Origin of the sequence: Bauldia sp., from assembly GCF_020442045.1 — a bacterium.
Classification (GTDB): Bacteria; Pseudomonadota; Alphaproteobacteria; order Rhizobiales; family Kaistiaceae; genus Bauldia.
Map to the genome: position 1 here is coordinate 1 of NZ_JAGRLA010000006.1, position 42,670 is coordinate 42,670.

The following is a 42,670-nucleotide window of genomic DNA, read 5'->3' on the forward strand; positions in this document are numbered from 1 at the left end:
CCCGCGGGTGTCGCGCTCCTCGGCGCTCGCCTCCAAGGCGACCGGCTTCCCGATCGCCAAGGTCGCCGCCAAGCTCGCCGTCGGCTACACGCTCGACGAGCTCGACAACGACATTACCGGCGGCGCGACACCGGCCGCCTTCGAGCCGACCATCGACTACGTCGTTACCAAGATCCCGCGCTTCGCTTTCGAGAAGTTTCCCGGCGCCGAGCCCCTCCTGACCACCGCGATGAAATCGGTCGGCGAGGTCATGGCGATCGGCCGGACCTTCGCGGAATCGCTGCAAAAGGCGCTGCGCGGCCTCGAAACCGGCTATTCGGGGCTCGACGAAGTCGTCATTCCCGGCCTCGGCGAGGGCGACGACAAGAACGCCATCCGCGCCGCCCTCGGCCGGCCGACGCCGGACCGGCTGCTCACCTGCGCCCAGGCGATGCGCCACGGCGTTTCGATCGCCGATATCTACAAGGTCTCCCACATCGATCCGTGGTTCCTCCGCCAGCTCGAGGCAATCGTCGCGTCCGAGGAGAAGGTCCGCGCCCATGGCCTGCCGCCGACGGCGGGCGCGTTGAGGCGGCTGAAGGCGCAGGGCTTCTCCGATGCCCGCCTCGCCGCCCTTGCCGGCGTGGCCGAGGCCGAGGTCGCTGCCCTGCGGAACGACCTTTCGGTGCACCCTGCCTTCAAGCGCATCGATACCTGCGCCGCAGAATTCGCCTCGCCGACCGCCTATCTCTACTCGACCTACGAGACGCCCTTCGCCGGTGCGCTCGCCGACGAGGCCGGGCCGAGCGACCGAAAGAAGGTCATCATCCTCGGCGGCGGACCGAACCGCATCGGCCAGGGAATCGAGTTCGACTATTGCTGCTGCCACGCCTGTTTCGCGCTGTCGGACGACGGCTTCGAGACGATCATGATCAACTGCAACCCGGAGACGGTCTCGACCGACTATGACACCTCCGACCGGCTCTATTTCGAGCCGCTGACGGCCGAGGATGTCCTGGAGATCGTCAGGGTCGAACAGTCGAAAGGCAGCCTCCATGGCGTCATCGTCCAGTTCGGCGGACAGACCCCGCTGAAGCTCGCCCACGCGTTGCAGGAGGCGGACGTTCCGATCCTCGGCACGTCGCCGGACGCGATCGACCTCGCCGAGGATCGCGATCGCTTCCAGAAACTCATCAACAAGCTCGGACTGAAGCAGCCGAAGAACGGCATCGCCTATTCGGTCGAGCAGGCCCGGCTCGTGGTCGCCGAGCTCGGCTACCCGCTGGTGGTCCGGCCATCCTATGTGCTCGGCGGCCGTGCGATGCAGATCATCCGCGAGGAAGAGCAGCTCAACGACTACCTGCTCGGCACCCTGCCCGAACTGGTTCCGGGCGAGGTCAGGGCGCGCTATCCGAATGACAAGACCGGCCAGATCAATACCCTGCTCGGCAAGAACCCGCTGCTCTTCGACCGCTACCTCTCCGATGCGGCCGAGGTCGATGTCGACGCCCTGTCGGACGGCCAGTCGGTCTTCATCTGCGGGATCATGGAGCATATCGAGCAGGCCGGCATCCATTCGGGCGACTCGGCCTGCTCGCTGCCGCCCCATTCCCTGCCTCCCGCGACCATCGCGGAACTCGAGCGCCAGACGACCGCGCTTGCCTTCGGGCTCGAGGTGCGTGGACTGATGAACGTGCAATTCGCCATCAAGGACGGCGAGATCTATGTGCTGGAAGTGAACCCGCGAGCGTCGCGGACCGTTCCCTTCGTCGCCAAGACGGTCGGCCGCCCCTTCGCCAAGATCGGCGCCCTGGTCATGGCAGGAACGCCGCTCGCCCGGTTCGGCCTGGCGCCGAACGGCATCCGGCATGTCGGCGTCAAGGAGGCCGTCTTCCCCTTCGCCCGCTTCCCGAATGTCGACACGCTGCTTGGCCCGGAGATGCGCTCGACCGGGGAATCCATGGGCCTCGACCGCGACTATCCGGTCGCCTTCGCCAAGAGCCAGCTCGGCGCCGGCGGCACCGTGCCGACCAGCGGCACCGTCTTCGTTTCGGTCAGGGACGCCGACAAGCCGAGGATTGCCGACGCGATCAGGTTGTTGAATTCACTTGGTTTCGATGTGGTGGCCACAAGCGGGACCCAGCGCTTCCTCGAAGCCGAGGGCATTCCCTGCGCCAAGATCAACAAGGTGCTTGAAGGTCGACCCCACATCGTTGATGCTATCAAGAATGGTGGGATTCAGCTTGTCATCAACACCACCGAAGGCAGGCAGGCTTTCACCGACAGTCGGTCGCTGAGGCGCGCCGCACTCCTGCATCGGGTGCCGTATTACACGACGATCGCCGGTGCGGTTGCGGCGTCTCTGGGGATCGAGGCGTACAAGCACGGCAGTCTTGAAGTCCGGCCACTGCAATCCTATTTCACCGCGGCCTGACCAGGACCACCAGACACGAAGAAAGCGTGGAGTTCCAATAGGTTTGGAATTCCGGGCTTGTGGTACTATTCGGTTGGATTCGGCCTGGACCGAACAAGAACGAGGTTAAAGGGTGATGGAAAAGGTTCCAATGACCGCTGCTGGCCATGCGGCGCTGGAATCGGAGTTGAAGCGGCGCACCTCCGAGGAGCGTCCGCGGATTATCGAACTGATTGCCGAGGCCCGTGGCCATGGCGATCTGTCCGAGAACGCCGAATACCATGCCGCCAAGGAAGCCCACAGCCTCAACGAAGGCCGTATCATGGAGCTCGAGGACAAGCTGTCGCGCGCCGAGATCATCGACGTGGCGAAGCTCAGCGGCTCGACGACCATCAAGTTCGGCGCGACCGTCACCCTTGTCGACGAGGATACCGACGAGGAGATGAAGTATCAGATCGTCGGCGACGTCGAGGCCGACGTGAAGCAGGGCAAGATCTCGATCTCCTCGCCGATTGCGCGCGCCCTGATCGGCAAGTCGAAGAGCGACACCGTCGAGGTCGCGACCCCCGGCGGCGCCCGCTCCTACGAGATCCTCTCGGTCAAGTACAGCTAGCCCGGCACCGTCAGGGCACGGGAACCGCCGGCTCGTTCTTGAGCCGGCGGATGACCAGCGACGTGCGCACGCTCTCGACCTGCGGCGCCCGGGTCAGCTCCTCGATGACGAAGGCCTGGAAGGTCTCGAGGTCGGGGGCGATGCATTTGAGGATGAAGTCGATGTCGCCCGAGAGCATGTGGCACTCCCGGACGATTTCCCACGACCGCACCCGCGCCTCGAAGGTCAGCAGGTCGGCCTCGCTCTGGCTGGAGAGCCCGACCAGCGCGAAGGCGGAAACGGCCAGGCCCAGGGCCCTGCCGTCGACCATCGCCCGGTAACCTTCGATGATGCCTGCCTCCTCGAGGGCGCGGACGCGCCGCAGGCAGGGCGGCGCGGATATCCCGACGCGGCCGGCCAGCGCGACGTTGGTGATCCGGCCGTCGGCCTGCAGCTCCCGCAGGATCTTCCAATCGATTGCGTCCAGTCTGGCCTTCACGTCACGGCCCCGCTGCAACGGCCCCCGATGGCCCAGGCATACGCAACGACATTGCCAAACTTAGCACGATTTGGAACAATTCGCACGCAAGGACGAAAGAAAGCGGTCGGACCCCTACCCCTCGCCGCATCCATTCGTCACTGTTAGGATGACGACCCCGGATAGAATGTGGAGTGACCAATGCGTATTGCAGGTCCAGTCTTACTTTTCCTTTTGACGTTGTTCTGGGGGGCGACCGCATCGGCCGATCACATGACCGGCAGGTATCAAGGCACTGGCGCCATCGCCGGCGACGTTCTCGATCTTCGCCAGTCCGGCACCGCCCTCCAGGGAACGATTACCGGCAATGACCAGGGCACGTTGCAGGGCCAGACCGACGGCGGCAACAATGCCCAGGGCACGATTCAGCTTGCCCAACCCGGTCTCGCACCGATTTCCTTCCAGGCGGTCTGGTCGCAGCAGGGCCTCGCCATGCGCCTGAAGTTCCAGGATGGCAGTTCGTCGGACGTGTTCTTCCAGCTTGCCGGCGGCCCCGGGCCGAACCCGCCCGGGCCTGGGCCGAACCCGCCCGGACCCGGACCGAATCCGCCAGGGCCCCCGCCGATTCCCGGCCCGACGGACGTCCAGTATTTCGTCGCGGTCAACGGCCAGCCGGTCGGCCCGATGACCCTTCAGGAAATCGGCCAGCGTATCCAGCAGGGCCAGATCGCCCGAACCGACCTCGTCTGGAAGACCGGCGCACCTGACTGGGCGCCCGCCGAAAGCTATCCCGAGCTCGCGGCGCTGTTCGGCGGTGGTCCCCCGCCCATGCCCCCGGGTGGCGGCGGCAACGGCCCCGGTGGCGGCGGCAAGACTCCGCCCGGCGGCGGTGGCGGCGGCGGTGGTGGCTCCGGTGGAGGCGGCTCCGGCGGCGGTGGCTCCGGTGGCGGTATGGGGGGTATGACCCCGCCTTCGCAGTAGCTCGAACGGCCGGCACCATCACCCCGTCGGCCGATCCCGGAAACGATGACGGTCGCGGAGGCCCGCCCTCCGCGACCGTTTGTCTTGACCAAATTGTTATTCACAGGAGCCATGCGCTCCTTGCAGACTTGGGGGCGGAGTCCCTAGATTTCGCCTAGCTCGATTCCGTCCCGCGGGTGGCCGTTCGCCATGCTGCCGGGATGTTTTTCAGGGAAGCGCGGTTCATGCACGCGAAAGTCATCATCGTCGGCTCCGGGCCGGCCGGCTACACGGCTGCGATCTATGCGGCCCGTGCGATGCTGGAGCCGGTGCTGATCGCCGGCATCCAGCCGGGTGGTCAGCTGACCATCACCACCGACGTCGAAAACTACCCGGGGTTTGCCGAGCCCGTCCAGGGGCCCTGGCTGATGGAGCAGATGCGCGCCCAGGCCGAACATGTCGGCGCACGGATGGTCTCGGACCAGATCAATTCCGTCGATCTGTCGCGGCGCCCCTTCCGGCTCGACGGCGACAGCGGCGAGACCTACACCGCCGATGCCCTGATCATCGCCACCGGGGCCCAGGCGAAGTGGCTGAATCTGCCCGGCGAGGAGCGCTTCAAGGGCTTTGGTGTCTCGGCCTGCGCGACGTGTGACGGCTTCTTCTACAAGGATCGCGAAGTCGCTGTGATCGGCGGCGGCAACACGGCCGTCGAAGAGGCCCTGTTCCTCACCCATTTCGCCTCGAAGGTCACGCTGATCCATCGCCGCGACTCCTTCCGTGCCGAGAAGATCCTGCAGAACCGCCTCTTCGCCAACGACAGGGTGGAGGTGATCTGGGACACGGTGGTGGAGGACGTGATCGGCGATGCCGGGCCGCCGCCTTCGGTCACCGGCCTCAAGCTGAAGAACGTCAAGTCGGGCACCGTGAGCAACCTCACCGTCGACGGCGTCTTCGTCGCGATCGGCCACGCGCCGTCGGTCGAGTTCCTCGGCGGCCAGTTGCGCACCAAGGCGGGAGGCTACGTGGTGACCGAGCCGGACTCGACCGCGACCGGCATCCCGGGCGTCTTCGCGGCCGGCGATGTCACCGACGACTTCTATCGCCAGGCGGTGACCGCGGCCGGTCAGGGCTGCATGGCCGCGCTCGAGGCGGAAAAGTTCCTCGCAATGTCGGAAGACACTGCCGAAGCGGCCGAATAGGCGCGGAAAGGATCGCCGTCGCGATGGACTGGGACAAGCTCCGCATCTTCCAGGCAGCCGCCCAGGCCGGCTCCTTCACCCACGCCGGCGACACGCTGAACATGAGCCAGTCGGCGGTCAGCCGGCAGGTCAGCGCCCTGGAGCAGGATCTCGGCGTCGCGCTCTTCCATCGCCACGCCCGCGGCCTGATCCTCACCGAGCAGGGCGAGCACCTCTATCGCGCCGCCAACGACGTGATGTCCAAGCTCGAGGCCGTACGCGCCCGCCTCGCCGACTCGGCCGAGCAGCCGACCGGGCGGCTGCGCCTGACGACGACGGTCGGCCTCGGCTCCACCTGGCTGACCGACCGCATCCACGAATTCATCGACCATTATCCGGATATCGAGCTTCAGCTCATTCTCGACGACGGCGAGCTCGATCTGAACATGCGCGAGGCGGACATCGCCATCCGCCTCCGGCAGCCGACCCAGCCGGACCTCATCCAGCGCCGCCTCTTCACCGTCCACATGCACCTCTATGCGGCGCCCTCCTATCTCGAACGCTTCGGACGTCCGAAATCGATCGAGGAGCTCGACCAGCACCGCATCGTCACCTTCGGCGTTCCGGTGCCCAATTACCTCAGGGACGTGAACTGGCTGGAGGTCGCCGGCCGCGACCCCGGCAATCCCCGTGTGCCGATCCTGCGGATCAACAATCTCCTGTCGATCAAGAACGCCGCGGTGCGCGGCATCGGCGTCGCCGTCCTGCCGGACTACATGGTGGAAGGCGAAACGCGGCTTGAGCGCCTCCTGCCGGAGGCGGAGGTGCCGAGTTTCGCGTCGTATTTCGTCTATCCGGCCGAGCTCAAGAACTCGGCACGCGTGCATGTTTTCAGGGACTTCCTTCTATCGAAGGCACAGAACTGGGCATATTGAACGGCCCACAGGCCCCTGTTGCATTTTTATCTCGCATCCGGCTTTATTCACTACGATCCCGACAAGTGACTGCACATTTATTTTGCAGTTGTACAATGAACATGTCGACGTAGTGATTCGTTCGTCAATCCTCCCTACGCACGAATGGCTGCGTCGTCAGTTCCTCTCTGGAAGGTTTGTCGCGCGCGTTGCTGATGCGGCAAAGAACTGCCGGGCCCGCGTGGCCCGGCTTTTTCTTTGGGTCTACGATGTGACCAAGGCCGAAACGTCCGCGGGACAGCGGCCTACATGTAGATCGGCTGGTCTTCCATTCCGGCATAGAGATCGGCGACATATTCGCCATAGCCGTTGAAGATCACCGTCGGAATCCGGTCGTTGGTCGTCAGGTCGCGCTCGCTGGCCTGGCTCCAGCGCGGATGCGGAACATCGGGATTGACGTTGGCCCAGAAGCCGTATTCGTCGGCGGCCAGCGCCTGCCAGAAGTTGACCGGCTGCTCGTCGGTGAACGTGAATTTGACGATCGATTTGATCGACTTGAACCCGTATTTCCAGGGGAGATGGAGCCGCAGCGGCGCCCCCATCGATTTGGCCACGGGCTTGCCATAGGCGCCGGTAACCAGGAAGGCGAGGTCATTCGTCGCCTCCGCCATGCTGATGCCCTCGACATAGGGCCACGGATACCAGATCTGCTTCTGGCCGGTGGCGACGTCCGGCATCATGAAGGTTTCCATCCTGAGGTAGGTCGCGTCGCCCAGCGGCTTCGCGAACTTGACCAGCTCCGCGACCGGGAAGCCGGTCCACGGCACGGTCATCGACCAGGCTTCGACGCAGCGGTGCCGGTAAAGCCGCTCCTCCAGCGGCATCTTGCGGATCAGCGTGTCGAAATCGGTGGTGATCTCGGTCTCGACCAGCCCGTCGATCTTTACTTCCCAGGGGCGGATCGGCAGCGCCTCCGCGGCGCTCGCGATGTTCTTGTGCGTCCCGAATTCATAGAAGTTGTTGTAGTTGGTGTTGATCGCTTCCGGCGTCACCTCGCGCTCGATCGTGTATTTCGAATTGCGCGGCGCGGGATAGAGATCGGCCGACGGATCGGTCTCGGCGCTCGCCAGTCGCGGGAAGGCCGCCGCGGCCATGCCGAAGCCGCTCGCCGCGAGGATTTGCCGGCGGTTGAGATAGACCGACTCCGGCGTTGCCAGCCGCTCCGGAATCTCCCAGCCCTTCTGGCGCTTCACATACATCTCGTTCGCTCCCTTGGCGTGCCTTGTCGCTGGCACAGAGAGGTAAGGCCACCGCTGCACACGATCAAATCACGATGGTGTGGGGCATCTTCAACCATCGGTGTCGGCGTCTCACCTGTCTTCGGCCGGTGGCCTTCCCCGGTTCGCGGCGATGTCTCCACCGCCAGGCACCGGAAGGGACGGCCCCCCGCGCGATCCGGGACACGGCGCGGCACCGGCTGACCGGCGCCGGCACCGCCTGGCGAATGCCTATGCCGCTTCGGCGCTCGCCCGCTCGATCGCCTGGTCGGCGAGCTTGCCCGAGAGCTCCGCGAGATGGTCGAAGCTCGCCTGGAAGGTCCCGACGCCCGCGGTCGCCGAGCGCAGCTCGACGATCAGGTCGCGGATTTCCGACTGCGGGATCATCGCCTCGACCACGTCCCAGCCCTGCCAGTCGGGCCGGGCGTCGAAACCGAGGATCTGGCCGCGCCGCTGCGACACGATACCGTTGACCCGCGGCGTCGCTTCCGCCGGGACAACCACCTCGACCTTCAGGATCGGCTCGAGCAGCACCGGCTTGCATTGCGGCATGCCTTCGCGCATCCCGATCTGGGCGGCCGTGCGGAATGCCTGGTCCGACGAATCGACCGAGTGGTAGGAACCGTCGCTGAGATTCACCGCGACGTCGACGACCGGGAAGCCGAGCGGCCCCTTGTCGAGATATTCGACGATCCCTCCCTCGATGGCGGAGAAGTAGTTCCGGGGCACCGCGCCGCCCGAGATCGATTCCGAAAAGGCAAAGCCCGCGCCGCGCGGCTGCGGCTTGATGTCGAGCACCACGTCGCCGAACTGTCCATGGCCGCCCGACTGCTTCTTGTGCCGGCCCCGCACCGTGGTCGTGCCGCGAATGGTTTCCTTGTAGGGAACCCTTGGGTCATGGGTATCGACCGAGATACCGTATTTGCCGGTGAGCCGCTCCAGCGCCACCCGAAGGTGCATTTCGCCCTGCCCTTCCAGCACCGTCTCGCCGGTGTCCTGGACATGGGAAACGCGCAGCGACGGGTCTTCCTCCACCGCCTTGGCGAGCGCCGAGGAGAGCTTCACCTCGTCCTTGCGCTCGGCCGTGGACACCGCCGTGCCGAGCACCGGCTGGGGCGCGGCGAGCGCCACCACCTGCGGCGGCGCCTCTTTCGCCGTCGACAGCGTCTGGCCGGTCAGCGCGTCGTCGAGCTTGCCGAGACCGACGGTCTCGCCGGCGCTTGCCGTGTCACGCTTGTTCGCCTGCTGGCCGATGATGCGAAAGACACCCGACACCCGGCCGACCGGTCCGCTCGGCCCGGTGAACTCCGTGCCGTCGCCGATTTCGCCGGCGAGGACGCGCACGATCGACAGCTTGCCGCCATGGGTCGTATGCAGCGTCTTCAGCACCTGCACGATACCGTCCCCGGTGTTCTCGACGCCGAGGCGGAGGCGGGTCTCCTCGACCCCCCTCGTCTCGTGGCGGATCGCCTTGAGCAGGCGGCCGATGCCGTTGGCGCCCTCGGCGGAACCGATCAGCACCGGGCAGATCTGGCCCTCCCGCATCTCCACCGCCAGGTCCTTGAAGATCTGGTCGCGGTCCGGCTGGATGTCCTCCAGCAGTTGTTCCATCAGCCCGTCGTCGTAATCCGCGAGTGTTTCGAGCATCGAGTAGCGGGCTTCCGCCTCGCGGGCGCGATCCGCGTCGGTCATGTCGATCAATTCGCTCGCGGCATGTTCGCGATAGACGAAGGCGCGCTCCAGGGCGAGGTCGATGAACCCGGTGACGACGTCGTTCTGGCGGATCGGAATGTGGCGCAGCACCAGCGGTACCGCGCTCGCCGGCTGCAGCATCTCGAGCGTCCCGCGAACGCTGGCGCTGGTCTTGTCCATCTTGTTGAGGAAGAGGATGCGGGGGATGCCTTTGTCCTCGAGGCTCTTGAGGATGACCTGGAGCGCCGGGATCTTCTTGTCATCCGCCTCCGCGACCACCACCGCGAGGTCGACTCCGGCCAGTACCGGTTCCGCCTCGAAACCGAACTCCACCGATCCCGGGCAGTCGATGAAGGTGAAGCGGTCGCCCATGAAGTCGGTCTCGGCGATATTCGCCTCGACGCTCATCTGGTGCGCCCGCGCCTCCGGCGACCCGTCGCCGACCGTATTCTTTTCCGCAATCGTTCCCTGGCGCGTGATCGCGTCGGTTCGCGCAAGGATCGATTCCAGCAACGTGGTCTTGCCGCTCGCAAATGGCCCCACCAGCGCAATGCACCGGGGGCCTCTCACTCTGCCGCTATTGTCGTCTGACATGGCGCCGCCCTCCCCGTTCTCTACTTGTTCTTGGGCATGTGTGACATGCTGGTGACGATGGTCTCAAGGAAAGCGGCGGCTGACAAGTGCGATGCACCGGCCTCTGACGGCGAACGGGCCCGAACCGCCGCGACAGGCCGCGACGGGCGGTGGCGCCGCGACGTTGAGCGGGTGACGACTCGTCCCGAATGAGCGAGTATCGTCCGATACTTGCGGACGACCCGCGCCGGACGATTCTTGCTCGGCGCCGTCATCAGCCCTTGATCAATGAAGCGTAAGCGTGGCAGTCCCCCTGCAAGGTCCTATTGCGAATGCTCGACGCCTATACCCTCACCAGCGGCGGCCCGAAACGCCTCGAATTCGCTGGCGGAGAAGACATCCCGCCGGAAACCGGCTGGGTCGATCTCCTGCAGCCCTCGGTCGCCGAGGACAGGAACACCGAGGTGTTTCTCGGCGCCGGCCTGCCGACCCGGGAAGAAGCGGCGGAGATCGAGTTCTCCAGTCGCTTCTATACCGAAGACGGCGCGGTCTTCATGACCGCCACGATCCTTACCGGCGTCGACAAGGGCGAGGCGAAGCTCGTGCCCTTCACCTTCGTCGTGACCAGCGACAACCGTATCGCGACCCTGCGCTACGACGATATCCGCGCGCTCCGCCAGTTCCTCACCCGCGCCGGCAAGCCCGGAAGCGCCTGCTCGACGGTACCCGGCGTCTTCCTCGGTCTCGTCGAGGCGCTCGTCGACCGCACCGCCGACGTGCTGGAACGGATCAGCAGCGACGTCGATCGCATCAACGCCGAGATCTTCGCCGCCCGCGCCGAGCGGCGCAGCGGGCGGCGGCTCGAGCAGCTGATCGGCGACGTCGGCACCCAGGGCGACCTCGCGGCGAAGGCGCGTGAAAGCCTCGCCTCGCTCGAGCGCCTGGTCCAGTTCGCGAGTCTCACCCTCCGGGGTGGCTTCTCCAAGGGCAACAGCAAGAATCGCCTGAAGCTGATCTCGCGCGACGTCCGCTCGCTGGAGGATCACGTCGAGTTCCTCTCCAACAAGATCACCTTCCTCCTCGACGCGACGCTCGGATTGATCTCCGTCGAGCAGAACGAGGTCATCCGCATCCTGACCATCGCGGCGACGATCTTCTTCCCGCCGACGCTGATCGGAACGATCTACGGGATGAATTTCGCCGACATGCCGGAACTCTCCTGGGGCTTCGGATATCCGCTTGCCATCGGCCTCATGGTCGCCTCGGCGGTGCTGCCCTATCTCTACTTCAAGCGCCGCGGCTGGCTCTGAAAAGGGACCGGCCGTCTCCGTTGCCCGAGAGAGAGGGAGTTGCCGGAACCGATGAACGAGTTGCTCCCCATCCGCCGAAAGACCGCGAAGGACTTCCCGCGGGAGCTCCTCGAACTCTACGACTTCTATGCCCATGGCAGGATCACCAAGCGCGAGTTCATGGACCGCGCCGCGAAATTCGCGGTTGGCGGCGTCACCGCGACGATGCTGCTGCGTGAGCTCTCGCCTGACTATGCCCTCGCCCAGCAGGTCGCCGGGGACGATCCCGATATCGCGGCGAGCCGCGTCACCTATCCGTCGCCGAACGGCAACGGCGAGGTCAACGCCTATCTTGTCCGGCCCGCCGGCGCTTCGGACAAGATCCCCGGCGTCCTCGTCGTCCACGAGAACCGTGGCCTCAACCCCTATATCGAGGATGTCGCGCGTCGCATGGCCAAGGCCGGCTTCATGGCGCTCGCCCCCGATGGCCTGACCTCGGTCGGCGGCTATCCCGGCAACGACGACGAGGGCCGCGAGCTCCAGCGGAAGGTCGATCCCGAGAAGCTGATGAACGATTTCTTCGCCGGCTTCGAATACCTGACGGCCCGCGCGGATTGCTCGGGCAGGGTCGGCGCTGTCGGCTTCTGCTACGGCGGTGGCGTCGTCAATGCGATCGCCGTGGCTTACCCCGAGCTCGCCGCCGGGGTGCCTTTCTACGGCCGCCAGCCCGATGTCCAGGACGTTGCCGCGATCGAGGCCCCGCTCCTCCTGCAATATGCCGGGCTCGACGAGAGGATCAACGCCGGCTGGCCGGCCTATGAGGACGCCCTGAAGGCCGCGGGCAAGACCTACACCGCTTACGTCTATCCCGACGTCAACCACGGCTTCCACAACGACACGACGCCCCGCTACGATGCGGAAGCCGCGAAGCTCGCCGAGGAGAGGACGATCGCCTTCTTCAAGGAAAACCTGAGCTAGGCGCTCTGTTTCGCGCCCGCGGCCATCACACGCGGGTGCGCCTCCCGGCCGGCTTCTTGCTCGCGTGATAGGTCAGCGCCATCGCGATGCAATGGCTGAGCGGCCCGGTCGGCAACGCCTTGTCCACATCGACGAGGATCGCGCGGTTTCCCTCGAAGCCGAGCGCGCCGGCATAGAGTTCGCGAAACTGTTCGACCAGCCGCGTCTGGCAATGGACATAGAGCGCCACCTGGCCCGGCTTGTCCCTGACCGCGTCGATCCTGATCGTCGTCCCGCTTTTCGTCTCGGCCGTCAGGTAGCTCGGCTGCCCCCATTTCAACGTCTCCTCGATCCCGCCGACGCCCGGCGTCGCCGCCGCCGTGTCAAGGATCAGGGTGCGGAGTTTCAGGAGTTGCCGCCGGATGGCCGCCGGCTGGGCGTCGAAGACGGCCGCGACCGCCGGCTCCGTGAAGCCCGGCGCGGTCGGTTTCCGGTCAGACCGTGCGGTTCTTGGCATCCCAGTTCCGCTCGAGATTGGCGATCAGCGCCGGACTGAAGTGGCAATAAGCCTGTTCGCGGGCATAGACCGACGCGTAGCGGCGGAAGAGATCGAGCGGCTCCTCGCCGACCCGGAAGGCGCGCCGGTTGCCGATGGCGCTGACCACGCCGGCATCGGTCAGGCCGGCGACCACCTTGTCGATCGCATCCTCCATCGCATCGGCCGAGGCGATCTCGTCGCAGATCAGCCGCCCCTGCCGGCTGTCGCAGACCAGCTTCAGCTCGTACTGGATCGCCTCGCGGGCGATGCGGTCGCCGGTATGGCGCGGCAGGCGCAGGTTGGCGAAGCCGGGGATGATCCCCTCCCGCCGCGCGGGCAGGGTCATGTACGCATCGTCGGCCGCCAGCACGTAGTCGGCGACCAGGAGGATCTGGCAGTGGCCGCCGATCGCGAAGGTCTCCACCGCGGCGACCCATGGCTTCTCGATCCCGCGGCCGCGCACGTCGTCCGGCAGCGAGCCCGGTCGCGCGACGCCACGCAGGATCTTGTGCAGATAGCCGAGGTCGCGCTTGAGGAAGAAGATGAAGGGGATTTTCCCGCGATAGAGATGGGTCAGGTTGACGCCGCTGCCGAAGATGTTGCGGCCCGCATATTTCGGATGCTCGGCCTTGCCGCCGCGCATCACCGCGATCTCGCTCGCCGGATCGAGGATGGCGACGTCGATCGCCGTCTCCATCACGTCGATGGTCGAATCGTCCTCGGCATTGAGGAAGCGGGGATTGGTCGCGGTAAGCATCACCGCCTTGCCCCGCCGTTCGAGCCTCGCCGTCGCGAGATCGAGCACGCCGTCGGCGACGAAGCGAGCGAGATGCTCCTCGGTCTCCGGCCGCGGCAGCAGCATCGCATGGCAAAGATGCAGGCCCGCTTCCTCGACCGCCAGCGTCTGGGCGAGGAAGATGCCCTGGTCGATCTCGACGCCGTCCTTGTCGCCCTGGTTCAGCCGGTCTTCCGCCGCCACCTCGTCTTCCGTCGGTGTCAGTCCGGGGACCGCGGCCGCCGCCGCGAAGACGAGCTCTTCGAGCCGCAAATGCTGGTTCCGCCGATCGGTCAGCTCCTCGTAGAGCGTGCCGGCATGGGCGGCGAGAAACCGCTCGCGGCTTTCCCGCGCGATTCCGAATATCCGGTCGGCCGCCCTCGCCTGACCGGTGGTCCGCGCCGACTTCGGCGGGAGCGCCGCGACCAGCGCCGAGGTCCGGTCCCAGAAGGCCGAATAGCGATGGCGGTCGGTGGTGATGTCGGCGGTCCGTGCCGGCTCGGCCCCGATCCAGTCGTGGACATGCCGGGGATCCAGGCCCGCTGCGATCAGCTCGCCGGAGAGTGTGTCGCCGTCAGCGTCCATGGCATCGCTCCGTCGGTTGGATCGGCCCCGAACCGCGGCCGCGCCGGAACGACGCGACGGTACCGGGCGCCGGTCCGCAGGCGGCCCCTGCGGACGGCATTCCGGCGATGGTAGCCCGACCGGCGGCGATGATCTACCGCGCGACCGGCCGCCGTTGCGGCGAACCGGAATCCGGGAGCGCGCCTAGCGCAATCCCGCGCAGAAGCGCTGAATGCGGTGGCAGGCCTCTTCCAGCGCCTCGTTCGACACGGCGTAGGAGATGCGGAAGAAGGGCGACAGGCCGAAGGCCGAACCGTGGACAACCGCGACGCCTTCCTCTTCGAGCAGCGCGGTGACGAAGTCCTCGTCGGTCGCGAGCGTCTTGCCGCTGTTGGTGGTCTTGCCGAGCGTGCCCTCGCAGGACGGGAAGACGTAGAAGGCGCCTTCCGGCTTCAGGCAGGTGATCCCGGCCGCCTGGTTGAGCATCGACACGACGAGGTCGCGCCGCTCCCGGAAGATTTCGCAGTTCCTGGGAATGAAGTCCTGCGGCCCGTTCAGTGCCTCGACGGCGGCCCATTGCGAGATCGACGACGGGTTGGTGGTCGACTGCGACTGGAGCTTGGCCATCGCCTTGACCAGCATCGTCGGGCCGGCTGCGTAGCCAATCCGCCAGCCGGTCATCGCATAGGCCTTGGACACGCCGTTGAGCGTCAGCGCCCGCGCCTTGAGCCCCGGCTCGACCTCGACCGGCGTCGTGAAGACGAAGTCGTCGTAGATCAGGTGCTCGTACATGTCGTCGGTCAGCACCCAGACGTGCTCGTGCTTCATCAGCACGTCGGTCAGCGCCTTCAGCTCGTCGCGTGAATAGGCGGCGCCGGAGGGGTTCGACGGCGAGTTGAGGATCAGCCACTTGGTCTGCGGCGTGATCGCCGCCTCGAGCGCTTCCGCCGTCAGCTTGAATTCCGCCTCGGCGGACGTCGGGACGATCACCGGCGTCGCGCCGGCCAGCGACACGATTTCCGGATAGCTCACCCAATAGGGCGCGGGGATGATCACCTCGTCGCCGGGGTTGAGCGTCGCCATCAGCGCGTTGAATAGCACCTGCTTGCCGCCCGTCCCGACGCTGATCTCGGACGGCGCGTAGTCGAGGTGGTTCTCGCGCTTCAGCTTGGCGGCGATCGCCGCCTTGAGCTCGGGAATGCCGTCGATCGCCGTGTATTTGGTCTTGCCCTCGCGGATCGCCCGGATCGCCGCCTCCTTGATGTTCTCCGGCGTGTCGAAATCCGGTTCACCGGCGCCGAGGCCGATGACGTCGCGGCCCGCGGCGCGCAATTCCCGAGCCTTGTCGGTGACCGCGATGGTCGCCGACGGCTTGATGCGCGACAGGGAGTCGGCAAGGAAACCCATTGGTCTGTGCTCCATTGGCGGAAGGGCGCGCGGACCCTAGTGCGGTGCAGCGGGAATCTCAAGCGCGGCGTACGTCGCGGGCTCCCATGGCGCCCATTGTCGGCCCGAAGCCGCTCCGATCACTCGACGCGGCGGCCGAATTCGTGGCATGGGGTCTTTTCCTCCCCTCCAATGGACAGACACCCGACCATGAATCTCGCCCGCCTCGCCGCCGAACGTTCCGCCAGCAAGGGTCCGATCGGCGTCGCCGTCATCGGCGCCGGCAAATTCGGCTCCATGTTCCTCTCCCAGGCGCCGACCTCCCCCGGCTTCCGGATCAACGTGATTGCCGATCTCGACGTCGAGCGGGCGCGGGACGCCTGCCGCCAAGTCGGCTGGGATGAGGATCGGATCGCCGCCTGCGCCTTCACCGAGGACGGCGCCGAGGCTATCGGCCGGGACGATGTCGAGGTGGTGGTCGAGGTCACCGGGAATCCGGCCGCGGGCATTCGCCATGCGCTGACCGCGATCGACGCCGGCAAGCACATCGTCATGGTCAATGTCGAGGCCGACGTCCTCGCCGGCCCGGCGCTCGCCGCGCGGGCGCGGTCGGCCGGCATCGTCTATTCGATGGCCTATGGCGACCAGCCCGCCCTCGTCGCCGAACTGGTCGACTGGGCGCGCGCCACCGGCTTCCAGGTCATCGCCGCCGGCAAGGGCACCAAGTATCTGCCGGATTACCACGCCGTCACTCCCGACGGCGTCTGGCAGCATTATGGGCTCGATCCCGCCCGCGCCCGGGCGGCGGGCATGAACCCGCAGATGTTCAATTCCTTCCTCGACGGCACCAAGTCGTCGATCGAGATGGCGGCCATCGCCAATGCCACCGGCCTCGCCGTCCCCTCCGACGGTCTTCTCTTCCCGCCCTGCGGTGTCGACGACCTGCCGGCGATCCTCAAGCCCAAGACCGACGGCGGCGTTCTCGAAGGCAAAGGCATGGTCGAGGTCGTCTCGTCGCTCAATCGCGACGGCAGCGTCGTCGAGCGCGACCTGCGCTGGGGCGTCTACGTCGTCATCGAGGCGACCAACGACTACACCGCGAGCTGCTTCGAGCAATATGGCATGCGCACCGACGCCTCCGGCCGCTTCGCCGCGCTCTACCGCCCCTACCACCTGATCGGCCTGGAGCTCGGCGTGTCGGTCCTGTCTGCCGCGCTGCGCGGCGAGCCGACCGGCGCGACCACCAGCTTCAGGGGTGACGCGGTCGCCGTCGCCAAGCGCGGCCTCAAGGCCGGCGAGCGCCTCGATGGCGAAGGCGGCTATACGGTCTGGGGCAAGCTGTGGCCGGCGGCGCGGAGCCTCGCCCACGAAGCCCTGCCGATCGGCCTCGCCCATGGCGTGACCCTCAATCGCGACATCGCCGAGGGCGAGGCGGTCCGCTGGTCGGATGTCGCGATCGGCGACAACCAGGCCGTCAGCCTCCGCCGCGAAGCCGAGGGAATGGCGTAAGCCGCCACCTCACCGTTCGATTCCGCTGATGAATCCCCCGCGCGATTCGAATTGGATCGCGCGGGGCGCCGGCGCTACGGTCGACGCGAAGACGTGAATGGGAGAGGTGCCTCATGACCGACGGCCACGTGCTCTATTCGATGGCGGCTTCCGGCAACTGCTACAAGGTCCGCCTCCTCCTCCATATCCTCGGCATCCCCTTCCGGCTGGTCGAGACCGACTCGCGGACCGGGGTCACCCGGACTCCCGAATTCCTCGCCCTCAATCCGAACGGCCGCGTCCCGCTCCTCGTCCTGCCGGATGGCCGCCGGCTTTCGGAATCGAACGCGATGCTGCTCTACCTGGCCGAGGGCGGCCCGTACCTGCCGAGCGACCGTTACGACCGGGCGGTCTGCTATCAGTGGCTCTTCTTCGAGCAATACGAGCACGAGCCGACGGTTGCCGTCGCCCGCTCCTGGCTCCACGTCTACGAGGACCGCAAGGGCAAGGCGACGGCGGAGCAGATCGCCGGCTGGCACGAGAAGGGCAACCGCGCGCTTGGTGTCATGGAGGCCCGCCTCGCCGACCATGACTGGCTCGCCGGCGGCGGCTATTCGGTCGCCGACATCGCGCTCTATGCCTACACCCATGTCGCCCATGAAGGTGGCTTCGACCTTGCGCCTTATCCCGGCATCCGCGCCTGGCTCGACCGCATCGCGAGCCGGCCTGGCCATGTCGGGATGGAATGGCGGCCGGAAGGCGTGACCTGATCGGTTCCGCTTCAGTGGAAGCGCTCGCCGCGCTCGAGCTGGGCAAGGATTTGCGACATCCTCCTGGCGCGCGTCTCGGGGCGTTTGGCCGTGTGGAGCCGATAGTAGATCGGAAAGAGATTCTTCCGGTCCAGCGTCTCGAAGAAGGCCTTGGCGGCCGGCATTTCCTCCAGCGCATCCAGGAAGTCTTGCGGGATGGTCATGGTGGCCGATCCTTCGTAGGCGCTGTCCCATCGACCATCGGCCTTTGCAGCCTCGACATGGGCGAGGCCCGCCGGCGTCATTCGCCCCTCGGCGATGAGCCTGGCCGCATGTTCGCGGTTCCTGGCCGACCAGTTCGACTTCCGCTTCCGAGGCGTCAGGCGTTGCAGATAGGAAGCCTCGTCCAGCGGCAGCTTCTGTCCGTCGATCCAGCCGAAGCGAATGGCTTCGATCACGCAGTCGCTCCACGTCACCGATGGCGTGCCGGATCCCTTCTTGAAGATCTGCACCCAGATCCCGCTGCTGCGCTGATGATGGCTCGTCAGCCATTCGCTCAGTTCGGGAGCGTTCCGGAAGGCGATCGAATCCTGGGCGCTCTTGGACATGGCTTGAGACTAGCAGTGCCGGGAACACGTCGGAAGCGAACGGACTGAAGCGATGCGAGCGCGCTTCATCGATTGGGTCCGGACCCCGGTCCCTCCCCGGTTCGCGCGTCGGATCACTCTCCGTCCGGCGTCTCCGGCGGGGCTTCCGCAAGCGCCTTCAGCTTGGCGAGGCCGTGCTCGAAATCGGCGCCGACCGCTTCGTCGATGCTGGCGCCGAAATAGCGCGCGATCGGATTGAGGCCGAGATCGGTCGAGAAATCCCAGGTGACGACCGACCCCGCCCCCTTCGCCGCGACGGCAAGCGAGGTTTCCGCCGTCCCCTGGTCGGCGAATTCGACCGCGATCGCCACCTCCTCGCCCGGTTCGATCGCCGTTATCGTCATCGATCCCGACCCGACATCCGGCGTCTCGCTCATCCAGTGGAACGTCTGGCCGACGCCGTCGGTCGGACCGGTGAAGGTATAGGTGGCTTGCGGATCCCGCTCGAACCACGGCGACCATTCATTGAACTGGCGGAGGTCGCCGACCAGCGGGAACACGTCGGACGGCGGCGCCGCGATCTCGGTCGACCGGCTCACCACGCGATGGCGCGGCATCAGGAAGCCCCCGGCGAGTGCCAGCACGATCAGCGCCGCAAGCCCGATCGCGACCCAGCCAACGATCTTCTTCTTGCTTGTGTTGCTGTTGGGGTTCTCGTCGTTTGTCGTCATCGCCTTCCCCGCCGCATTTCCCCCCGCGGCCCGATTCGACCGGCAAGGCATGATAGTCCGGCGCGGCGGATCGTCGTCATTCCCCTTGGCACAAAAAAAGGGAGGCGCCGAGGCGCCTCCAGTTTCCGTTCCGTCGGGTTCTCATCCATCGGATGAGCTCGGGCGGGGCCGGCGGTCATGCCGTCCCCGGATTCGGATCATTCATCGGGTCAGGCAGCGATCGGCATTCTCCGGCGCGCACTGGTCGATCCCGACATAGGTCGGGTCGTCGACCTCCTTCTCCCTGATCAGCTGAATGAGGATGTCGGGGGCCTGCTGCCCCAGTTCAACGGGACGCTGCCCGATCTGGCCGTGGCTGTTCCCGGCCTTGAGCGCCGCCATTTGCGGCGGCAGCGTATCGCCGGCGATCACCACCAGCTTGCGGCTGTCGAGCCGATCCCTGAACTTGCTGGCGAGCTGCGCATAGGCCGGCGCCGAGAACTGCGCCCAACCGCCAACAGGAATAAAGGCGCCGAGTTCCGGATTGGCGTCGACGATCGTCTCCATCTGGTCGATCGCGACGTCGATCCGCTCTTCGCTATAGACCGGGCAGCCGGCGATTTCCGACCAGCCGTTGGTGTCCTCCAGGCGGCCGGTGCCGGGCTCGCCGCCGATCGCGTCGCGGAAGCCCTGGGCGCGCGCCGAGATCTTCTCGTTCCACTTGATCCCGAGCTGCAGGCAGACCGTGCCGCCATCCGGCTTGTACTTCATCAGGAGCTTGGCCATCAGCACGCCGATCTCATGGTTGTCGGTGCCCAGAAACGTCTTGCGCAGATAGCGATGGCCGATACCGAAATCGGTGTCGTAGGTGATGATCGGCATCGACGGCGATTTGGCGAGGATCGCCCGCGCCATCGCCGATGGATCGCTCGGCGCGACGGCGATCGCGGCGGCGCCGGAATCGATCAGCTTCTCGACGATCTGGATCTGCCCGGCGCTGTCGGAGCTCATCTCGGGTCCCGAGCTGACGCATTCATAATCCGACTTGGCGTTCTTCTCGTTCCAATCCTTGCAGCCCTTGGCGACAGCGGCGAAAAACGGATTGTCGAGGCCCTTCACGACCACGGCGAGGGTCTGCTTCTCGGCCATCGCGGGAGGCGCCGCGCAAAGGAGCGCCGCGGCGGCGATCAGCAGCACTCCCTTCTTCCTCATCCCAGTTCCCATCGCTCGGCCCGGTCCGTTTCGCATCAACCCGGATACCACACCTTGCGCGGGTCGTCCGGCTCCCGCTGGTAGGTCCAGGCGGCCTCGATCAACCTCGCGAGGTCGTATTGCGGGCGCCAGCCGAGGTCGAACTTCGCCTTGCTGTTGTCCATCCAGTTGGACTGGTACGAGCTCGGAATCCGGATCGAATCCAGCCCGCGGGTGCGGCGCAGATAGTCGGCGACCTCGCCATAGTCCACCGGCCGGTCCATGCACACGTTGTAAAGCTCGCGTTCGGCGCGGGGATTGTCGATCGCCGCCATGATCGCCTCGATCAGGTCGTCGACATGAACGAAATTGCGCCTGAGCGGCCGATCGTCGGCGTCGAGCAGCAACGGCACCGTTCCGTTCTGGTGATACCGCTCCGCATCCTCCGCCGGCACCATCGTCTTCCAGTCGGGTCCGCCGAAGACATCATCGCCGAAGGACAGCGTGTATCTGAAGTCGTCCTTCTCCATGATCCACGGCGCCCGCAGGCAGCAGTGGTTGATCCCGTATTGGATGCCGAACTGCTCGAGCATCACCTCCTCGAGCACCTTCGACAGCGCATAGCATCCGGGATAGGCCATATGCGGCGCCTTCTCGGTCAGCGGCCCGTCGTGCCGGTAGAAGAAATGGCCGACGGCCGCGTCGCCGCCGATCAGCACGAACTGCCGGGCGCTGTGGCTTTGCCGGAAGGCTTCGAGCATCCAGAACAGGCCCTTGACGGTGACGTCCATCACGTCGTCGGGCGTCTCCTTGCAGGTCGCGAGGTGGACGACATGGGTGACGCCGTCGATCGCCCGCTCCACCACGGCACGGTCGGAGATCGAGCCCTTGACCACCTCGACGCGCTCGCCCGCGTCGATCGTCCGGTTGTGGCACAGGGCACGGACGCGGGCGCCGCCATGGGACGGATCGGCAAGCAGGCGGCGAATAAACGCCCGTCCGACCTTGCCGGTCGCGCCGGTCACCAGCATCAGCATTCGAGGTCCTCCCGGCGGACTACCTAATAAGGTTGAGGTACGCCCGTCAAGAAAATTCATCGTACAAATTCTCCCTCTTCCTCCGGTCCCGTCGCAACGGCCCGGATCGGCCGGCGGGCTCAATTGACGGCTGTCCGGATGGTCGGCTAGTCGCTAAGCTGGCTCGCCGAGCCGCCGGCAACGCTCCCGGCGGGAAGGACGACGGGAAATTGCCGGCGCGCCGCCGCCGGAGGGGGGATTGTCGAGGATGGCCTTGCTCGAATTCACCAATATCTCGAAGCATTCCGGCGCGATCGAATCCGCTTGGTAGGGCTTGCGCGAAGGAGGCGAGTGACGTGGCCCAGTTCGCGAATATCACCGAGGGCCTTCGCTTTCGCGTCGTCCTCAAGCCCGGCGTCGCGATTGGCCCGGGCAAGGCGAATCTCCTCGAGGCGATCCGCGACACCCGGTCGCTGACCGCCGCGGCGAGCCGCTTCGATATGAGCTACAAGCGCGGCTGGAGCCTCGTCCAGGAGCTCAACGCCGCCTTCCGCGCCCCGCTCGTCGAGACCGAGAAGGGCGGTTCGGGTGGCGGCGGCGGCGCACGCCTCACCGAGCTCGGCGAATTCGTGCTCACCCGCTATCGTCAGATGGAAGCGGACGCGGAGCGGGCGATCGAGGCCGGTGTCGCCGATCTCAGGCAGCACCTCGCGACGCGTTGACCTACCTCCCGTTGCGCTTCCCTTTCCCGCCGGGCGCTACCTGAGACATGTCGAACACACCTGGCGCAAAACCTGAGAAGCCGGGCGCCATCGGGGGTTTCCTTTTCTCGCGGTCTGTCTAGACTCCGGGTCGGGAGCTGAGAGCATGGTCGTCATCACCCGTTCATATCGGCGCGCGGCGCGGATCGCGGTGTCGGTCGCACTGGCGGCTGGCATCGCCACGTCGGCATGGGCCGGTGTCAAGACCTCCACCCAGTACCGCTCATACTATGTCAGCGGATCGACGGCCCGTTCGCTCGTCTCCTATATGCGATCGCATCCCTTCCGCGGTGATCGCGGCGACGCGGTCGCCAACGTCCGGCCGAACTACCGCCTGTCGATGGCGACCAAGTCAAGCGGTGGCACATGCCGCGCAAGCGCGGTCAACCTCCACATCGCTTTCACCATGACCCTGCCAAGGGCGCGCAGCGAATCGGCCATGGCGTCGAGCACCCGCAACGCATGGCGGAGCTTCGTCTCCTTCGCCAAGCGGCACGAATCGACCCACCGCAACATCTATATCCAGTGCGGTAACAGCTTCGTTGCCAAGGCCCAGCGGATGACCAACAAGAGCTGCGGCGCGCTGCAGGCCTCGATCCGGCGTCTGCTGGAATCGGAAAAGCGCTCCTGCGAGGCGAAGCAGCGCGCCTTCGACCGCCGCGACTATGGCCGCGTCAGGAATCTCAGTCTGTTCAGGATGGGACGATAGTCCCGGCAACGAAGGCCATGGCCTTCGTCACCGGGACGCTCGCGCTCGGTCACGCCCCACACTTGCTCGCCGAGCAGCAACTCGTCCTGCGCGCCGGGACATTCAGGTGAAAGCGCGCGCGGCGCTTTCCCCGGAATCGCCTAGCGGCAGTTTCCGGACAGCTTCCCCTTGCCGCCGACGACCGTCAGCTTCACGGGGGCAACGCCCGAATGGATCATTCCAATCTTCTCCGCCGCGCCCTGGGTGAGATCGATCACCCGGCCGCCGGCAAAGGGACCCCGGTCGTTGATACGCACGATGACCGAACGCCCATTGGCGAGATTCTCGACCCGGACCTTGGTTCCGAAGGGGAGGCTCCGGTGTGCGGCGGCGAGTGCCCGGGCATTCATCTTCTCGCCGCTCGCGGTCTTCGTTCCCATCTTGTACCAGGAGGCCTTGCCGCACTGGCTGGCTGCTTCGGCCTGGCCTGTCAAACCAACCATCGCGACACTCATTGCGATGGCCACTCCAAACGCGCCGATGCGCGAATTCACAAACCCCACTCTGATATTTCCTTTTCCGAGAACCGCATCAAACAAACCCCCGATGCGTCCCCCAGGCCCCAATCCGCTCCGCGGCGAATGACGACGAAGCGACCGGCGCTTTCTTCTGGCGGAATGGGGCACGAATGCGGCCCGGGGGTCACCATTGGCAACAGGCCGACAGGTTCCGTGATCGCCCTGTTTGGAAACGCATGCGGAACGTTAAGAAGACGTCATTTGACTGGCATCGCCCGATTGTCTCTGTTTGCCCTCCGAAATCACCGAAGGAGGAGACGGCCGATGACCCTTGATCGCAGGCATTTGCTGCAGATCGCCGCGACTGGCGCGGCCGGGCTGGTGATCGGCGGGCGCCATGCCTTCGCCGTAGCCGGGCCGATCGACGCGATCGCCGACGACACGGTCTCCCATTTCGGCCGGCTCGGCTTCGGCCAGGTTCCGCCGCTCGGCCTGATCACCGGCGACGAATACAACGACGGCCTCCGCTACGATGAAACCCGTCCTGAACCGCCGGTCGCTCCCGAGCTCGTCATCCAGCCGGTCGCGCGGGTCTCCGACATCGCCGAACGTGATCGGCCCGGCGTGCTCCCCGGCTTCAATATCATCGGCCTGCAGAAGCCGGGCCCGGCCGACGGCTCGCTGCTCGCCCTTCTCATCGACTTCCTGGTCAGGCGGCGCGGCCTCGATCCGAATCGGATGCTCTATGTCTCGACCGAAGAGCTCGCGCCGCATATCGAGCGCATCGACACGCTCGCCTCCGGAACCTTCTACGAGCGGTCGGCCGAAGAAGCGGTCGCGGCCGGCGACGGCTCGGGCGTCTTCGCGCCGCCGGGCCATCCGAATAGCCCGAATTTCCACTCCGTCGGTGTCTACTATCCGCTGCCGGGCACCGCGCCCGGCACACCGGCCGCCTATCCGCCCGACGGCTACATCGAGATCGCCGAGATCGGCATTCCGCTCGAGGGCGAGGGGGATCAGGCCGCCGGCATCGGTCTCGAGCGTCTGGCGCTGGCCGAGGGCGAGACGGTGCCCGACTTCGAAGAGACCCTGCTGAACCTCCTCCGGACGATCGAGGACGAAGCGGCGCGGACCGGCAAGCCCCTGCCCGACGGCTACACCAAGTTCGCCTCGCTCTGAGGCTCAGCCGGAACCGCAGAAAAGCCCGGGACGGCAGTTCAAATTGGATGGGGGCGCGATTGGAGGCGAGCGACGGTATGGCTTGGTCGCATCGGCAACCTTCGGCTTGGCCCCGTAACCCATCCACCGTCGTCCTCCGGTCAAGCCGGAGGACGACAACACAAACGGGGGAGAGGATGCGGGCGGCGGAAACGGTCGTTCGTGAGGAGGCGCCTCAGGCAACCCGCTCGATCAGCGCCATCGCCGCCGCCGGATTGCGGACCTTGGCGCCCGAGATCATGTAGAGAAAGACGTCCCGCGGTTCTTTCTCCACGACGGCCGTTCCGAAACACGGCAGGTCCTGCGGGCTGCCGCCGGCCGCCCAGGTCTTCGCCATGCCGGCAATGCGATCGAGTTCGGCGGGTTGATAGCCGGTCGGCACCGCCTCTGCGGTCTGCTGCAGCCGGGCATAGACGAAGTCGGCCGTCACGTCGGCGATCGCCGGATAGTCGTCCGATTCCGCATAGACCACGGCGACGCCATGCTTGCGCAGCAGGTCCACGCATTCCGGCGCCAGGAAGCTCCGATGCCGGACCTCGACGACGTGGCGAAGCCTCAACCCGTCCTTCTCCGCGGGCAGCAGCCCGAGGAAGGCGCCGAAGTCATCCGCGTCGAACCTCTTGAACGGCGCGAATTGCCAGAGGATCGGGCCGAGCTTGTCGCCAAGTTCGACCAGCCCCGAATTGAGGAACCAGTCGATTCCCTCGCCGGCCTCCGCCAGCACCTTCTTGTTGACCACGGCGCGGTGCCCCTTGAGCGAGAAGACGAAGCCGTCCGGCGTCTCCTCGCGCCACTTGGCGAAGCTCTTGGCCGATTGGGTCCGGTAGAAGGTGCCGTTGATCTCGATCGTCGTCAGGTGCTCGCCGGCATAGCGCAGTTCGTCGGCATGCTTCAGGCCTTCCGGATAGAAAGCCCCGCGCCAGGGCGCGAAGGTCCACCCGCCGATGCCAACCCGGATCATCCTTGCTGCCTCCCCTGCCCTCGCAAAAACCGGTCGATTCGGTCGCTCCGGGCGTCGCCGTGCCCGTCCGCCTTTGCTATAAGACCGCGCTTGTTCTTATGCGACCGAAAGACGGGGAACCACGGTCATGCCGGAGATGACCTATCCAGCCTTGTATCATTCCGCCGACAAGGCGGCAGCCCGTTTCCATCGCCTCTTCCTGGCGTTGATCGCGGGCGAGTATATCCTGCTCATCCTCGCCTCCGCCTTTCTGCTGATCCCCGAGGCCGACCGGCTCCTCCACGTCGCCTACGCCGTCATCTTCGTCGTCGCGATCGGCTTCCTCTCCTACCGCACGATTCGCAAGCCCGAGCAGGCCTGGGGTCTCACCCGGGCGATCGCCGAACAGGTGAAGTCCTACGCCTGGCGCTACGCGATGCGGGCGGAACCCTTCGAGGATAATGACAAGGCGCGCGCCAGCTTTCGCGACTACCTCAGGACCACCATGACCGGCCAGCACGATCTCGGCGCCCATGTCGCCGGCGGCAGGCCCGGCACCGAGGCGATCACCGCGGAGATGGACGAGATTCGCGCCGGCGACCTCGTCACCCGCCGCGACTATTATCGCGACAACCGGCTCGGCGATCAGGTGGACTGGTACGCGCATAAGGCAGCCGGCAACCGCCGGGCGGGCCTCGCCTGGGTCACCGCCTGCATCATCGTGCTCCTCATCGGCTTCGTCGTGGCGCTGCTCAAGATCGTCTACCACCACGAGCTCGACCGCATCGCCATCGAGCCGCTGATCATCATCGCATCGTCGATCCTCGGCTGGATGCAGGCCAACAAGTACAACCAGCTCGCAGCGAGCTACACCATCGCCGCCTACGAGACCGGACTGATGCTCGGCCAGCTCGAGGAGACCGACACCGAGGAGGCCTTCGCCCGCCTCGTCGATGACGCCGAAACCACCTTCGCCCGCGAGAACCACCAATGGGCGGCGAAGCAGCAGGGCGGCCACTGACCGCCGGGCGTCACCGCATCTTCACCGCGAGGAACAGCGCGCCGCGGCCCTGAGCTCGGCCCGCATGCGCGGGAAGGGAATGTCCGCCAGCTCGCGGGCATTCATCGCCTTCAGCACCGGATGGGAAAGCGGATCCTCGGCCCAGCGGGCTTCGTCGCTGATCGGCTGCGGACGCCGTGAACGCGAATCCCGCCCGATCCATCGATTCAAGTTTATCGTGAACATGGCGTTCTCTCCGAGTTTGGTAACTCGGTCGAAATCAGCCATATTAGGGAAGTTTTCAATCGACCTTATGTGGCCATTGATATAGAAAATCTATATGCAAAACCTCAATCGCATCCATCTCAATGGCCTCCGCGCCGTCGAAGCCGTCGGGAGGCTCGGGTCGCTGCGCGCCGCCGCGGACGAGCTCGGCGTCTCGACCGGAGCGGTCAGTCAGCAGGTCATCAAGTGCGAGACGCAACTCGGCAAGGCCGTCTTCGACCGCACCAGCCGCGGCGTCGTGCCGGCCGCCTTCGGACGCGAGTTGCTCGGCCAGTTGACCAGCGGCTTCCGGATCCTCGACGGTGCGGTCGGCCTCTCCCACCGGCATTCGGATTCGATCCTCACCATCTCGGTCGCCCCGGTCCTCGCCTCCAAGTGGCTGGTCCCCCGGCTCGCCGACTACCAGCGCCAGCACCCCGATATCCAGGTCCGCCTCGATGCGTCGGTGACGATGGTCGACCCGGACGCATCGGACATCGACATTGCGCTCCGCGTCGGCAGGGGCGACTGGCCCGGCGTCGCGAGCGACTTCCTGCTGCCGCAGGAGGTTTTCCCGGTCTGCGCGCCGGACATGGCGGCGCGGATCCACGAGCCCCGCGACCTCCTCGCGCTGCCGATCGTCCGCGACGCCAATTCGTCGATCAGTTGGGACGTCTGGCTGAAGCCCTTCGGTCTCGCCGAGAAGGACCTCAAGGAGGGCAACACCTTCACAGACGCAGCACTCGCGCTTGACGCCGCGATCGCCGGCCAGGGCGTGATGCTCGCCTGGCAGACGCTCGCCCACTACGCCCTGTCGGTCGGCCAGCTCGTCGCCCCTTTCCCCGAGCGCGCGGCGACCGGCCTCGCCTACTGGCTGATCACCTCCTCGACCCGCCGCGAGACGCTCAAGGTCCGGGACTTCCGCAAATGGATCAAACTGGAGATCGCCGAGACGGCCGCGGCCTTCGGGGAGTAATCGGGGCTACTCGCCCACGGGTGCGCCGGTAGCCCGTCTGTGGCACAGTTGTTCCCTGACTCGCGCGAGCTCTCGGGAGGCGGACCATGGCGGACAAGGCGCTACCGGACAAGCAACGCGGTGAGACGCTGGGCAAGGCCGAGATGCTCGGGCTCGCGGCAATGGCCGTCGGCGTGTTCATCGTCGCCAACGACTTCACCGCGCTTTCCGTCGCGATCCCCGCCATCGAGAAGGATTTCGGCATCGACCTGACGACGGCCCAGTGGGTCATCAATGGCTATGCCATGGTCTTCGGCGTCCTCATCGTCACCGGCGGACGGCTCGCCGACATGTTCGGCCGCCGCCGCATCTTCTTCATCGGCGCCCTTGTCTTCGCCGTCGCTTCGACCCTGGGCGGCTTCGCCCCCAATGTCTGGGTCCTGCTTGCCGCGCGCTTCGTGATGGGGATCGGCGGCGCGATGATGTGGCCTGCCATCCTGGGCATGACCTACGGCCTGCTGCCCGACGGCAAGAAGGGCCTCGCCGGTGGCACCATCATGGGCGCGGCCGGCTTCGGTAACGCCGTCGGCCCGCTGATCGGCGGCACGTTGACCGACACGTTGAGCTGGCGCGGCATCTTCTTCCTGAACCTGCCGATCGCCGTCTTCGGCATTTTCGTCACCTGGCGGGTGGTGGCCGCCGACAGGGTCGGCGCCGGCGAGCGCAAGATCGACTATGGCGGCATCGCCGTGCTGTCGGCCGGCCTGATCGCGCTGCTGCTTGCCCTCGACGAAGGCACCGACATCGGCTGGCTCGACGTGCGGATCATCGGCCTCTTCGTCGTCGCCGCCCTCGCGCTTGTCGGCTTCGCCCTGGTCGAGCACCGCGCCGGCGAGCATGCCCTGGTGCCGCGCGACGTCCTCGACAACCGCGAATTCGCCGCCGCGGCGCTCGCCACCCTGCTGATGTCGGCGCTGTTCTTCGCCGCCCTGCTCTACCTGCCCCAGTTCATGATGAAGCGGCTCGACTATTCGGCGATCGAAGCGGGCGCGGGCCTCCTTCCGATGATGGGCGTCTTCGCCGTAACGTCCTTCATCGCCGGCCCCCTCTACAACCGGCTCGGCCCCAAGATCGTCGTCACCGCCGGGGCCGCGGCCCTTGCCGCCGGCATGTTCCTGCTGTCGCGTATCGCCGAAACGTCGCCCTTCACCGAGCTGATTCCCGGCATGGCGGTCCTCGGCGTGGGGGTCGGCCTCTTCTATTCCTCGATCACCACGGCCGGCATCTCCGCCCTCGACAAGTCGCGATCGAGTCTCGCCGGCGCGATCATCTATATGGCGCAGATCGCCGGCGGCTCGATCGGGCTCGGGCTCAACACCGCCATCGTCGTCAGCAATCCCGTCCTCGCCGACGGTATTTCGATCGCGTTCTTCGTCGATGGCTGCCTGGCGATCGGCGGGCTGCTGGTGGTGCTCTTCTTCGTCGGCGGCAGGATCGACGGCGAGCGCCTGGAAGAGATGGTCCATTACCACCGTGCCCATGGCTAGGCGCCTTCGCGCCCTTGCACTCCTCGCGGCGATGGCGTTCGCGACGCCCGCCGTCGCCGGCGACGCCGACGATATCCGCGCCCGGCTCGAGCAATGGACGGACGACTTCAACGCCGGACGGTCCGACGCCGTCTGCGACCTGTTTTCAGGCGAAGCCGTCTCCAACTATCGCGGCCAGCCGGAGCGAACCTATGACGAGATCTGTGGCCTGCTGAGGGATTCGATCGCCGATCCCGCCAACGACTTCCACTGTGAGCTCGAGATCCGCGAGATCATCGTCGAGGGCGATCTCGCCGTGGTGCGGCTGACCTGGACGCTGTTCATCTCGCCGCTCAACGTCACCAGCATCGAGCCCGGCATGGATGTCTTCCGCCGCGAGGCCGACGGCAAGTGGCGGATCATCCGCTACCTTGCCTATGAGGAAGAGCAATAGCCCTCATGCGCCTGACAACGGGCGCGACGAAAATCCGGCTTGCCGGATCCCGCTCTCCGGGACAATATCCCCCCCGAAAGCCGGTCATCGGTGGATGACGGCTGAGGATACGCGTCGTGAACCACGACCGGATGATCGCTCACCTGCATGCGGCGGACGCCGTGGCCCGCGATGCGGCCGCGCATGGCCATCATCCGTTCGGCGCGGTGCTTGTCGGTCCCGACGACACGATCCTCATGCGCCAGGGCAATATCGATACCGTCCATCATGCCGAAGCTGAAATCGCGCGCCGCGCGGCAGTCGCCTATTCGCCCGAATTCCTGTGGACCTGCACGATGGTCTCGACCTTTGAGCCCTGCGCGATGTGCACCGGAACGCTCTACTGGGCGAATATCGGCCGGTTGGTCTTCGGCGTCGAGGAGACGAAGCTTCTCGACCTGATCGGCCGCGATCCGGCGAACCCGACGTTGAACCTCTCCTCGCGCACCGTGCTCGGCTCCGGTCAGAAGGAGATCGAGGTTCACGGGCCCTTCCCGGAGATCGAGGACGAGCTTGTCGCCCCCCACCGTGACTTCTGGCGGCGCTAGGGCCGGCACGCTGACCCTTTCGACAACATGACCCGACGTCATCGCTTCGCCATGTGGAGAGGGTCTGCTGGCTGGCGCTGGACCAAGCGGAGGAAACCGGTCATGACCCGAATCGCCTCGATACTTGCCCTCGCGCTCGCCGCCACGGTGGCTGCCGGCGCCGGCCACGCCGCCTCGTTCGATTGCGCCAAGGCGGAAACCCCGACCGAGCATGCGATCTGCGACAACCCGCAGCTTTCCAAGCTCGATGACCAGACCGCGGGCCTTTATTACACGCTGATCTCGAATGGCAGCCTGTCGCCGGCCAAGGTTTCCGAGGTCAAGTCCGCTCAGGCCAAGTTCCTCAAGACACGGGACGCCTGCGGCGCCAACTACGACTGCCTGATCGACGCCTATACGTCCCAGATCATGTTCCTGAAGGCGGAAGCCGGCGAAGGCATGTAGCCGCCAGTCGACCAGGCCTCTCCGGTTCCGATCACCGACCGCCGCGTGTGAATACGGTCACCGCGCGCCGGCTGCATGGCTGCTATGGCCTTGTGGTGGTTCCCAAACACGGCGGCGCGACGCATATCGACGTCGACGCCAACGGGCGTCGGAATCGCAAGTGGAAATCGCAAGAACAATAAGGAAAGACCCATGAACTCCCGCATCTACCGCAATGTCCCCAATCTCCAGGGCTGGCCCTATGCCCGCCCGTCGCGCGAGCCCCGCTTCCCCCGCCGCGCATCGCGCTGAGCAGCCGCAGGCGGCCGGCCTGACGGGCGGTTTGCGCCGTCTCGCCACCGGATCGAACCCGACCGCTCCTAGAGAACGAAATCCGATCCTGTCAGGTGGACCAGGCCGGTCAGCTCGATCTTGAAATCGGCTTTCCGGTCGCCATCGGTATCGGCCGCGACGACCGTCTTGTCGTGAGCGTCGCCCTTGCGGTTCACCAGGTACCAGCGCAGCTCCGCGCCGGCGCCGCTGAACGACGCGTTTTTGCCCGAGAGGAACGAGAACGCCGCGTCGCCTGCCGCGGCGCCATTCGCGTCGATCGCCGAAAGATCGATCAGATCGACTCCATGCCGGAAATCCTTGATCCGGTCCCGGTCCCCCCTGGCCGCGCCGCCGTCCTCGATCGCGTGGAAGACGAAGACGTCGTGCCCCTTGCCGCCCGCCATCACGTCGCGCCCCAGGCCACCGGCGATCTCGTCGCCGCCGCGACCGCCGCCGATGCGGTCGTGCCCGTCACCGCTGTCGACCAGCAGGTCGCGCCCGCTGCCACCGAGCAGCACGTCCCGGCCGTCTCCGCCGTCGATACGATCGTTTCCGGCCCGTCCGATCAGCCGGTTCGCCGCCCCGTCGCCAATGATGGTGTCGTCGAATTTCGAGCCGATGACCCGGGTGACCCCGTCGACATCGGTCCGCGAAACGACCGGGCCGAATCCCGCGCCCGGTGCCGTGATCGCGACGAGCTGACCGGCCTGGTCGAGATCCCTCGACGCGAGATTCGGGTCGACGATCGAATGCGCCTGGACGTCGGCGAGGAACAACGTCCCCGGCGCCTTGCCGAACAGCGACGAGACGTCGAGGATTCCGGAGCTTTCCCAGGTGCCGATCTCGCCCGCGGCGCCGTCGGTCGCGCCGAAGGCGATCGCCGAGCGGTCCATTTCGGCGACGCGGAGGATCGCGCCGGTCGTCGGGTCGATGCGCAGGATCGACGCATCGTGGCCGTTCGCTGCCCCGTCGCCGAACAGCCCTGTCGCCGCGCGATCCTCCTGGACATAGATGCGGCCGTCATCCGCCCAGTCGAGATTGTCGGGATTGCGGATGCGTTGGCCGGCATCGAGATTGGCGTTGTAGAGGACCGTGATCGATGCCGTTGGATTGGCGATCTGGGTGAAGTCGACCGAGACCGTGTAGATCGTCCCCGCCCTGTTGCTGCTCGCATTGGTCCCGGTCGTCGCGAACACCGCTTCCGTCCCTTCGGCCGGATTGACCGACACGTCTTCCGGCCGGCGGAAGGAGAACCCGCCGAGACCGTCGGCCTTGGCGGTCAGCGTCGACGCGTCGGCATACCCGGCCGCGTCATAGCCCGCCTGGCCGGCCTTGGAGATGTCCCGCGCATCGATCGGTACCCAGCTTCCCGCCTTGGTCCCGGCCGTGAATTGCGAGGGAGAGAGCGCACCATCATCGGCTTTCCAGACATAGAGCTGCCCGTCCTTCAGGCCGTTCCGGTCGAGGAAATTGCCCCCGGCATGCTTGGTCCCGACATAGAGGAGCAGCGCCGCGCCGCTCGAGTCGTCGCTCAGCAGGAAGGCGACATGCGACGCGTCGCCGGTGTCGAGCTCCGCGACATTCTCGAAGCGGGCGCGACCGAATGCCGGGACGGCCCACAGGTCGCCGGTCGCGGTATCGAGCGCCCATTCCGTGCCGCCGTGCGGGCCCGAGGCCTCTTCGCCGGCGAAATAGATGCGATCGGCGAGCCCGTGACCGGCTCCGAATCCATTGGCCTCGAACAGGCCTCCCGAACAGAAGGAGCGCAACCCGCCGGGGATTTCGAGCTGTCCGGCGCTGGAGACGACCTGGCCATCGCGGTTATGGATCACGTCATAGGCGAGACCGCCATCGACGATCGCCATCGTCTTGGTGTCGATGTCGAAATAGGAGATGCGCGCGCCGTCGAGCGACACCCTTCCGGAGCCGCCATCTGAAATCGTGTAGCCCGCGGCCGAACCGATCTCGTGATTGACGAAGACACGCACCGTGCCGGAATCGGACTTGAACGCACCGATGCCGTCGAAGCGGCCGACCGGCGTGTAGGATGCCGCGGTCGACGGATTGAAGACCCCGTTGGTTTCTTGGAGTGTCTCACCGGTGGTAAGCAGCGAATGGACGGTGAAGCCGTTCTCGCCGCGGAGCATCGGCACCTCGGTCGAGATCGTCCCGTCCTTGCCGGTGAAGGCGGTCGCGATCCCGGCGGGGAGATTGACGGTCACCGCTGCCTTGGACTTGGAAAAATCGGCTTTCGGCATGCCCATACGATAGAATCGCCTGCTGAAGGCAAGCCTAAGCCAAAGGTTCAAATCGACGAAGAACGGAGGCGATCGACAGCATCATGGACAACATCTTCGACGGCGTGAAGAGACGGGCCGACGAGGAGGAGATCACCGCCCTCCTGGCCCGCCCGGGCATACGTATCGAGCGCATCGTCTCGACCGGCCAGGCCTCGCCGCCGGATTTCTGGTACGACCAGCCGAATGACGAATGGGTGATCCTGCTGACCGGTTCGGCCGGCCTCGCCGTCGAGGGCGAGGACGAGCGGAGGCTCGCGCCCGGCGACATCGCCTTCCTACCCGCCCGCAAGCCTCACCGCGTCGCCTGGACGGACGCCGATGGCCCGACCGTCTGGCTTGCCGTCCATTTCGGCGAGGGCGTCGGCTAGCAGGTCTCCCGATGGGCAGGCGTCGCCGAGGACCGGCGTGTCGATGCCTTCCATTCGCGCTCTGACCTGCCGCCAGACGCGGAGCGAACAGCGGCGCGACAGGTGCGGGTTGCGGCCGAGACCACGCCAGGAGGCGTCGGCCTTGAGCACGGCGCGACCCGCGCCACTGATGTCACCTGGCTCGGGCGCCGGGCCGAAATCGGACAGCCTGGCTGTCACCGCCTGCGTCGGCGTCCCTTCAAGCATCAATCGACCCGGCTGCGGCGCCCGTCTGTCGCCGCCTTACGTCTTGGCCCCGCTGCCGATGGCCACCGCCGGCTTGGTCGCTCCGCCTGGCGGCGGGGTCGCCGCGCCCTTCTTCTTCTTGTTCTTCTCGGCCTTCGGCTTGCGGGCTTCCTTGCCCGGTCTGTCGCGTCCCTTTGACATTTCTGGCTTCCTCCCACGTCATGGCACGAGAGTGACAGGGCGAGCTTACCGCCGGCCCTTTCGCTTGCAAACAGGAGGGTCGGAATGGCGCCGCGGCAATCTATTCCGCGACGCGAACGACCCAACCCCCTTTCCCGTCGCAGTCGTCGGTCTCACGCCAGAAGATCAGCGTCGGGTCGGGCCGCGTGCCGGCAAGCCGCCATCGCGCCTCGTGACGACACGGTCCGGTGATTTCTTCGGGGTCGACCGCGATCTCGCCGACCACGCCACCCTCGAGCCAGCGGATGTTCGACAGCGCGTCATAGGCGAAGTCCGGATCGGGCGGGTCGGGCGTCGGAAAGACGAGTGCCCGCGCGTTTGCTCCGTCTTCGTCGTCGGCCACGACCAGCGCCTCGATGAAGTTCGCGCTGTTGCCCGGACATTGCACGGCGAAGATGATGAATCCCGCGAAGACCCGCCGGGTTGTGAAGCCGGGCCCCTCGTCAGCGCACCAGGTCGCCTCACCGACCGGAGCCGGCAGCGTGTCGAGTATCGTCGGGCCATCCTGCGCGCGCGAAACCGCCGTCGCGCCCAGGACGAGGCACAGGGCGTGGGCCGCCCGCCTCATCGGCTGACGCTGACATACCCGCGGGTCTGGTCGTTATTGTCGGAATCGATCGTGTTCATCGCCCCGAACAACGCCTCGGCCTTGACCCAGACCGGCGGGTATTTGTAGCGGGACACGTCGAGGATCAGGAAACGGTCGGTATCCGCGTCATAGGCGCCAAGCGGCGAGATATGACCGCCGGCTTCCTGGCCGATCGCCTTGCGGAGATAGTTGACCAGGATGAAATGGTCGTCGTCGGCGAGCTCGGCGATCGCCGTCTTGCGGAAGGTATCGACGTCGGAGTCGGCGGCGTGCACCACGGTGACCTCGAGGTCATGCGCCGCAAGCATCCCGCCGAGGTCGTCGAGGGTCATCCCATAGGGCGGGCTGAGGATCGCCGAAGCCGGCTTCACTGCGTCGGTCGCCGGCGTGAAGATATTCTCCTGGTCGAACATGCCGAGCCCGACCGTCATGTCCGAAGCCGGTCGCGGCACGTCCAGTGCGTTGAGCACCATGGCGATGGTCGCCGGTCCGCAATAGGCGGGATTGACCTGCGTCGTGAAATGAATGCTGAGCGGGAAGTAGTCGTTGCGCGCCTCGGCGCCGAACAGCAGGGCCTCGCCTTCCGGCGTCGTCAGGCCGATCACGCCTTCCGGCAAGGGAAGCGTCTCCGCCCGCGCCGCCGCCACTCCGGCCGCGATCGCGGCCGCTGCCACCAACACCGTCCACCGCATCGCACCGCTCCTCGCTCGTGACACCCGACGAGCCGCCATGACCGCCATCGCCGTTATGTCAGACTAGCACGTCGACCGTCAGGACGCCTCGCGGAAGTTCCGGCGCATGACCGTGGCAAGGTTCTCGCGCGATCGCCCGAACTGCGCCCAGAAGCCGGGATCGACGATCTGGTCGAGGTCGCCCTGTCGTTTCTGCAGGACGTGTCCGAGGCGCTCGTAGAGTTTCGGCGCGCCCTCCAGGATCGGCCGCAGCATCTCCTTGCTGATCTCCACCGCTTCGACGGGGCCGTCGGCCGTCACCGTCCCGAGACGGGGCAGTCCGGTCAGCAGGGATATCTCGCCGAAGATCTGGCCCGGCCCGAGGGTCGCCACCCTTCGCGTCCCGGCGGTGTCCTCGATCGTCACCGACACGGTTCCTCTGACGATCGCATACATCGTCGTGCCGGAATCGTTCTCGTGAATGATCCGGGTTCCGGTCTCGAACAGCACCGCCTTGGCCTTGGTGGCCAGGGCGTCGAGTTGCTCCGGATCAAGCGATTGGCCGAACAACGGGACCTCGGCCAGCATTGCACGAATGTCCATTGGCGCCTCCCTTGTCGCAAGTCTCTGCGGATGAGCGGCCAATCGTCAAGTGGCGCGCACCCGCGGCGTTTCAAGCCGCGAGCGCCTGCGTCGCATGGATCCGCGCGTCGGCGCGCATCGCCGGCGGGACGATCATCAGCGCCGCCCGGTCGTCCGGCACATCGACCGACATCGTGCCGATGACGGCGCGCCCCTGGCGGCGCCAGTTGGCCTGGGCCGCGAAATGCGAGCCGACCGCACGGATCGCCTGCCGGATGCGCGAGGTCGCGCGGGTCCCTGGCAGCGACACTTCGATCACGAACATGGTCATCGTCCGGGTCTCCTTCTTCTCTCGAGTCAGTGGATCGTCGACTTCAGGCCGGGACCGCCGCGGCGCGGCGCTCCCGGATCTCGCGGACCAGCATGGCGACGGCGATGGTCGCCGAGACGATGCCGCCGATCAGCGCCGGCACCGAGCCGATGACGATGTCGTAGCCCATGCCGAAGGGGGCGGCGGCCAGCATGAAGAGGCGGACGCGCAACGTGTCGCCCTGCATCCGGCCGACCATGATCAGGCTGACGGCGGCCAGCGCGAACAGCGAGGCGATGCCGCACCAGGTCACCGCGCAGATGACCGTCACCACCGGCAGGAAGACCAGGCCCATCCAGCGCAGCCACGGCCGGTCGCCGGCGATGATGGTCACCGCTGTCTGGGTCGCGCCGATGGCGGCGACGCCGGCACCGCTCCAGGCATCCATCAGGGCGTAGTGCGCGCTGTAGTCGGCGCCGATGCCGAACTGCGCGGTCATGATCGCCCGGCGGGCCCGGAACAGCGGCCAGACCAGCTGACAGAACAGGCCAAGGGCGCCGAAGGCAACCGCCAGGGGGTTCTCTTCAACCAATGTGACGAAGGCGTTCATGACACGCTCCTCCTTGACCGGGCCGCCCTCGGCGACAAAACATACCGACTAGTTGGTCTGTTACATACCGACTAGTTGGTTTGCAGTCAAGTCGGACACTGTGATCAGCGTCACACCTTCAATAATAGGCTGAAATTACGGGGTTTTTCTGCCGCCCCTTGCAATCGGCCTTTTGCCGCTTTATATACAAACCGGTTGGTATGGAGAGGAATCGGTCATGGCCCGTCGTGGCGAGGACACCAAGAAGCGCATTCTTGCTGCGGCCAGGAAGCTGGTGATGGACAACGGCTTCTCGGCGACATCGATCGACGACATCCTCAAGGCCACCGACCTGACCAAGGGCGCCTTCTTCCATCACTTCAAGGGCAAGGCAGACCTCGGCCGCGAGCTCGTCGAGTGGCATGCGCGGCAGGATCTGGAGATGTTCGAGCGTTTCGCCCGCGAGGCCGAGGCGGAATCCGACGATCCGCTGGATCAGGCCTATGCCTTTCTCGAAACGTTCGAGGACTATGTCAGCCGGTCGAACGACGACCGGTCGCCCGGCTGCATGTACGCGGTCTACACCTACGAGAGCATGCAGTTCGACCCGTCGGTTCGCGATTTCGTCGCCGACATTCTCAGGCAGTGGACGTCGATGTATGTCCGCCTGTTTCAGGAGGTCATCGATCGCTACCCGCCGGCGCTTCCCGTCACCGCCCGCCAGCTCGCCGAGACCATCGTCTCGATCATCGAGGGCGGACTGGTGCTCCAGCGCGCCTATGGCGACGACCGGTTGACCTCCCGCCAGTCGGAGCAGTTCCGCAACTATCTGGCCCTGCTCTTCGGCCCCGCCGGAGCGAAGGGCGGCGAGCCGCGCCGGAAGGCCACCGCGGACAAGGCAAGGGCCGCGGCCTGACGGTCAGCTCCGGACGATCGCGGCTACGACACCGACAAGCACGACGATCATCAGACCGACGACACTGGTCTGGACCAAAACAGCTCTGCGAAAATAAGCGCGTGTAACGAGGTCGGACATCGAGCTTCCACTTCACGGGTTACGCCTTAGCCGGTACGGCGCCCACAAGGCGCCATACGGACTCCCGAGCATACGCTATGCGATCGCCGACATCGCTGACGAACGCAACGCCCGGTGCCATCACCTAGCGCGGGATCGCCGATTGCGGCCCGTCAGGCGTCCGCTCGTCGCCCAGCGCCTTGGCGAACAGGGTCTCGGCGAGCGGCCGGTTATCGACGCTGGGTTCCGGCACGTCGGGGGCCTTGCACATGCCGATGGCGCCCCAGTAGCCGGCCACCGTGCATTCCTGCAGCCAGCCGCCGAAGCAGAGTTGCGTGCCCGCCTCGTAGTAGACGCCGTCATACTCGCAGGCCGCCCACGCCCGGGCTCCGCCGAGCGCAACGATCAGAAACGCGGATAGCGCAAGAAGCCGTGTCATGGTCACCCCTTGTCAAGGTGTCCGGAGCCGCCTCTGCCCGGAGCCTATCCCGGAAAGGCGCGCGCCTCAACCACGGGTAGGGGCCGGGCGGATTCCGCGCCGTGACGCCGGCCTTTCCGCATCCGCCACAAGACGCTATGACATCCGCGCGGATATGCCCGTGCCGCCGTGGCCGGAGTCACGGCGGAATGCTCGCGCGGGCCCTAGATCGTCGCACCCCGCTGACGGAGGGAAACGCCGATGTTCCACGTCATACGTCCGGCCGACCAGAAACGCTCCGACAACGGCACCGTCGCTTTCGAGGGCCGCCCCTATGGCGGCGGCGTGTCGGTCTTTCTGGTCGACGCCGCGCCCGGCGAAGGCCCGGCGCTGCACCTCCATCCCTATTCCGAGACCTGGGTCGTCCATGCCGGCAAGGCCGCGATGACCATCGATGGCGCCGCGGTCATCGCCGAAGCCGGCGACATCGTCGTCGTTCCGCCCGACACCCCGCACCGCTTCGAGAGCGTCGGGCCCGAGCGGCTGGTCATCACCTGCATCCACGCATCGGATCATTTCATCCAGGAGTGGGTCGAGGCAGAGGCACCGGCCTGAATCGCCACGACAACCCCGGGGGGACCGACATGCCGGACGACGCGATCACCAGCCGCATGTGGTGGATCCTGGCGGCGATGGGCGCCATCCTCGGCGTCATCCTCCTCGACGAGACGGTGGTCGGCGTCGCCCTGCCGACCATCCAGACCGACCTCGCCATGACCGAGGTCGGCTCGCACTGGGTCGTCAATATCTACATGCTGGCGCTCGCCGCGCTCGCCGCCGCCGCCGGCAAGTTCGGCGACATGGTCGGCCATCGCGCGCTGATGATCGCCGGCCTCCTGGTCTTCGGCCTCGCCTCCCTCGCCTGCGGTTTCTCCCAAACCGGCACATGGCTTATCGTCGCCCGCGGCATCCAGGGCGTCGGCGCGGCGATCATCTTCCCCTCGTCGCTGGCGATGATCACCATCATCTTCCCCGAGAGCCGCCGCGGCCTGGCGCTCGGCGTCTATGGCGCGATCGGCACCACATTCCTCGCCCTCGGTCCCTTCGTCGGCGGGCTCCTGACCGACCTCGCCTCGTGGCGCTGGATCTTCTGGATCAACCCGCCGATCGTCCTGGCCGTCGCGCTCGTCGTCCTGGTCAAATGGAACATCGACCACGCCGCGCCGGTCCGCCAGCGGTTCGACAGGGCGGGCTTCCTCGCCCTCGTCCTCGGCCTCTCGGCGCTCGTCTTCGGCATCATGCAGGGGCCGGACTGGGGCTGGCCGAGCCCGGCGATCCTCGGCGCGCTCGTCGCCGGTGTTCTTCTCCTTGTCGGCTTCGTGGCGATCGAGCTGAAGCGCCGCTCGGCGGCGCTGATCGAGGTCGCCCTCTTCCGCAACCCGACCTTCTCCGCCTGCAACCTGGTCATCTTCCTCGCCCAGTACAGCAAGATGGCGGTCTTCGTCTTCGGCGCCCTCTATCTCCAGGATGCGCTGAAGCTCTCCGCGCTTGAAGCCGGCCTCGCGCTCCTGCCGACCGTCGCGCCGCAGATCGTCACGGCCCCGCTTGCCGGCCGGATCACCGACCGCGACGGCGAGCGCTGGCCGTCGATCGCCGGCGTCGCGACGATCCTCGCCGGCCTGGTGTGGATCGGCCTCGCGGTCTCGGCCGACAACTACGCCATCCTCTTCCCGGGCCTGCTGCTATGGGGCCTGTCGATGGCCTTCCTCTTCCTGCCGCCGCAGCGCGCGGTGATGAGCTCGGTTCCCCCCGGCCAGCAGGGCCAGGCCGGAGGCATCGCCATGTCGGCGCAGCTCCTCGGCGCGGCGATCGGCATGGCGATATCGAGCACGCTCTACAACACGACCGGCAGCTATGCCGTCGTCTTCCTGTCCAACGCCGCGCTCGCCGCGGTCGTCCTGGTCGTCGCCCTCCTCGCCATCGAGCGCACCGGCCCGAAGCCGGCGGCGGCCGGTTAGCCGGGTCCACATATGGCGCAGACGCGTTTCGGCCGCGCCTTCCCGATCCGGCATTTCGGATCGCGGGCGGCGGCGCCGAGAGCGCCTATCCGCCCTTGCCCATTTCCCGGTCGATCTCGCTGTCGAGGATAGGCTGGCCGAAGAACGCCCACCAGCCGTTGAATGCCAGGCCAACGCCCCAGAAGAGGATCACCCAGCCGGGCCAGAAAGCACCCGCGCCGGAAAACGCCCAGATCCCGACCAGCATCAGGTTGACGATAACGTAGGCGCCGAGATGCATCCTGAAATCGCGCTTCGCTTTGAGGCGCTGGACCGCGACCTGCCTGCCGCTGTCGGTCATCGAACCCTCCCCTTGAGCGGTGTCGTCAAGACGGCGCCGAGGTTAGGACAAGGCGCGTCGTCTGCCTTGAGCGATGTCAACGAAGGCCGCCGTCAAGCCGCGGCGCTCACGCCGCGGTTCGGTCCGGCTTGCCGTGGATCGTGATGCCGTAGACCAGCCAGAACCCCCAGGACACCGCCGTAAGGATCGCCGCCGTCTGCGGGATCCAGAAGGCTGCGATCGCCGCCGCCCCGTAGAGCACGAAGGCGAACACGCCATTCCGCGTGTTCGCCCGGATCACCGCGGCAGCCGCCTCGTCCTTCGTCAGTCCACCCTTGAGCGCCGCCAGGCCGATCAGCACCCAGGCGAGCGCCTGCACGGCAATCACCCCGTCGTAGATCACCATCGCCGGCGCCGCGTGGTCGGTGGTGATGAATTCGCCGAGCATGTCGGTCGGGAAGGGAATGAACGCGACAGTCAGCAGCAAGAGGCCGTTGGCGTAGATGAAGGCCGGAGACGACTGTGCCACCAGCATCAGCGCGGCACGGTGGTTGACCCAGGTGATCAGGATGACGACGAAGCTGAGCAGGAAAGCGAGGATCGACGGCAGGATGTCCCGGAGCGCTTCCCAGAAAGCGGCGTTCGTGTCGATTTCCCGTCCTGCCGGCAGCCCGACCTCGATGACGAGCAAAGTAATGGCGATCGCGAACACGCCGTCGCAGAACGCCTCCAGGCGCGCGTTGGGGTTCCCAGCCATGGAGTCGCCTATACGCCCGAAATCCGGGTCCGGCCAAGTGATTTCGCGGCCTTTCGTGCCCGTCGTCAGGGCGGCGCGGAGGTCGCGCCCTGCCAGGTGGTGGCGCTGGTCGTCATCGCCGCCGGCATCGACGGCCCGTTCTGGGCCGGCCGCCACGGCCGCAGGATCGGCATCATCTCCTAGGCGGCCTTGCGCTGCGCCTTGTCGACCCGCGTCGACCAGAAGCCGGCGAGCGCCGCTCCGGAGATATTCTGCCAGACGCTGGCGAGCGCGTTGGGCAACGCGGCGAGCGCCGAGAAATACTGGACGGCAAGGGCGACGCCGAGGCCGGAATTCTGCATGCCGGTTTCGATCGCCAGCGTCCGGCAGGTGACGCGGTCGATGCCGAAGGCCCGGGGGATGAGGTAGCCGCAGGCAAGCCCGGTGGTGTTGTGCAGCAGCACGGCGACGAAGACCGCGGGTCCGGCCGCGGCGAGGCTGTCGTGGTTGAGCGCGACGACGATCGCGATCACGGCGAGGATGGCCGCCGCCGCGACCGCCGGCAGGATCACCTTCACCGGCTCGACGAAGCGCGTGAACCAGTGATTGATCAGCGCGCCGGCAACCACCGGAACGACGACGATCTGCACCAGGCTCTCCAGCATGCCGGCGACATCGACCGGCACGGTCTTGCCGACATAGAGCCAGACCAGCGTCGGCGTCGCGACCACGGCGAGAAGCGTCGAGGCCATCGTCATGCTGACCGACAGCGCGACGTCGGCCTTGGCCAGGTAGCTCATGACGTTCGACGCCGTGCCCCCAGGGCACGAGCCGAGCAGGACGAGGCCAGCAAGCAGCTCCGGCGGGAGCGACAGGGCGGTCCCGATGACGAAGGCCGCGAGCGGCATCACGCCATACTGCAAGGCCACGCCGAGCCCGATCATCTGCGGCCGCCTGAGCACACGGCGGAGATCCTCCGCCTGAAGCGTCAGCCCCATCGCGAACATGATGACGGTGAGCAGCGGAACGATCAGCCCGCGCCCCGCCGCGAAAAAGCCGGGCGCACCATAGGCGGCAACCGAAACGAGAATGGCCAGCGGCGGAAACAGCAGGGAGAGACCGCGCATGAACGGACGCTTCGTGGGAAAGGCCGATGGAGACTCAACGCCGGGTTGGATCCCCACGATAACAGGACACGTTCCGCCTGTCCTCACCCGGCAATCACCGCCGCGATGCGCGCTCCGCTACCTCGCCCGCACGAAAACGCGCACCGCTCGCCGCCGCACACGCGCGCCGCCGTCCACCGAAGCGCCC

The 42,670-nt window shown here is 66.5% G+C and carries 46 protein-coding genes; 22 read left to right on the top strand and 24 right to left on the bottom strand.

Translation table 11 applies throughout. The annotated features are described in order from the left end of the window. Both carB and greA read left to right on the top strand, forming a co-directional pair. Positions 1-2,413 (top strand): carbamoyl-phosphate synthase large subunit (gene carB / locus KDJ86_RS00625; RefSeq protein ID WP_291741538.1); only part of this gene is annotated, 2,413 nt, incomplete at its 5' end. 115 nt (positions 2,414-2,528) lie between these two features. Beyond that, positions 2,529-3,005 carry a transcription elongation factor GreA gene (gene greA, locus KDJ86_RS00630; RefSeq protein ID WP_291741543.1) on the top strand — a complete coding sequence of 159 codons (477 nt, stop codon included), beginning with the start codon at positions 2,529-2,531 and terminating at the stop codon, positions 3,003-3,005. Between the two features lie 10 nt (positions 3,006-3,015). Here greA and KDJ86_RS00635 read toward each other — a convergent pair whose 3' ends face one another. After that, positions 3,016-3,483: an Lrp/AsnC family transcriptional regulator gene (locus KDJ86_RS00635; protein ID WP_291741547.1), complete on the bottom strand. Its 468-nt coding sequence runs from the start codon at positions 3,481-3,483 to the stop codon at positions 3,016-3,018. Between the two features lie 252 nt (positions 3,484-3,735). Here KDJ86_RS00635 and KDJ86_RS00640 point away from each other — a divergent pair, with 252 nt between their 5' ends. The 3 genes from KDJ86_RS00640 to KDJ86_RS00650 all read left to right on the top strand — a co-directional run bounded on the left by KDJ86_RS00640 (position 3,736) and on the right by KDJ86_RS00650 (position 6,538). Beyond that, positions 3,736-4,443 (top strand): DUF4339 domain-containing protein, encoded by a 708-nt coding sequence (locus tag KDJ86_RS00640; RefSeq protein WP_291741549.1) that lies wholly within the window; start codon positions 3,736-3,738, stop codon positions 4,441-4,443. Positions 4,444-4,667: 224 nt separating this feature from the next. After that, entirely contained in the window at positions 4,668-5,624 is a 957-nt protein-coding gene (gene trxB, locus KDJ86_RS00645) for a thioredoxin-disulfide reductase (RefSeq protein WP_291741551.1), read from the top strand. Positions 5,625-5,647: 23 nt separating this feature from the next. Next, the gene (locus tag KDJ86_RS00650) at positions 5,648-6,538 is read left to right on the top strand and encodes a LysR family transcriptional regulator (protein ID WP_521085242.1); all 891 of its coding nucleotides are present in this window, start codon (positions 5,648-5,650) and stop codon (positions 6,536-6,538) included. A gap of 284 nt (positions 6,539-6,822) precedes the next feature. Here KDJ86_RS00650 and msrP read toward each other — a convergent pair whose 3' ends face one another. Beyond that, a complete protein-coding gene (msrP, locus tag KDJ86_RS00655; protein WP_291741553.1) occupies positions 6,823-7,776 on the bottom strand; it encodes a protein-methionine-sulfoxide reductase catalytic subunit MsrP in 954 nt (317 codons plus the stop codon). A 249-nt stretch (positions 7,777-8,025) separates the two neighbouring features. Then, positions 8,026-10,080, bottom strand: coding sequence for an elongation factor G (locus KDJ86_RS00660; protein WP_291741555.1), 2,055 nt, complete (start codon positions 10,078-10,080; stop codon positions 8,026-8,028). Between the two features lie 311 nt (positions 10,081-10,391). On the opposite strand from KDJ86_RS00660, the gene KDJ86_RS00665 reads away from it, so the two are divergent. Continuing rightward, positions 10,392-11,369 (top strand): magnesium transporter CorA family protein, encoded by a 978-nt coding sequence (locus tag KDJ86_RS00665; protein ID WP_291741557.1) that lies wholly within the window; start codon positions 10,392-10,394, stop codon positions 11,367-11,369. Between the two features lie 69 nt (positions 11,370-11,438). Further along, complete coding sequence (gene yghX, locus KDJ86_RS00670) at positions 11,439-12,326, top strand: YghX family hydrolase (protein ID WP_291741655.1); 888 nt, start codon at positions 11,439-11,441, stop codon at positions 12,324-12,326. 25 nt (positions 12,327-12,351) lie between these two features. Here the strand turns inward: yghX and KDJ86_RS00675 are convergent, their stop codons facing one another. From KDJ86_RS00675 to KDJ86_RS00685, 3 genes are all read right to left on the bottom strand, one after another. Further along, positions 12,352-12,822: a DUF1801 domain-containing protein gene (locus KDJ86_RS00675; protein ID WP_291741559.1), complete on the bottom strand. Its 471-nt coding sequence runs from the start codon at positions 12,820-12,822 to the stop codon at positions 12,352-12,354. Next, the gene (locus KDJ86_RS00680; protein WP_291741562.1) at positions 12,800-14,203 is read right to left on the bottom strand and encodes an enoyl-CoA hydratase/isomerase family protein; all 1,404 of its coding nucleotides are present in this window, start codon (positions 14,201-14,203) and stop codon (positions 12,800-12,802) included. Before KDJ86_RS00680 ends, KDJ86_RS00675 begins: the two co-directional genes overlap by 23 nt. A gap of 183 nt (positions 14,204-14,386) precedes the next feature. Then, complete coding sequence (locus KDJ86_RS00685) at positions 14,387-15,589, bottom strand: pyridoxal phosphate-dependent aminotransferase (protein ID WP_291741565.1); 1,203 nt, start codon at positions 15,587-15,589, stop codon at positions 14,387-14,389. Positions 15,590-15,778: 189 nt separating this feature from the next. Here KDJ86_RS00685 and KDJ86_RS00690 point away from each other — a divergent pair, with 189 nt between their 5' ends. Then, positions 15,779-17,077: an NAD(P)H-dependent oxidoreductase gene (locus tag KDJ86_RS00690; RefSeq protein ID WP_291741567.1), complete on the top strand. Its 1,299-nt coding sequence runs from the start codon at positions 15,779-15,781 to the stop codon at positions 17,075-17,077. 113 nt (positions 17,078-17,190) lie between these two features. After that, a complete protein-coding gene (locus KDJ86_RS00695) occupies positions 17,191-17,826 on the top strand; it encodes a glutathione S-transferase family protein (protein WP_291741570.1) in 636 nt (211 codons plus the stop codon). 11 nt (positions 17,827-17,837) lie between these two features. Here the strand turns inward: KDJ86_RS00695 and KDJ86_RS00700 are convergent, their stop codons facing one another. The 4 genes from KDJ86_RS00700 to KDJ86_RS00715 all read right to left on the bottom strand — a co-directional run bounded on the left by KDJ86_RS00700 (position 17,838) and on the right by KDJ86_RS00715 (position 21,330). Beyond that, positions 17,838-18,413 (bottom strand): YdeI/OmpD-associated family protein, encoded by a 576-nt coding sequence (locus KDJ86_RS00700; protein WP_291741573.1) that lies wholly within the window; start codon positions 18,411-18,413, stop codon positions 17,838-17,840. Positions 18,414-18,526: 113 nt separating this feature from the next. Then, a complete protein-coding gene (locus tag KDJ86_RS00705; protein ID WP_291741575.1) occupies positions 18,527-19,123 on the bottom strand; it encodes an SRPBCC family protein in 597 nt (198 codons plus the stop codon). A 201-nt stretch (positions 19,124-19,324) separates the two neighbouring features. Then, positions 19,325-20,314 (bottom strand): substrate-binding domain-containing protein, encoded by a 990-nt coding sequence (locus KDJ86_RS00710; protein ID WP_291741577.1) that lies wholly within the window; start codon positions 20,312-20,314, stop codon positions 19,325-19,327. Positions 20,315-20,349: 35 nt separating this feature from the next. Next, entirely contained in the window at positions 20,350-21,330 is a 981-nt protein-coding gene (locus KDJ86_RS00715; protein ID WP_291741581.1) for an NAD-dependent epimerase/dehydratase family protein, read from the bottom strand. Positions 21,331-21,665: 335 nt separating this feature from the next. Between KDJ86_RS00715 and KDJ86_RS00720 the strand changes: the two genes are divergently transcribed. Together KDJ86_RS00720 and KDJ86_RS00725 are read left to right on the top strand one after the other, a co-directional pair. Continuing rightward, the gene (locus tag KDJ86_RS00720) at positions 21,666-22,031 is read left to right on the top strand and encodes a winged helix-turn-helix domain-containing protein (RefSeq protein ID WP_291741583.1); all 366 of its coding nucleotides are present in this window, start codon (positions 21,666-21,668) and stop codon (positions 22,029-22,031) included. Between the two features lie 145 nt (positions 22,032-22,176). Continuing rightward, positions 22,177-22,779: a DUF922 domain-containing protein gene (locus KDJ86_RS00725; RefSeq protein ID WP_291741586.1), complete on the top strand. Its 603-nt coding sequence runs from the start codon at positions 22,177-22,179 to the stop codon at positions 22,777-22,779. Positions 22,780-22,919: 140 nt separating this feature from the next. Here the strand turns inward: KDJ86_RS00725 and KDJ86_RS00730 are convergent, their stop codons facing one another. Continuing rightward, positions 22,920-23,273 carry a septal ring lytic transglycosylase RlpA family protein gene (locus tag KDJ86_RS00730; RefSeq protein WP_291741658.1) on the bottom strand — a complete coding sequence of 118 codons (354 nt, stop codon included), beginning with the start codon at positions 23,271-23,273 and terminating at the stop codon, positions 22,920-22,922. Positions 23,274-23,600: 327 nt separating this feature from the next. Between KDJ86_RS00730 and KDJ86_RS00735 the strand changes: the two genes are divergently transcribed. After that, entirely contained in the window at positions 23,601-24,455 is an 855-nt protein-coding gene (locus KDJ86_RS00735) for a hypothetical protein (RefSeq protein WP_291741589.1), read from the top strand. 214 nt (positions 24,456-24,669) lie between these two features. On the opposite strand, the gene KDJ86_RS00740 is transcribed toward KDJ86_RS00735, so the two are convergent. Beyond that, positions 24,670-25,455 carry a DUF72 domain-containing protein gene (locus KDJ86_RS00740; protein WP_291741592.1) on the bottom strand — a complete coding sequence of 262 codons (786 nt, stop codon included), beginning with the start codon at positions 25,453-25,455 and terminating at the stop codon, positions 24,670-24,672. Between the two features lie 127 nt (positions 25,456-25,582). On the opposite strand from KDJ86_RS00740, the gene KDJ86_RS00745 reads away from it, so the two are divergent. After that, the gene (locus KDJ86_RS00745; RefSeq protein ID WP_291741596.1) at positions 25,583-26,455 is read left to right on the top strand and encodes a DUF4231 domain-containing protein; all 873 of its coding nucleotides are present in this window, start codon (positions 25,583-25,585) and stop codon (positions 26,453-26,455) included. 21 nt (positions 26,456-26,476) lie between these two features. On the opposite strand, the gene KDJ86_RS00750 is transcribed toward KDJ86_RS00745, so the two are convergent. Then, a complete protein-coding gene (locus tag KDJ86_RS00750; RefSeq protein ID WP_291741598.1) occupies positions 26,477-26,680 on the bottom strand; it encodes a hypothetical protein in 204 nt (67 codons plus the stop codon). Positions 26,681-26,774: 94 nt separating this feature from the next. Here KDJ86_RS00750 and KDJ86_RS00755 point away from each other — a divergent pair, with 94 nt between their 5' ends. The 5 genes from KDJ86_RS00755 to KDJ86_RS00775 all read left to right on the top strand — a co-directional run bounded on the left by KDJ86_RS00755 (position 26,775) and on the right by KDJ86_RS00775 (position 30,664). Further along, entirely contained in the window at positions 26,775-27,674 is a 900-nt protein-coding gene (locus KDJ86_RS00755; protein ID WP_291741600.1) for a LysR substrate-binding domain-containing protein, read from the top strand. Between the two features lie 86 nt (positions 27,675-27,760). Further along, positions 27,761-29,200 carry an MFS transporter gene (locus tag KDJ86_RS00760; RefSeq protein ID WP_291741602.1) on the top strand — a complete coding sequence of 480 codons (1,440 nt, stop codon included), beginning with the start codon at positions 27,761-27,763 and terminating at the stop codon, positions 29,198-29,200. Beyond that, positions 29,193-29,633, top strand: coding sequence for a YybH family protein (locus KDJ86_RS00765; RefSeq protein WP_291741605.1), 441 nt, complete (start codon positions 29,193-29,195; stop codon positions 29,631-29,633). The genes KDJ86_RS00760 and KDJ86_RS00765 overlap by 8 nt, the downstream gene beginning before the upstream one ends. 116 nt (positions 29,634-29,749) lie before the next feature. Beyond that, positions 29,750-30,220, top strand: coding sequence for a nucleoside deaminase (locus KDJ86_RS00770; protein ID WP_291741607.1), 471 nt, complete (start codon positions 29,750-29,752; stop codon positions 30,218-30,220). Positions 30,221-30,322: 102 nt separating this feature from the next. Beyond that, positions 30,323-30,664, top strand: coding sequence for a lysozyme inhibitor LprI family protein (locus KDJ86_RS00775; RefSeq protein ID WP_291741609.1), 342 nt, complete (start codon positions 30,323-30,325; stop codon positions 30,662-30,664). Positions 30,665-31,023: 359 nt separating this feature from the next. On the opposite strand, the gene KDJ86_RS00780 is transcribed toward KDJ86_RS00775, so the two are convergent. Then, the gene (locus tag KDJ86_RS00780) at positions 31,024-33,240 is read right to left on the bottom strand and encodes an alkaline phosphatase PhoX (RefSeq protein ID WP_291741613.1); all 2,217 of its coding nucleotides are present in this window, start codon (positions 33,238-33,240) and stop codon (positions 31,024-31,026) included. A 77-nt stretch (positions 33,241-33,317) separates the two neighbouring features. On the opposite strand from KDJ86_RS00780, the gene KDJ86_RS00785 reads away from it, so the two are divergent. Beyond that, positions 33,318-33,644, top strand: coding sequence for a cupin domain-containing protein (locus tag KDJ86_RS00785; RefSeq protein ID WP_291741615.1), 327 nt, complete (start codon positions 33,318-33,320; stop codon positions 33,642-33,644). A gap of 282 nt (positions 33,645-33,926) precedes the next feature. Here the strand turns inward: KDJ86_RS00785 and KDJ86_RS00790 are convergent, their stop codons facing one another. From KDJ86_RS00790 to KDJ86_RS00815, 6 genes are all read right to left on the bottom strand, one after another. Then, positions 33,927-34,070 carry a hypothetical protein gene (locus tag KDJ86_RS00790; protein ID WP_291741617.1) on the bottom strand — a complete coding sequence of 48 codons (144 nt, stop codon included), beginning with the start codon at positions 34,068-34,070 and terminating at the stop codon, positions 33,927-33,929. Between the two features lie 100 nt (positions 34,071-34,170). Continuing rightward, on the bottom strand, positions 34,171-34,677 hold the full coding sequence (locus tag KDJ86_RS00795; RefSeq protein WP_291741619.1) for a hypothetical protein: 507 nt from the start codon (positions 34,675-34,677) through the stop codon (positions 34,171-34,173). Then, entirely contained in the window at positions 34,674-35,390 is a 717-nt protein-coding gene (locus KDJ86_RS00800; RefSeq protein WP_291741622.1) for a phytochelatin synthase family protein, read from the bottom strand. The genes KDJ86_RS00795 and KDJ86_RS00800 overlap by 4 nt, the downstream gene beginning before the upstream one ends. Before the next feature lie 78 nt (positions 35,391-35,468). Then, positions 35,469-35,972, bottom strand: coding sequence for a cyclic nucleotide-binding domain-containing protein (locus KDJ86_RS00805; RefSeq protein ID WP_291741625.1), 504 nt, complete (start codon positions 35,970-35,972; stop codon positions 35,469-35,471). Positions 35,973-36,042: 70 nt separating this feature from the next. After that, positions 36,043-36,282, bottom strand: a complete 240-nt coding sequence (locus tag KDJ86_RS00810; protein ID WP_291741628.1) for a hypothetical protein — start codon at positions 36,280-36,282, stop codon at positions 36,043-36,045. A 43-nt stretch (positions 36,283-36,325) separates the two neighbouring features. After that, entirely contained in the window at positions 36,326-36,871 is a 546-nt protein-coding gene (locus KDJ86_RS00815; protein WP_291741631.1) for a YgjV family protein, read from the bottom strand. A gap of 217 nt (positions 36,872-37,088) precedes the next feature. On the opposite strand from KDJ86_RS00815, the gene KDJ86_RS00820 reads away from it, so the two are divergent. Beyond that, positions 37,089-37,766, top strand: a complete 678-nt coding sequence (locus KDJ86_RS00820) for a TetR/AcrR family transcriptional regulator (RefSeq protein WP_291741633.1) — start codon at positions 37,089-37,091, stop codon at positions 37,764-37,766. Between the two features lie 244 nt (positions 37,767-38,010). Here KDJ86_RS00820 and KDJ86_RS00825 read toward each other — a convergent pair whose 3' ends face one another. Beyond that, positions 38,011-38,304: a hypothetical protein gene (locus tag KDJ86_RS00825; protein ID WP_291741637.1), complete on the bottom strand. Its 294-nt coding sequence runs from the start codon at positions 38,302-38,304 to the stop codon at positions 38,011-38,013. 240 nt (positions 38,305-38,544) lie between these two features. Between KDJ86_RS00825 and KDJ86_RS00830 the strand changes: the two genes are divergently transcribed. Then, positions 38,545-38,898: a cupin domain-containing protein gene (locus KDJ86_RS00830; RefSeq protein WP_291741640.1), complete on the top strand. Its 354-nt coding sequence runs from the start codon at positions 38,545-38,547 to the stop codon at positions 38,896-38,898. Positions 38,899-38,927: 29 nt separating this feature from the next. Further along, on the top strand, positions 38,928-40,301 hold the full coding sequence (locus KDJ86_RS00835; RefSeq protein WP_291741642.1) for an MFS transporter: 1,374 nt from the start codon (positions 38,928-38,930) through the stop codon (positions 40,299-40,301). A gap of 85 nt (positions 40,302-40,386) precedes the next feature. Here the strand turns inward: KDJ86_RS00835 and KDJ86_RS00840 are convergent, their stop codons facing one another. The 3 genes from KDJ86_RS00840 to KDJ86_RS00850 all read right to left on the bottom strand — a co-directional run bounded on the left by KDJ86_RS00840 (position 40,387) and on the right by KDJ86_RS00850 (position 42,483). Continuing rightward, complete coding sequence (locus tag KDJ86_RS00840; RefSeq protein WP_291741645.1) at positions 40,387-40,641, bottom strand: 2TM domain-containing protein; 255 nt, start codon at positions 40,639-40,641, stop codon at positions 40,387-40,389. A gap of 106 nt (positions 40,642-40,747) precedes the next feature. After that, on the bottom strand, positions 40,748-41,377 hold the full coding sequence (locus KDJ86_RS00845; protein WP_291741648.1) for a TMEM175 family protein: 630 nt from the start codon (positions 41,375-41,377) through the stop codon (positions 40,748-40,750). Between the two features lie 179 nt (positions 41,378-41,556). After that, positions 41,557-42,483, bottom strand: coding sequence for a bile acid:sodium symporter family protein (locus KDJ86_RS00850; protein ID WP_291741650.1), 927 nt, complete (start codon positions 42,481-42,483; stop codon positions 41,557-41,559). Positions 42,484-42,670: the final 187 nt, after the last annotated feature.

Coding starts and splice junctions, on each gene's coding strand:
- greA (WP_291741543.1), top strand. CDS start 2,529: ATGGAAAAGGTTCCAATGACCGCTGCTGGCCATGCGGCGCTGGAATCG.
- KDJ86_RS00640 (WP_291741549.1), top strand. CDS start 3,736: ATGACCGGCAGGTATCAAGGCACTGGCGCCATCGCCGGCGACGTTCTC.
- trxB (WP_291741551.1), top strand. CDS start 4,668: ATGCACGCGAAAGTCATCATCGTCGGCTCCGGGCCGGCCGGCTACACG.
- KDJ86_RS00650 (WP_521085242.1), top strand. CDS start 5,648: ATGGACTGGGACAAGCTCCGCATCTTCCAGGCAGCCGCCCAGGCCGGC.
- msrP (WP_291741553.1), bottom strand. CDS start 7,776: ATGTATGTGAAGCGCCAGAAGGGCTGGGAGATTCCGGAGCGGCTGGCA.
- KDJ86_RS00660 (WP_291741555.1), bottom strand. CDS start 10,080: ATGTCAGACGACAATAGCGGCAGAGTGAGAGGCCCCCGGTGCATTGCG.
- KDJ86_RS00665 (WP_291741557.1), top strand. CDS start 10,392: ATGCTCGACGCCTATACCCTCACCAGCGGCGGCCCGAAACGCCTCGAA.
- KDJ86_RS00675 (WP_291741559.1), bottom strand. CDS start 12,822: ATGCCAAGAACCGCACGGTCTGACCGGAAACCGACCGCGCCGGGCTTC.
- KDJ86_RS00680 (WP_291741562.1), bottom strand. CDS start 14,203: ATGGACGCTGACGGCGACACACTCTCCGGCGAGCTGATCGCAGCGGGC.
- KDJ86_RS00685 (WP_291741565.1), bottom strand. CDS start 15,589: ATGGGTTTCCTTGCCGACTCCCTGTCGCGCATCAAGCCGTCGGCGACC.
- KDJ86_RS00690 (WP_291741567.1), top strand. CDS start 15,779: ATGAATCTCGCCCGCCTCGCCGCCGAACGTTCCGCCAGCAAGGGTCCG.
- KDJ86_RS00695 (WP_291741570.1), top strand. CDS start 17,191: ATGACCGACGGCCACGTGCTCTATTCGATGGCGGCTTCCGGCAACTGC.
- KDJ86_RS00700 (WP_291741573.1), bottom strand. CDS start 18,413: ATGTCCAAGAGCGCCCAGGATTCGATCGCCTTCCGGAACGCTCCCGAA.
- KDJ86_RS00705 (WP_291741575.1), bottom strand. CDS start 19,123: ATGACGACAAACGACGAGAACCCCAACAGCAACACAAGCAAGAAGAAG.
- KDJ86_RS00710 (WP_291741577.1), bottom strand. CDS start 20,314: ATGAGGAAGAAGGGAGTGCTGCTGATCGCCGCCGCGGCGCTCCTTTGC.
- KDJ86_RS00715 (WP_291741581.1), bottom strand. CDS start 21,330: ATGCTGATGCTGGTGACCGGCGCGACCGGCAAGGTCGGACGGGCGTTT.
- KDJ86_RS00725 (WP_291741586.1), top strand. CDS start 22,177: ATGGTCGTCATCACCCGTTCATATCGGCGCGCGGCGCGGATCGCGGTG.
- KDJ86_RS00730 (WP_291741658.1), bottom strand. CDS start 23,273: ATGAGTGTCGCGATGGTTGGTTTGACAGGCCAGGCCGAAGCAGCCAGC.
- KDJ86_RS00735 (WP_291741589.1), top strand. CDS start 23,601: ATGACCCTTGATCGCAGGCATTTGCTGCAGATCGCCGCGACTGGCGCG.
- KDJ86_RS00740 (WP_291741592.1), bottom strand. CDS start 25,455: ATGATCCGGGTTGGCATCGGCGGGTGGACCTTCGCGCCCTGGCGCGGG.
- KDJ86_RS00745 (WP_291741596.1), top strand. CDS start 25,583: ATGCCGGAGATGACCTATCCAGCCTTGTATCATTCCGCCGACAAGGCG.
- KDJ86_RS00750 (WP_291741598.1), bottom strand. CDS start 26,680: ATGTTCACGATAAACTTGAATCGATGGATCGGGCGGGATTCGCGTTCA.
- KDJ86_RS00755 (WP_291741600.1), top strand. CDS start 26,775: ATGCAAAACCTCAATCGCATCCATCTCAATGGCCTCCGCGCCGTCGAA.
- KDJ86_RS00760 (WP_291741602.1), top strand. CDS start 27,761: ATGGCGGACAAGGCGCTACCGGACAAGCAACGCGGTGAGACGCTGGGC.
- KDJ86_RS00765 (WP_291741605.1), top strand. CDS start 29,193: ATGGCTAGGCGCCTTCGCGCCCTTGCACTCCTCGCGGCGATGGCGTTC.
- KDJ86_RS00775 (WP_291741609.1), top strand. CDS start 30,323: ATGACCCGAATCGCCTCGATACTTGCCCTCGCGCTCGCCGCCACGGTG.
- KDJ86_RS00780 (WP_291741613.1), bottom strand. CDS start 33,240: ATGGGCATGCCGAAAGCCGATTTTTCCAAGTCCAAGGCAGCGGTGACC.
- KDJ86_RS00785 (WP_291741615.1), top strand. CDS start 33,318: ATGGACAACATCTTCGACGGCGTGAAGAGACGGGCCGACGAGGAGGAG.
- KDJ86_RS00790 (WP_291741617.1), bottom strand. CDS start 34,070: ATGTCAAAGGGACGCGACAGACCGGGCAAGGAAGCCCGCAAGCCGAAG.
- KDJ86_RS00795 (WP_291741619.1), bottom strand. CDS start 34,677: ATGAGGCGGGCGGCCCACGCCCTGTGCCTCGTCCTGGGCGCGACGGCG.
- KDJ86_RS00800 (WP_291741622.1), bottom strand. CDS start 35,390: ATGCGGTGGACGGTGTTGGTGGCAGCGGCCGCGATCGCGGCCGGAGTG.
- KDJ86_RS00805 (WP_291741625.1), bottom strand. CDS start 35,972: ATGGACATTCGTGCAATGCTGGCCGAGGTCCCGTTGTTCGGCCAATCG.
- KDJ86_RS00810 (WP_291741628.1), bottom strand. CDS start 36,282: ATGACCATGTTCGTGATCGAAGTGTCGCTGCCAGGGACCCGCGCGACC.
- KDJ86_RS00815 (WP_291741631.1), bottom strand. CDS start 36,871: ATGAACGCCTTCGTCACATTGGTTGAAGAGAACCCCCTGGCGGTTGCC.
- KDJ86_RS00820 (WP_291741633.1), top strand. CDS start 37,089: ATGGCCCGTCGTGGCGAGGACACCAAGAAGCGCATTCTTGCTGCGGCC.
- KDJ86_RS00825 (WP_291741637.1), bottom strand. CDS start 38,304: ATGACACGGCTTCTTGCGCTATCCGCGTTTCTGATCGTTGCGCTCGGC.
- KDJ86_RS00830 (WP_291741640.1), top strand. CDS start 38,545: ATGTTCCACGTCATACGTCCGGCCGACCAGAAACGCTCCGACAACGGC.
- KDJ86_RS00835 (WP_291741642.1), top strand. CDS start 38,928: ATGCCGGACGACGCGATCACCAGCCGCATGTGGTGGATCCTGGCGGCG.
- KDJ86_RS00840 (WP_291741645.1), bottom strand. CDS start 40,641: ATGACCGACAGCGGCAGGCAGGTCGCGGTCCAGCGCCTCAAAGCGAAG.
- KDJ86_RS00845 (WP_291741648.1), bottom strand. CDS start 41,377: ATGGCTGGGAACCCCAACGCGCGCCTGGAGGCGTTCTGCGACGGCGTG.
- KDJ86_RS00850 (WP_291741650.1), bottom strand. CDS start 42,483: ATGCGCGGTCTCTCCCTGCTGTTTCCGCCGCTGGCCATTCTCGTTTCG.